Source organism: Paraburkholderia lebeckiae, assembly GCF_014201005.1.
Taxonomy (GTDB): Bacteria; Pseudomonadota; Gammaproteobacteria; order Burkholderiales; family Burkholderiaceae; genus Paraburkholderia; species Paraburkholderia tuberum.
The window spans coordinates 1-47,755 of record NZ_JACHDK010000034.1 but is presented as its reverse complement, the minus strand read 5'-3'; the positions used below and the strand labels follow the sequence as shown (position 1 = coordinate 47,755).

Sequence of the window (47,755 nt, the reverse complement as noted above, 5' to 3'; positions counted from 1 at the left end):
TCCACCCGGTATGACAAGCTCGCTGACAGCTATCTCGTGTTCGCGTCCCTTGCCTGCTCGTTTGGGCCGCTTTTAAATGTGAACACGGCCTAGTGAGCAACAGCTGGCATCGGAAATGCCAACACGAGAATCAGATCGAGAAATCTCCACACGAAAAGCAATAACAGCGGAGTCGTCCAAACGGTAAGCACCATGACCCAGCGCGCCCGATCCAGTCTGGCCCGCGAATGTCTTTGCCTGTGGCAGCCGGCCTGAGTAGTCGCTTTCAATTCAGCCTGTCCCCGAATCCAAATACACTATCGGTTCCCAGCAAACCAGTCTGTCAAGCTCGTTGAATCTCGACGGCGGTCGGTCACAAACATCTGCTTTTCCCGCTCCGACAAAAACTCGCGAGTGCGTGACAATTATTCACAACATCACGCCCCGTTCCGGTTATGCTGAATTCATCGACTTTTCCGGTCGATCACGGGCAGGAGAGCTAATCCCCGAAGCTGCGCCTGCTCCTTGAAGCCCCGACTAATCCCCGATTGCCGGGGCTTCACCTTTTCTCTTCCCATACTCCCTATTCGCTATCTCTCTCTCGAACGCGCACTGATACCATTCCGTGAAGTACGGCGGACTGATCGTTAACACCAACGCCCGGTTCGCTTTGCTCTGACACGCACATATCGGAATGCATTGCCCGCCCCTTGATGAAGGCTGTAAGCAGATGGAAAACAACTACAACGCCAACGCTAAAAGCAGATCGGACCTGAGCTGCTCAGAAGCGTCGATCGACTTGGGCGTTTTGGTCTATATCGACAACAGAAAGGAGACCGTCGAGGAGTTTCATTGGCTCTACAAGAGCATGATTTTCAGCAATTTGTTCCTGCGCTCCAGGATTATTGCTGTGTGTCATCCTGATGCGATCAATCTTCTGCCAGTCGATGAAAAGTTGACGATCATTCCGAGTACGCCATACCTCGAGCGGAATGCTGAATGGCAGGGATATGCTTATATCAATAGCGTTGGAAACTTCGTTGATCAAAGCGTTTTTGACGAGTGCAAAAAATACCGATTTATATTGAAAACGGACTGCGACACGTTCGTGACGCCAGCATTGCTTGACTTTTCTCCATCCGGACTATGCTTTGGTTTCGGCGCGTACGCCTATGAGGAAGAAGTCCGAGGGAAATTGTCTCAATGTAGTCTACGGTGGGGATTCCCTCATTCTGGCCTGCACAATGTTGGGGCTTCGGTCCTGGGACCATCAGACCATGTGTGCAACTTCCTCACTGCGCAGCTGGACTATTGCAACAAATTAATCAAAGAGGAATTTTCCAACTTCGAAGGTGCATGGCCAGGCTGGTGTAAGAATGTTTTGACGATGTACGCTGGGGAGCTAGCGCTTCGCCGCACCTATCCGCAACAATGTTCGCTCGGGTTCCTTGACCACTTCCCTTCTGCAACGAGAAATATCGGCAGTGACGTTCTGCATATTCATGCGTGGCATACGAACCAATATTGGTCAAAACACGACTTTCGTGCAGGAAAATATTTTGACATCAGATCAGACCAAATAGATCGAAACACTTTGGGGGGCTACTGCCATTGGCTCGCTCAGTCTGCTATTGATAACGTTGTAAATGAAAGACTCACTCGTTAGACCGGAATCATTGTGACGGCTGAGTCGTGGCCTTCAGTCAGTCCAATACGATCTTCTCGGCTTTTCACTCCACTTACTGTAAGTTGAGCAGACGTGAACCACGTTCGTTGGTTAGCCTAAAGACAGGCGACCTGCAGGTGGCGGGCTCACGGAAAAGTTTCTAGTCCCACCTGGTATGCCATTAACCCCGTCCATCGCCATTCGAGAAGCGAGGCCATCTTTTCGAGACGCGCAAACTCCTCTTGCCCCCGTCTTGTGAGGATCGCGATGTCGATGGGTTCGGGAACTCTCGCGTTGACTCTGGGCGGAAAGCGCCGGACCTCGACCAGCCCGAGGTTGCGAAGCGTAATCAGTTTCTTCGGCTTCTTCCCCCATGGGATCTGGCGGTGACAAACTAGCATAAGCAATCGGAGACTTTCTTCGTTGGACAACACCGCAATCTCCTAACGTGCGCAATGGGTCATCCCGCTTGTACTGCTCTACTTTTGTCGCAGACTGATTCCTTTCTGCGTCTTCACAGCGATTGCGTCAAACAGCTCACGCGCGCTGAAAAATTCCAACCGCCCTTCCTCGGCAAAAATCCTCAGTCGCCCACCACAGATCTGAATCACGCAGTCCTGACCCCAAGCTGCTCGAATCTGGCCTAAAAGTGCTTGCTGTTCATCGTCGTAGTAATACAGCCACGCTCGATATGCCGGATCATGTCCCGCAACCGCGAAAGATGAGGCAACGTCCGTATGCATCGGGATACTCCATCGAGTGAACCACCGAAAGGCCGCCCTCGATCACTTCGCGACCATAATACAACGCCCACGAGTTCACCCCGCAACGACCTAATGGACAACCACCGACTTTGGAAATATCAGCGCGAGAATCAAATGGAGAAATCCCCACACGAACAGCAGTGACAGTGAAATCGTCCCGATGCCAAGCAATGCGATCCAGCGCTTGCGAAGACCCGACATGCCTTCAACTTCGTCGGTCCGGCGCGCGAATTTCTTTGCCTCAGGCAGCCCCGGTTGAGTAGTTACTTCGCTTCGCATATGTCAGCTTTTCCCGAAGAAAGCATTTGAACAGCTTTTGTATGGCACAGTTTGTCGCCGACTAAACGATTAATGCAATGCGCGCGCAACCGAACCGCATCGGCTTGCGGACGCATGTACTCTACCGGTGCGGGGCAACTCGGTCTGTCAAGGTTTGTTAAAACTCGAAGGAGAGTTCGAGATGCGAATCGTAGAGAGCTGGCAGAACGACCACGAAGGTGCCTGACGCACACTAGGACCAGCGCCCTTTTGGTCTCGTCCTGACAAGCACATACCGGAATGCATCGCCTGACATCAGTGCAACCAGACGCATGATCCTCACCCCTTGCACGCCCGTCACAATCGCAGGTTTTGACGTGACCCACGCCTCCATCGCTTCGAGTTGCTGATGCAATTCCGATATTGTTTTCGTCTTTAACTCATTCATTACGCGTCGCTCCCGTCGCCACTAACAATTTCCAGAATCGTATCCAGGCTCTGGCGTGAAAACCTGATCGAATTCGATCAAACGCCGTCTGGCCAGGGAAACGACATCTGTACTTGTTTTCAGGGTGCTGTTACAAGATCGACCACTATCGATGGATAGGCGGTCGACTCCTCCGCCGCCTGTGCCACGTGAAGAAAATTAGCATCGCTGGACGCCCTCCCTTTCCACACATGATCGTCGACTTTCCGGCCTACCAGGTACAGCCGAAAATATGCCCCTAGAATGATCACGCCCATAGCAGTTATTACGAGACCGCCTTTCGCCATGCGTATCTTCTCCAACTGCACACTGGTGAGTCGAACCCCAACGCGTTTCTCGCCGTGGCCGGCCGCGAGCAAGAGCATGTCGTCATCCGCGGCAAGAGACCAATTCGGCGTCTCCGTGCCGAGCCGTAGATAGAGCAGATCCTCTGCAGACCATGCAACCATGCCAGGCACCTTCAGCAATCAAAAAATTTTGTAGTCGTGCAGAGCGGTTTCGCGATTGCGCCGGTCCTCGGCCAACACGCGACGCGCCTCGCGATGGACTGCCAGAATGCCCAACGACAACTCGTCAAGACCGGCAGCTCGCGCGGCCATCTTGAGTGAAGCGTAATCTTCGGGGTGAAGCGAAAGGGTCACTTGGACCTGATGCGGGGTTGCCATGGATAGCTCCAGTTTCGTTCGGTGCTCACAAGGTTCGGGTTAGAACACTCGCAACCGAATGTAACCGGACGCGCACGTGGGGGTTGCCAAGAATTGTGACATCGGGGGCCCTTGTGCGTCTGTCGGGTAGGGCTTGCGATTGATCCATTCCGCGAGGCTCCCGAGTCTGGCCGAACGTGCCTAACGCTCCCAGCGTGAAACCCGTGCTTTCAGCCAACGCAATCTGTTAGCCAACCGAAGCTTGCACCAGAACAAACTCGACACGGCGATTCGCAAAGCGACCGCCCGCCGTCGCATTGCTCGCGATCGGCGTCGCTGAGCCATAGCCGCGTGCCGTCAACAGGTCCGGCTTCACCCCCGCCTCGATCAGAAAACCGCGCACCGCGTCCGCACGCTTTTGCGAGAGCAGCAGATTGGCCTGCTCATCGCCAACGTTGTCGGAATATGCCTTGATATCGAGTGCCACGGGATGGCCGTCGTCAGAACATGCCTTAAGCAGTTGTGCGGACTCGGCAAGGTTCTCTTTGGCGGATAAAGGGATATGTCCACTGGATGCAGCGAAGTCCACGACCTGCAAGTTCAGAACTGTTGCGACATCCGGACCTATGCACGCGTTGCCCGCATCGAGCAATTTCACCATCGTGCTCAGGAACAGCTGCGTGGCGAGATCGACGGCTTTTCCCGCGCTGAACTGACCGATTTCCCAGGACGGACCGAACACATTCTGCAGGCGCTGCTTCCAGCCAAGCGATGCATTCGCCGCCGCCCCGCCTAGCTCGATGTGCTGCGCGTCTATTCCGACCTCGGCGCGCGGCAGGGCCATCAACGACAAGAGCTCATCGATGTGCGTCAGCCAGTAAGATGGGCGCAGGCTCGCATCGACTTTCAGGTCGGCGGCGAAGCGTCCCGCGCCAAATCTTCGGTTCAACACATCGGTAAGTGTTTGCCGCTCCGCATCGCTACTCAGCGTACCCGTCAATGAAGGCACGCCGGCTTGATTGACGCTAAAAGCGATCCTTCCACTTCTCGTGGAAGCGTTCGCCGCCGGATTTGAAGCGGCTTCGAACACTGCATCGGCCGCCGGGGCAGACGCTGCACCTCCCGACGCCGTCATCGGAGCCGCCGCGCATCCCTGCGGTACGGATGAAGCCGCGTCCGGTCGCGCTACGACGCCAGGGACGGCCGACGCGATCGAGGGCGCGACGACGCCACTGGTCAAAACATTCGACGACGCGGTCGGTTCAACACCCGCCCTCTGCCCGAAAAATTGGGCATAGACGAAAACCCCAAGCAGTATGGCCGTCAACACGGCAAACAGCAGCCATATGCCTCTACGCGAAGACCTCGCTCCGGCGACCGGGCGCCGCGACTTCGTGCGCCGCGGCGGGTGCGGAACGTCGAAGTACGTTTTCATCGTCAGCCATCGGGTGCATCATATTGGCCGCTACTGACTCAAGCCTGCCTGCAATCGATCGAGTGAAATTGCCAGCATTTTCAAATCCGATCGACTCGGCGACGTGATCGGTCAAAAGCCTCGATACAACAGGCGATTGACCGCCGAGCAACGCAGGCAGTCCGGCCAACGTTCCCTGCTCAAGCAGAATGTGATGTTTGAGCACGCCGAACATCACCGAACCGACCAACGCGGTCATGACATGAGCGGCCTGAGGCGGTATGCCGGTCTGACGCGAGATCGGATCACTCGCCAGCGCGATACGCGTGCCGGTAGAACGCACGAAGAGCGACTCTCCTATTGTTTCAAGGTCTTTGATACTCGATGAAGCACTACACAGCTGCAGGAATTGCTCTTCGATACGTGCATTCGCTTCTGGCGACATCACGGCGGAGAATACGGCCTTCGCCCCATCGGGCGTCACCGCAGCCGCCATCAGCGAAGCAATCAGCGCAGGGCTGGCGTGGGTCGGAATCCTGCCAAGTATTTCCGACGAAAGGCCGATTTGCTCCGCAAGACACTGCCGGATCGAATCGGAAAATACCGCATCAATTGAGTTGGCAAGATCGATGCTCTTCATTTCTGTTCTCGTGAAATTGCTGCGCTTGAGCGCCTGGGCAAGGCCAGGCGATGTTTTGAGCGTAAGGTAAGCACTTTTAGAGAGCCTGTGAAGCACGCTTTAACTCTTTTCTAATAACTGACGTAAATCCGCAAACTTTGACAGAAGTTCAGATTTTGGTCGCGAAGGACAGCAGATGAGCGTTTCACCAAATCGCCTGCCCGTAAATCTCGTCGGTCGGATTCACAAAATGTGGCAATTGCCAGGAATAAGCACAGCTACAGTTCACGAACTCACGCGCAGGAGACCAAACAGCGCGTCGCTTTTTGGGTGTCCGCGATTGCACACTGAAAGAGTGTGGACGCACGGTGGTTGGCCGCGTCAATTGCCCACGGAATCAACCGCGACGACGCAACGAAAAACTGACGTGAACTCGTGCAGATGAAGAAAAAGACCAATGAGGCTCAATACCCCATGAAGTTCGACATGACAAAGCAATTTGGAGCAGCGCTACTGGTTAGCGTGGTGCTCGCAGGATGTTCCGTAGCATCAGGCCCGACGTTTAGTGCATACTCGGTCAACCTCCCGAATAATGAAAAGGCGTTTCGGGTGGATTGCGATGGACTCATCTCGAGCCAGAACACCTGTTATTCGAAGGCTCGCGAAATCTGCGCCAAGAACCCCGTGCGTCCGATGCAGGAGATTGCACCGCTTGCGGCCGCTGGAAGTCATCGCGACGTGCGCACGCTGACATTCCAGTGCGCAGCGGCGCCTGTCGCGCAGACAGCTCCGGTCGCAGCCCCTTCACCGATGCCTGCCCCTCCCCCCGTCGCGCGGGTTGCCGCTCCAGCACGCGTGCCGCCTCAGAAGCTGTCGTTGAACGGCGATGCAACTTTCGAACTCAATAAGGCGACGCTCACGACCGAAGCTCGTCTTCGTCTCGACGCGCTGATCAAAACTGCGGCAGGTGCGAGGTTCGACACTGTCACGGTGAATGGCTATACCGACGCGACGGCATCCAGCTCCTACAATCGGAAATTATCAACGCAGCGCGCGCAAAGCGTCGCGCAGTATCTGCAGAGCCACGGATTGAAGGCGCAGCAATTCGTTGTCAACGGACACGGCAGTGCCAATCCCGTTTCGCCGAATACGACGGCAGACGGACGCGCAAAAAACCGGCGCGTGGAGATCGTATTGAACTAATAGATGAGGCAGACCTCATCCAGTGCACACGAGATTCACTGGCGGCCTGTTGGCGCGGGCTCCGGCATCGAAAATGCAAAAAAGCCCTTGGATTGACGCGTTTCTCCGATAATCACACCCACCACGGTTCTGTCACGGTAAGGCGCGGAAAACCTCGCAACGCTATTCAGATAAAACCTGATCGCTTTCTCCTCGATGTGACTGGCTCGGAGTTCATCAACTCGCTGGAATTCGGTTATCCGTTGGTTTGAGGGAAAGCGGTTGTCCGGTGCTGGCCTCCCATGTCAGATCGCGTGACCTGTACGGTATCCGTGGAGGAAGCGCGCGATCCGGTCGATCGAATCCGCGAGATCGTCCACGTTCGGCAGGAACACCACGCGGAAATGATCCGGCGTTTTCCAGTTGAACCCGGTGCCCTGGACGAGCAGCACGCGCTCTTCGAGCAACAGGTCGAGGATGAACTGCTGATCGTCCTTGATCGGATAAATTTTCGGGTCGAGGCGTGGGAACATGTACAGCGCTGCTTCAGGCTTCACGCAGCTCACGCCAGGAATCGCCGTCAGCATGTCGTACGCGAGTTCCCGCTGCTTGTACAGACGCCCGCCCGGCACGATCAGGTCGTTGATGCTCTGATAGCCACCCAACGCGGTCTGGATCGCGTACTGGCCCGGCACGTTCGAGCACAGGCGCATCGAGGCCAGAATGCCGAGTCCTTCAAAATAGTCGCGACCGTTGCGGCGATTCTCGCCGGTCAGGCCCGAAATGAACATCCAGCCTGCGCGGTAGCCGCACGCGCGGTAACTTTTCGACAGGCTGTTGAACGTGATGGTCAGCACGTCTTCCGACAGCGCGGCCATTGCCGTGTGCTTCTTGCTGTCGTAGACGATCTTGTCGTAGACCTCATCGGCGAAGATCACAAGGCCGTGCTGACGCGCGATTTCGATCAGGCCGAGCAGCAGTTCGTCCGAATACAGCGCGCCGGTGGGATTGTTCGGGTTGATGACGACGAGCGCACGCGTGTTCGGCGTGATCTTGGCGCGGATGTCGTCGAGGTCTGGCATCCAGCGGTTCGCTTCGTCGCAGATGTAGTGTACCGGCGTGCCGCCCGCGAGGCTCACGCCGGCCGTCCACAGCGGATAGTCGGGCGCCGGTAGCAGCACTTCGTCGCCATCGTTCAGTAGCCCCTGCAGCGCCATCACGATCAGCTCGGACGCGCCGTTGCCGATGTAGATGTCGTCCAGCTCGACCCCACGCACGCCTTTTTGCAGGGCGTAGTGCATGATCGCCTTGCGCGCGGCGAAAACGCCCTTCGAGTCTGAGTAGCCGGACGAGCCCGGCAAGTTCAGAATCATGTCATGGATGATCTCGTCCGGGGCATCAAAGCCAAACGGCGCGAGATTGCCGATGTTCAGCTTGATGATGCGGTGGCCTTCTTCTTCGAGCCGCTTCGCATGCTCGAGGACAGGCCCGCGGATGTCATAGCAGACGTTCATCAGCTTGGCGGATTTAAGAATCTGTTTCACGGCAGCCACCTCATCTTGGACAAATAGTTGAGCAAGTCAGCAACGTGCAGCATAGAGGCACAAACGACGGCGCCTTACCCATGCTCGTTTAGGGAATCGTCATAGCGCCGTCGCAGTTATGACCATGGTTGCACCCTTCGCTATGTCATTGATCCGCTCTTGAGCACCGGCAATACGTTGATCGGCGTAGTCGTAGTCATTGGATTCGCCTCTTGCTGGTTCAACCGGCCGCAATCATGCATACCGTAGCGCCGCGATCAACAACGACGCGCGAATCATTCCAAGCGCCGCAGCGTGTCGTGCCGGGTCAGGGGCGCTCCAGCGCAGCGAGCTTCTTCCGACCACGGCATGCAGACCCGGAAAGACGCGGGTTTCCAACCGGGAATCTTCCGGTTTCCTCCATGCTCACCCGTGCATGGCATTACCGGAAGTCACCAGATCCAACGAGATAATCACCGCTCCCGAAACGCTTCACGAGCCTTGAAAATCGGCTTCAGAATGTAGTCAAGAATGGTTTTCTCACCGGTACGGATGTCGACCGTCGCGACCATCCCGGGCAGAATCGGTAAGCTTTTTCCGCCTGCATGCAACTCACTGGAGTCTGTCAGCACAAGCACGCGGTAATACGTCGCATCGGGCCGACCCGCGGCGGCCTTCTGGTCGTCCTTGAGCGTGTCGGGGCTGATGTGCTGAACCGTGCCTTTCAAGCCTCCATAAATTCCGTAGTCGTAAGCCGTAATCTTCACGGTGGACGGCTGATCAGGATGCAGGAATGCGACGTCCGAAGGCTTGATGCGTGCCTCGACGAGCAATTGATCTTCCAGCGGGACAATTTCCATGATGTGCTCGCCCGGCTGGATGACCCCGCCAATCGTATTGAAGCGTATATTCTTCACCGTGCCGTACACCGGTGCAATCACAGTCGTACGCTGTAGAACATCCGCACGACCCACTACGGTTTCGCTGGTTTGCGCCAGTTCCAGTTCCAGCTTCGTGAGTTCCGAGTTTGCGTCGGCCTGAAATCTGTTGCGACGCTCGACGATCTGTGAGCGCAGCTCGTTTGCCTGCCGGCGCATGCGGAGCAGTTCGACTTCAGAAACAAGACCTTTGGCCGCTAGCGGCTCGGCCAGGCCAATTTCCTTGTTCGACAGCGAGTAGCTCTTTTCCAACGCGGTCACGCTATCGTTCAGTGCGCGACGTCGCGCGTTGTAAGCAAGCGTCTCCTGCTTCACGACCGTAGGCACGGCTTTCACGTCGTCAGGAAACGTCAGCGGCTGCTCGTACGCCTCGGCACGCAAACGCGCAATCGTCGCCTTCAGTCCTACTGACTTGGACCACGCTTCGCGATAGCTCGTCTCGGCTCGCGTCGGATCGATCTTTGCCAGCACTTGTCCCTTCTTGACAATGTCGCCTTCACGTACGTCCAGTTGTTCGAGAATGCCGCCCTCAAGACTCTGGATGACCTGTTCGCGGCTCTTCGAAATGATGGTCCCCTCGCCGTGCGTTATCTCCTCCACGCGCGCAAAGTACGCCCAGGTCAGCCCGCCGGCCAGGACCGTGAGAATGACGTAAAGCATGATCATCGAGCCCGGCGTTGACTGCGTCAGCAGCGATTCCCGGATGTCGCTCATGAAAGCAGCGTCGCCTTTGGTGAGCTTAGCCTTTTTCTTGCCTCGTTTGAAAATATTGAAGTTCATTGCGATTGCTCCTTGTTCGGTGCGCCTGCCTGCGTATTACCCGCTTGCGCAGCGGCTGCCGGTACCGTCTTTTGGGCGCTCATGATCCTGATCTTCGTGGCAACGGGCTGAGGCGCCACGGGCGTATTTGTTGCGGCCGCGACGCCGGGCGAGGTGCCCGGTCGCGCGCGCTTCGGCGTTCCATCCACCGCTGCTGGTTCGCTCTTGCCTGACAGCATCGCGAGGATCTTGTCCTTCGGACCATCGGCCACAACCTTGCCTTCTTCGACTACGACAATCCGGTCAACCAGGGCCAGCAAGGATGGGCGATGGGTCACCACAACGATCGCCTGCCCCGCAGTTGCACGCGCGAGATGTTCAAGGAAGAGCGCCTCGGTTTGGGCGTCCATTGCGCTCGTCGGCTCATCGAGCAACAGGAGCTCCGGCCGGGCAAGGAGGCTGCGGGCCAGCGACACCAGCTGACGCTGGCCACCGGAGATGCCCGTACCACCTTCTCCGATTGGGAGGTTGATACCCTGTGGGTGGCGGCTAGCGACATGATCAAGCCCTGTCAAACGTATCACGCGTAGAAACTCGTCGGCGCTCGCTTCAGGCAGTCCGATCATCACGTTTTCGCGCAGACTGCCGTGAAAAAGACGCGCGTCCTGGCCCACGTACCCCACAGCTTTGCGCCAGTCGGCGAGGTCAATCTGCTCAACGTCCAGACCGTCCGTGAACATCTGCCCTCCGACCGGCGCGTAAAGACGCGCCATCACACGCAGAAGGGTCGATTTACCGCTCCCAATACGGCCCAGGATAGCAACCCGCTCGCCGGACTGGATGCTCAAATTCACGTCCTTCAGAACCGGCGGATTCGGTTGCATCTCCTGTGTGGGATACGAAAAGCAGACGTCCTTCAGGGTGATTTGCCCCGAGAGCGAAGGCTTCGGCAGATATGTGCGCGATGAATCGCGATCGACAGGCATCGCCATCAAGCTATTCAACGAATGTAGCGCGGCCTTTGCCTGCTGGAACCGCAAGGCGAGTCCCATCACCTGGCTCAGCGGCGCAGTAATCCGGCCAGCCAGCATCACCGTACCGATCAACGCGCCTTGCGTGAGCTCGCCTGCGTCGATCAGGTAGACGCCGAACACGATCAGCACCACGGTCTGCAACTGCTGCAACAAGGTAATGAAGCTCGTCGCCTTGCTGGAAATCTGACGCGACTTCATCGAAGAAGATGCCGCCATCGCGCTGAAAGACTCCCAGCGCTTTTGCATATGCCCTTCGCCACCCACCGCCTTGAGTGTTTCCAGACCTTCAACCGATTCGATCAGCACGCCCTGCTTGAGCGACGCTTCCTTGAGGTTCCCTTTCATGATCCGCGCGAGCGGCCATTGCACCAACAGACTCACACCGATGATCAACGGGATCATCAGCAACGGCACCCAGCCGAGCGAACCGCCGACCGCGAATACCACGCCTACAAAGACGAGCACGAATGGCAGATCGGAAATTGCAGAGAGCGTGGCAGAGGTTGCGAAGTCGCGCACCGACTCGAACTCACGCAACTGGTTGGCGAATGACCCTGCCGACGACGGTTTGTGCTCCATGCGGATGGAGAGCGCCTGGCGGAACAAAAGCGTGCCCATGACCAGGTCGGCTTTCTTGCCGGCGACGTCGAGTAAATGGCTACGCACATGGCGCGAGATCGCTTCGAACAGCATCGCAATCCCAACCCCGATCGCGAGCGACCAGAGGGTGACGTAGGCCTGGTTCGGTACCACGCGGTCATATACGTTCATCGTGAAAAAGACGCTGGCAAGGCCGAGCACATTGATCAGCAATGCACCGAGCGCAGCACTCGCGTAGTAGCGTCGATAACGCCATAGCGTGCCCAGCAACCAGTGACCGGCCGGTTCGACGCTATCCCCTTCGCGCAGCTCGACTTTGGCCGTCGGCTTGACCAGAATGGCGTAGCCCGAATAGATTTCGTCCATTTCCTCTTGGGTGTACTCCACGGGCTCGGGACCAATTTCCGGCACCATCACCTGATATAGAACGCGGCTTTTGGCTTCCTTGTCCGGATTCGCACGCCGACCCAGCAGCACGCAGCCACCCGTGCGGCGATGCAGCAAGATGACCGGCAGCACGTGCTCCGGCAGCAGTTGCAGACGACGCTCCACCAAGCCCGCCGTGAGGCCCGCGTTTGACAGGGAGTCGAGGGCCAGTGACGGCGAAAGCATGCCGCTCTTCGGCAGCCCCGCGGTGAGCGCCTGCGCCGTCTTGCCGCAACCGTAGCGCTCGCAGATCCACATCACGGAACCGAGGAGGCCGTCCTCGTTGGTGAGGGGCGCGGCAGCCTGTACGTCAGGAAAATCGTTTCGAGTCATGATCGTAACCGGTTAGATTGAAGTATGTGGTGCGACACCTGAACCGCAATCCAGACTCAGAAAACAATGAAGCAATGCTCGTCGTTTAAAGGATCGATTCGGCTAATTCGGGTGACCTGATGAACGAAACACGAGATTTCGTACTGGCTCCAATTGTCCGGATATCGGTGACCCCGCGAAATCAGACAGCCGCGACAACATAGTGAGACTGGTACGAATTTTTAGTTCGCAGTCTTTCACAAGCACTGATTTCCGCGCGCGATTGTCTGACCAGATAGGGCCGCCAGTATCAACGGTGGCCAACCCACTATTCGTCTGCTAATCTTGTATCGTTACTAGTAACATGAACTGAAAGGCCGACGTTTGTCGATTTAAATTCGTCTCAGTGCGGTGAAACATGAAATGGCACCGATTTAAGGTTAGAAACCTGACAGACAGGCTGACCAGCCCCAGGAAAACGGGCCCGCTTTCTCATAATCGAATTGCTTATGCGGGCGCGTTGTAATGCAAGGCATTGTGCCCGGAGATAAAGGATGCCCCAAATGGAGAATGCCGCCATCCAGGTCATGTTTGCCGACGATCACCCTGCGATCGTTGCCGGACTGATTTACATGCTTGAAGAACACCGTACCATCAAGACAGTGGGCACCTGCACAAACTCGACCGAGCTGATCGCGAAACTCGGCACGCAGCCATGCGATGTACTGGTGTGCGATTACTCCATGCCGGGCGGCAATTACGGTGACGGCATTACGCTGTTTTCATTTTTGCGGCGCCGATACCCGGCCATGCGCATTGTCGTGCTGACGATGATCGACAACCCAGGTATCATCCGCTCGCTGCTCAAGCTCGGCATTCAGTGCATTCTGAGCAAGGCCGACCCGATGGAACATCTGGTCGCCGCGATTCACGGCGCATATGCGGACGCACGTTATTTCTCTCCAACCATTTCAAAGATTGTCTGGCAACTCAACGTGGATACGCCTGCCTCTGGCAGTCGAGCGCTTACTGCACGCGAATCCGAAGTTGTCCGACTCTTCGTGTCGGGACGGTCGGTCAACGAAATCGCAGCGCAACTCAAGCGCAGTAAACAAACCATCAGTTCGCAGAAAGCCAGCGCAATGCGCAAGCTAGGCGTGGGAAACGACATCGAGCTGATCAAGTGTTCGATTGACACGGCGCCTACCCTCGTACCGGAAGATGGTGCCCATGATGCGTCCGATCCGACGCAGCCACGCGACAGCAAACCCTGACGACGAGATGAGAGCGGCGACGAGGGCCTTTAAGTGCATACGCGACCGAGGGTAGCATCGCAACAAAAAACACTAAAAGCGCAAAAGCGATGAGTTCGGACGCGTGTGATGCGAAGACTGATCCGGTCAGATCTCCGGCTGCGACCCATCGGTCGCCACACCGAGCCCAGCTTCGTATGCAAAGTGAAACAGGTCGGCGTCCCGTTCAATCCCGAGCTTTCGCATCGCGCGGGTCTTTTGGGCACTGATTGTCTGCTTCGTGCGATGTAGTCGGTCGGCGATTTCATTCACAGACATACCTGACACGAATAGCCGGATGACTTCCGTTTCGCGCGTGCTCAGCGTTTGGGTGCGTTCGTTCCGACCAGGAGAGGAATCCGGCATAGCGCCTTTCAGGCTTCGCGAGGTAGAAAGAAAGTAGGTGGCGCCGGCATAGACAGCGTGAATCGCGGAGATCAAATGGCTCGTGTCATGAGCTTTACTTAACACCGAATGCACGCCACGCTTTGACATTTCACGCGTAATGGCAGGGTTTTCGATAGTCGTGAAGACTACGATCTTGAGCGCCGGGTAGGTTCGTCGCAAGAATGCCAGCAACGTCAAGCCGTCCCCGTACTCTCCACCGGGCATCGCGTAATCGGTAATGAGGACATCGCAAGGGGCGCTGTTCAGCACCTTGATGAGTTCGCCGGAGTCTCCTGCCGTGCCTGTAATTTCCAGCGTAGGTACAGCGGAAAGTTCGTGCTTGATACCGGAAAGGAGTGCCGGATGATCGTCGGCCAGCACGACACGGATTTTCATTTTGCTCATGCAAGGCTCCGCGGAAATGGGATGAACCGGGCCGCGACGGCAAGCTCAATGTACCCGAATCTGACTTATCCAAGAATACCCTCTGGAAAACTGGAAAGCAAAAAAAGTGGGGCAAATTCGACTGACTGGAGAATTTATGGCTTTCCCTCGTATGTGTCGGATTTCCGAGGGCTGGCCACCTGGAACCGAGAGCCGGGCCATTGTCGACGTTGTCAGGTAGCTGAGGTCGTCGCGAAGAGGGTGAGATGAAGAAATCAAAATCGTCGCTTCACGGTCACCGTTTGTCCGCTGGCGTCATCAGCACGCCGTGCGTTGGTATTTTCTCCTTCAGTTGAGCTTGCACGTCATCGAGGAGTTGCTCCTCGAGCGCAGCGTGGTCGTGACGTACGAGACGATCCGAGGCTGGTGCGACAGATTCCGTGGGGTGTCCGGAATTTTGTGTAAACGGGTTGAGGTTTAACCCGGCACCAGCCGCTCTTCGAACTGGATCGTGCAGCGGTTCAGTGCGGCCTTCCAGTCGCGGATCGGCATCGTCCACTTCTTGCGGATGTTGTTCAGGGCCAGGTAAAACAGCTTGGTGACGGGCTCATCGGTCGGGAACGAGCTACGGGTCTTGATCACCTTGCGCAGGCTCATGTTGATCGATTCTATGGCGTTCGTGGTGTCCCCCAAGGGGACTTCCTCCGGGGCGTAAATCACCTTCCTGATCTCCGGTGGGTAATCGAAGAACGGAATCACCCGTGCCCAGTTGCGTCGCCAGCTCTGCCCGATGGACGGATAATCCCGGTCCCACCTGGCCTCGAAGGCGCCCAGCATCTGTTCGGCCATCTCGACGGTCGATGAAGTGTAAATCGTCTTCAGGTCGGCGGCGACTTCCCGCTGCATTTTCCAAGGTACGAAGTTCAGGCTGTTGCGCACCATGTGCACGATGCACAGTTGCACTGCCGCTTTTGGGTAGACCGCTTCAATGGCTTCAGGAAAGCCTTTAAGCCCGTCGACGCAGGCGATAAAGATGTCCTGCACGCCGCGCGTCTTGAGCTCAGTGACCACCTGCAGCCAGAACTTGGCCCCCTCGGTCTGGGCGATCCACAGGCCCAGGACTTCCTTGTGGCCGGCCATGTTCACGCCGATGGCCAGATACACCGCCTTGGTCCGCACCGCGCCGCTGTCGCGCACTTTGACGTGGATGCAGTCGAGATAGACAATCGGATAGAGCGCGTCGAGCGCACGGGCCTGCCAGACCTTCACCTCATCACTGACGGCGTCGGTGACCGCCGAGATCAGCGTCGGCGAGACCTCCGTGCCGTACATTTCTTCCAGGTGTCCCTGGATCTCGCGCACGCTCAGGTCACGCGCATACAGCGAAATGATCTCGTCGTCGAAGCCCGTCCAGCGCGTCTGATGGCGCTCCACCAGCTTCGGCTCGAACGCCCCCTGACGGTCGCGCGGGATGTTGAGCGGCAACTCGCCAAACTCCCCCTGCAGCGTCTTGGCGCTATGACCATTACGGGTGTTGCCCGTGGCATTGGTCACCGTTTCGCTCTTGCCATGGCCCATGGTGCTCGGACATCTCCGTCTCTAACGCACGCTCCACCAGCATCTTGGTGAGCTGCTTGAGCAGGCCGTTCTCGCCTATCAGGTTCCGGCTTCTGGTAATTCGCCAGCAGGCTGTCTGCCAGCTTGACGAGTTCAGGATCGGCTTTCTCTCTTTTATTGCGTTTCGCTACGGTCATCTATGCTCCTGTTGCTGGCAGTCTCCTGCCAAATGACCGTTTACACAAAACTTTTTACACCCTCTATCGATCCGATGTTTTTGACGCTGCGCACCGAGCCTTCCCTGCTTGACGAACATGACGCCGGGCCCCGAACAGTCATCAACCCACGCGTAAACGTGAGCGCCGCATGCGAGGCTAATTTGACAAACCGCCTCAGCATGCGCTGGCACTGGATCGTCACGTTGATAACCCATCCTGCGGACGTCCTTTCACCAGAATCAGATTTCTCAACCGACCTGAGGACACTCAGATTCTGATACCTCCGCAAGAACTTCACGCGGTGTTTTCGTGTCGGTCAGAACATCGGTGCGCAAACGGGCGCCAAGAGTCTCAATCATTTTCTGCGCCACCTGAACACCATCCTTCGATATCGTTATTTCCAGCCGGGCGCATTGATCTGCCAGGGCGTCGTGCCCAAACACCGCTAACGCGCCTCGCAGCGAATGTAACTCAGCCAGCAACCGGGTTGCATCCCCGTCATTGTGTGCCGCACGGATCACCCTCAGCGATGCCTCACACGACTTCCGGAACGTTTCACGCGTCTGCTCCGGGACGGCTCGCCCCCGCAGCATGCCGTCGCGCCTAGGCTCGCTTCCATCCGCTTCTATCACCACGCGTGGTACGCCAGTCACTTCCGACAGAACCGCCGACAACTCATCCAGTTGTAGCGGCTTGGTCACTACGCGTGCCATGCCGGTTGCCTCGCACCACGTTCGCACCTCCAGCGGTACGCTCGCCGTGGCCGCCACAATCGGCATCTCCGGCCAGTGCACCTGTGCTTCGCGTGCCAGCGCGTAGCCGTCCAGTACCGGCATCGACAGATCCGTCAGCAGCACATCAAAGCGTTCCCGCGATAGCCAGTCCAGTGCGTGCTGCCCATCTTCTGCCGCCCGCGTCTCGCAGCCCAGCATCCTCAACTGCTCCTCGAACAGTTGACGGTTCACCTCGTTGTCCTCCGCGATCAGCACTTTCAACCGGCGCGACGACAGCACCTGCTGCGTCTCATCGCACGCATCGAGCGCCTCGCCTTGCAAGGTGTACCGCAACGCCGCCACAAGCCCCTTCAGGCTGTAGCTCGAGACCCTGACTACCTGCTCTATCGCTACCGGATATGCCGGACCTTCCGTACTACTGTCGATCACCCACGAGGACTCCGCTAACAAACCGCTTTCATCATCCGTGTGCCAGGTGTCACGCTCGCCGCAGAGGATCAGCGCATCCGCCTCGTTCAACATCGCCGGGTGAAGTTGTGCCGGATGCCGGTATGCCTGCGCCTGCAGTCCCCACGCCTCCAGCGCTGCCACTGCATACGTGTGCCAGGCGTCCGCCGCAGCCACGAACAGTATCCGCTCTCCCGCGAAACGCGGCATGTCCGACTCGCCTTCGCTCTCGCCCAGCGGCACCCGCGCCGTAAAGCAGCTGCCCTGACCTGGCTCGCTGCGCACGGCGATCGTACCGCCCATCGCATCGATCAGCCGCGCGCACAACGCGAGGCCAAGACCCGTGCCGCCAAAGCGACGGTTGATCGTTGCATCCGTCTGGCTGAACGCCTGGAACAGAAGCGCCTGCTGTTCCGACGACATCCCGATCCCGCTGTCTTCCACCTCGATCGTCAACGTCGCGTCCTGATCGTCCACGCCCGCCTCCACCGACAACCGCAGCGTCACCTCCCCATACGCCGTAAACTTGATGGCATTCGCCAGCAGGTTGTTCATCACCTGGCCAAGCCGAGTCGGATCACCCTGCATCGGCTGCACCGGCGACGTTCCGAACACGCCCGACAGCCTCACGCCCTTTGCGCGCGCCAGCGGTCCGAACATCAACAGCGCCCGAGACGCCACCTCCTGCGCGTCGAATGCGATCCGCTCCAGTCTCATCTCGCCGGCCTCGCTCCTCGAGAAGTCCAGCACATCACTGACGACCTCGAGCAGTCCGTCCGCCGAGGCCCGGATCGTCGTCAGACGGTCGCGCTGCAACGCATCCAGTTGCGAGCGCGACAGCAGTTCCAGATTTCCCATGATTGCATTCAGCGGCGTGCGGATCTCATGGCTCATCGCCGCAAGGAACGCCGATTTCGCCGCGTTGGCGGAGTCGGCCGCCTGCTTCGCGTCACGTAGCTGCCGCTCCAGACGCTTTCTCGCCGTGATGTCCGTGAACGCCGTCACAAGCACGTCCTGTCCCTGGTAGCGCGCCGGCACGAGGCTCACCGAGAGGTCCATCGCCCCGCCCTCGCGCGTAGGGAGCGTCAGTTCCTCGTGCAGCATGCCGTTCGCCCCCGTTGCCCCGCCGCGCTCCCGGTGACGTCGAACCAATTCCGCCGACAGCGTCTCGGTCGGCACGACTACCCGCGCCGCAGCGTCAATCATCGTCGGGCTGCGCAATAGCGCCTTTCCGCTCTCCACTGCGATCAGCCCCAGCCCCACTGGCGCCGTTTCAACCAGCATGCGGCTCAGGTGCTCACTCTCGAACACCCGTCGCGATCGCTCAATTGCCGGCCGGAAAACGCGTTGCTTGACATAGATCAGAAACACCCATACGACGGCAAGCGTCGCAAGCGTAAGCACAGCACCGATACCGATCTGTTTGCCGATGCCCGCAACAACGTCGCGCCACGTAAATACATAGACAAGCACCCAGCCCGTATCGCCAAGACGATCCGCAATCGTGAATACACCGTCCCGCCAGGTTTCGCGTTGCATGCTGCCGGTCGCTCCCGCGACACCCAACGCCCGAACGCGATCAATCAATGCAGGGGCCTGCTCATTCCAGGCTGTGCTCACTACTATTTCTCCTTTCTCTGACACGACCATATACGTGCCATCGAACCCGCCAACGGTCAGAGGTGCTGTCAAGATCTCCGGGTCATATTCCGTCACGAGGATCGCAAACGGTGATCCGTCTGAGAACACCGGCGCGGCGATGCGAATCGCCATTTTTCCCGTCAAGGGACTGATAGCAGGCAGCATCCAGGATACGGGCCGACGAATATCGGGTTGCTCGCCCGCATGGATGCCGGTCAGACCATCCAGCCCATCCCCCAGATCCGCAATCAAATGCGCACGGCCGGCAGACGTCCCGGCCATCGCTGCCTGGTGGGGCAAGGGCGCAGACAGAATTCCGGCAATATTGTGCTGCGCACCATAGAAATAGCGGTCCGCCTGCTGGCCCCGCACCAATGAATTTACTGCGCTGACACGACCGAGTTGTGCAGTGAGACCAAGATAGCGACGGCGTTCATCGTGGGTCAGGGATTTACCTGGCATGTCGAACAACAACGGCGGTTGTGCCGTGGACGTGGGCAATGGCACGAATGCGTACCCCTGACGGCGAAATCGCGTGATTCGCTCAAGATCGACCTGATCCGCGTCCTGCCACGCCAGCTCCGCGCCGACTAGCGCGGAGCGGAACAATGCTTCGCTCGAGTTGACTTCGCTCATGACGAGGTTGCGATCGACGAGGAAGTTCTGCCGCTCGCCTGCAACCTGCCCGCGTACCGCCGACAACGCCGCGAGCGTGAAAGCGAAAAGGATCATGATCGTGGTCACCAATCCACCACCGAACACCAGCAGCTTCTTGTAGCGCTGCAACTGGTTCAAAGCATCATTCTGTGGAGCGGAGGACATGGCGGCACCGGTTCGTTCTGGAGACAGTCGATGCACCTTTGTCAATCACACCGACGTAGCGCATCGGGCCAAAACGATTATCGCGGCGCGAGAGCGGATCCGATCAGTCGCCCCCCAAATCAGACCCATGCTATGCGAAAGCAAATAATAACCGGACCCGTCAAACGTGCCGGCGTGCGCACTGAGTGTGAGTCAAGGCTTCGCGAGTAGGTTCGGACGAGTCAGTACTCGCGAACATTTTTGCCAACAGTGGTTCATCACCCCTGTCTCACTCATCTCTGTGCAAACTGTATTGAGCGCAATGAAGATCCCGCATCGTGCTCGCTGACGATCATCCGGCGGTGCTTTTTCGGCATTAAGCAATAACTGGCTGTAGTCCTCCCACTAGATGGCTAGGCGGCGTGGCGATACTTGCGCATAGCGAGAGAATCGCTGGCTGCGCGCGGCATTGAGCTCACGTATGAAACGGTGCGACGCCGATCGGTGAAGTTCGGGCTGGCCATTGCTCGACGCATCCGGTCCACCGCGTTGGACCGGGCCAACAGGTGGCACCTCAACGAAGTGGTGACCACGATCGACGGCAAGCAGTATCCGCCGTAGTGTGCGAAGGACCAGCCTGGCGCGGTACCGGATGTACTCGCACAAAGCCGGCGCGAGTGGCATGCGGCGACGCACATCATGCATGAGCTGCTTAGGAAGCACCGCCGCGCTCCGCGTGTTCTGATCACCAGTAACGTAGAACCCCGACAGCACAAAGAATTGCACAACCAGGCGGAGAACTCGCACCAGCCGACGCGAGTGCGCGAAAAAGTGTTGCACGCTTCAAATCAGCGCGCTATCTGACGCGATTCGCGTCGGCTCATGCTCAGGTGAGCAATCGGTTCAAACGCCGCCGGTACAGCGCGAACGCGCAACAGAAGCGGCAGACACGCAAGGAGGCCTGCGAGGCGTAAGAAGCTGCAACCGGAAATCCGATTCCGGGTCGCCTCGCCAACCAGGTGAGCCAGACTTATGGCATGCGATTTCGCATGCACGTCATTCGTCAAGTTGACATGCCAGTCACGGAAAATATCAACTGAAGCACGCGAGACTCACCGAGCGCGAAGCGACCAACTCATCCAGAAAAGCATAGTGTCGTAACTCAGACCAACGAGTCTATAGGATTCTCTGCGTGGTTCAGCGTGCGTCCGGCGTTCGATGCTGTCCTGACCGTCGGGGCGTCGACCGTTAACGCCGCCAGTTGCTCACGCATGGCGCCCGTCACACCATCGAACGCGATGCGTTGACTGGCCGTAAGCGCCGAAGCGCCAGTTCGGCTCGTCAATGCGAGTGGATCGGTAGGGTGATTGTTCCGCCGCACCTCGAAATGCAGGTGAGGTCCCGTGGACCTGCCGGTGCTGCCTACTGCGCCGAGTCGTTGTCCTTCAGTCACGGACGCGCCAACGCGCAAATCGCGGGCGAAGCTAGACAGATGTGCGTAATACGTCGTATAGCCTTGCGGATGATTGAGCACAACGTACTGCCCATATCCGCTTTCGTTGCCTACGAACTTCACGGTTCCCGAAGCGGCCGCCACTACGGGCGTCCCCTTCGGCGCGCTAAAGTCCACGCCGGTGTGAAAATGCTGCTTGCCGCCGACCGGATGGACACGATTGCCGAAAGTCGAACTGACCCTAACGTAATCGAGCGGCATCGAAAAGGGTTCAGCGGCAAGCCGCCGTCCGTCGAATGAATAGTAGTCCCCGTTGGCGTGCCCCGGTGCGACAAACCACACGGCCTGGTAGACCTTAGCGCCTGAGCGAAGTTCGACGGCCGTCACGCGCCTGCGCTGTGGCGCCGCGGCATCGCGCCCGTGGAAAACGCGATAGGTGTCGCCCTTCTGCGCGGGCGCCGCAACGTCGAGCCGGGAGGCAAAAATACGGGCAATCTGTTCCCGTATCTCGACAGGCACGTCGGCCCGCACCAGAGTATCGTGCAAGTTGCCTTCGATCCGCCCTGCGTATGTCCCGATTTCGGCCTCCGGCACGACAAGCGGCACAGCGCCAGATAGCGGACTATTTTGAGCCTCGCCAACGAACCCGCTGAACTTGCCGGCAATATCGGCCGAACCTTCGGACATCTGCCGAGGTCGCTCGACGGGTTGCGCAGCCGGCACGGTCACCCCAAGGCCGGACCAGATCGCGCTGGATGCCTTCACGCGATTGAATATTTCTGGTGCTGCAGTCGCAACTGATAGGCCGAGAATCGCGACCATGCCACACAGCACTCCTGCACCCGCGATGGAACTCGCTGGAGATTTACATCTGGAACGCAAGCCATTGCCCACTTCGATGGCAATGGCTTGCGCCTTGGGGAAGGTGTTACCTAGAAAGTGGAACGACATCATGTCAAAACCTCGCAGTCAAAATAGAGGGCTGCAGGCGTAAATGACAGTGCTTGAAACGCGCGGCAGCGGGCGGAAACGGGATAGAGCGAAAATCCAACAGTCTGGGGTACCCTTTCGCGCTACACAATCCGGTCATAAGCCGTTGGAAAGGGTCCCTTCGCTATCTACATGCGAGTCCTAAAAGGGTTAATGCGATAGAGATAGAGTAAGGCGGCGCCCCATTTCGCCCTATGTGACCAATCCTAAAGAACTCTGTCCCCATAAGTATCGACCTGCGGCAGCGAGTCGCATCGCCCCCGCGCACGGCACAATCACGAAGCTCGACGACCTCAGACGAACGCCAGAGGTTCATGGAGATTCGACTCTTCGCCCGCCCAATTTGCTTTGACCCGAGGCATGCAATTTCGGACTTGTAAAGCGGCGCGCCTTATACCTCCTCGCTTATCGGTTGTTCTTCTCGGGATCGCCGGCGCAAGCTAGTGCATCCAACTTGCTGGCTGATCCCCGCGCGATTCATGACGCCGACGGGTTTGCCAACAGGCCAATTTCGACTCATGGGAAAAAATGGGCATGTTCGGTGACATCGTGAACAAGCTGTTCCACGAGGCAAAGCCCGACGCGAGGACGTCGACAGTTGAGCCTGCTCCTGATCCGGCGCAGAAGCGTTAAATATTGCAAACAGCTGACGCAGGATCTGAAGTATTCCGGACACTTGAATGACTCGGCGAGAGTGAACATCTGGCTGCATAGCCCGGGTGACGGCGACGCTGGCCGCAAAGGGTGGCAAGTTTCCGCCCGATCTGGGCGGTTAAGCCACGCGTTGACAGAAAGTCCAATACGGTCCCCTTCTAATTCGCCAGAGCCCCAAAATTCATACGTGTCATATTGGCTGAATGCCGTGAATCGTGAAAACTGATTCGGAAAGGCGCACGGGCATGCACGGATCACATCTGCCATCCCTCGCGGCTAACTCGGCGATGGCGCTTGCATTGACAGACCGCGCGAATACAGCTCAGACATGCCAGAGACGACCGCTCTCGCTTTTGCGATGACAAGTTCTACCGTTAGAAGCTGTTTCGAAATTAGTTAAACATCGGCTTGAGACACGCTCAACACATCAAAGCGCAGGCGAGAGAAAGGAAATCTTCATGGATATGGGCGTATCGTTCGTAGCGAATCTTCAGGCGTCAAAACGAGCGAAGCCACGCAATCGATCGTCGGCTGGCCAATGCGCTTCTCCGGGACCACTGCCGTGTGGCGAACCGATTTTTGCGAGCGCCGGCGTGACGCCATGTTTTTACAGGCGCTATCGATGATTCTCAGAACTGTAGCCCCGTCGCGCTGAACAATTTACGGTCTATGCAGTGGACCTCCCCACTTGCCACGAATGCGCGCATGGGATCTATTGGAACGAAGAAACGGGTTTGCACAGCAACCGTGTGAACGGTACTAGTTTTGCCCCGCAAGGCGAGACGCTGGTGCGTGCGGCCGAAAAGCCCTTCAAGGTACAACATGATTTCGGCGATCACCAACCGCGGCGAGTTGAACTTCATGATCTTCGAGGGAATGCTCAGGAATGCCACCTTCATCGAACTCACGAAGCGGTTTCTCAAACAGCTCACGCGCAAGATCTACTAGATGGTCGACGGCCATCCGGGCCGCATCAGTCTGCTGCTATCAAGATGTTTGCCGCCGACCAAGCAACGCGTCTGCGGTTGATCCGGCTGGCGAGCTATTTTCAGAAGCCTAATCCCAGACGAGACGCTCAACCAAGGACGTCAAGACTAACGCGCTCGGCAAAATCTAACCGACCATCAAGACGGGAATGAGCCGGGATCTGCGGTGGCATCTGCATCGTCCGCAAAAGGAACTCCCCCCGTTATTCGCAACCCTACTGCAGTAAAAGCATGTCGATATAGCACCCGATCGACTACGAACTAGTTAATGATTTCATCAGTGCCTTTGCAATTTTTATTATTAATTTAGTAATACATATCACGAAAGTGCGATTTTTTTCGGGACCTTTTACGAAGATGCATCGATGATGCGGGCAGTCCATTAGAGAACTCGCGCTGAACGACAACTTGACAATACTTTTGAGGATTCTATGAGAATTGCTGTCCTAGACGACGATCAGGCACAAACCGACTTTTGCTCTCAGACGTTATCGCCGGCAGGGCATATCTGCCACGCGTTTTCCTCTGGCCGGGAACTGGCACGGCAGCTGAGACGGCAGACCTTTGATCTACTCATACTCGACTGGAACGTGCCAGACATGTCGGGCAAAGAGATCTTGTGCTGGGTTCGAGGTAGCCTCTCTGAACGACTTCCTGTTCTGTTCATGACGAGCCGCAGCAGTGAAGCGGATATCGCGTCAATACTTAATCACGGAGCCGACGATTACGTCGTCAAGCCGGTCCATGGAAGTGTCCTGCTCGCGCGCGTCAGTTCGCTGTTGCGACGCACCTATCAGTTCAGTGCTGCTGGGCGCGAAGTCTATGGAGATTACGACTTCGATCTGATTGCGAAGCAGGCGCTGCTTAAGGGTACCGCTGCTGCGCTGACCCCAAAGGAATTCGAACTTGCACTGCTGCTGTTCCAACACTTGGGCCGACCGTTGTCTCGCGCCCACATTCGCGATGTAGTCTGGAATCAGATCGCCGAAATCTCGTCGCGGACAATTGACACGCACGTGTCGGTACTACGTGCCAAGCTCAATCTGCGCCCGGAAAGCGGTTATCGGCTCGCAGCGGTTTACGGTTATGGCTATCGCTTGGCTCAGGTGAATAGTGTCGAGATACTCGAGCGTACTCCCATTAATCGCGCACCGATGACGTCAGCGGACAAATGGTGATCGTGACGCCACGATTTTGATTTCTTCTTCTCGCCATCTTCGCGACGACCTCAGCAACTGACAACGTCCCTCGAGCGCAACGGAATAGAGCACGGACTTCGGTCGCTGGTCGGTTCGATTCCCGTTTCACATCTCACGGTGGAGCAGGCCCGAAACCTTCCGTGCCATGCGCTGGCAGCGTCAAGCCTTGAGAGAAATTAATCTACGCCCAAATACTTTGGAAACGTGGCGGATGAGCCGTTGCGCGTCTCGTGGCGCAAAGTGCGCCGGGTTTTCTTCGGTAAATCGCCAATGTCGTGCCCAGGTATTTGCGGGCCTCAGCCGGCGAGCGCGTGAAGAATGAATTTGCCACCTTTGACGACGCCCATACGAACGAGGCTTATCGCGCGGAGCCGCTCAATCAACCGTCTGCCCGTGTTTGCCGTCGATAACGGCTATCAAACCGTTGTATTCGCCGCGCCGGGCCAGCGACGACAACGCCTATAGCCTTCCGGGAACGTCAGAGTTCACCAAAGTTTTTCCCTGAAGTTGGGCAATGATTTCCCGCCGTCGTTTTGGAGAGGCTCGAAGCAGGAGGTTCATTGTTACTATAAATTCGCGCTCTTCATTCTTTTGGAGATTGACGAACGCGAGTAGCGCCTGAACAGTTGCGGCCTCTTTGTTATTCGACATTTCGATTTCCTTTGATCTTCACACTACATCGCAAGTTGTAAAACTGCCGAAGAAGGGAAAGACTTATATCGCCCTTAAAAATCAACCAGAACTGAACAAAAATAACAGCCAAACGTTGCTAACTGAAGTTGCAAACGTTGCCCGAGAACGCACTGCGTATTGCCGATACAAGCTCGCCGACGTCAACACTCTTTAGAATAAGGGAATGCACTCCAATCCGCGCGAGCGACCGTCGAAGATCCGGGTCGCCATTCATACTGAATACGATGATCTTCAAATCCGGAAAACACTTTCTCAAGAACGCCGGATATGGAACTCAGTCGCCGCATTCGCCTCCGGGCATCGCGTCGTCAGTGACGAGTACGTTGCAGGGCACGCGAGCAAGACGTTCAACAACCTCAGTCGAGTCGCACGCAGTCGCTACCATTCTTAACTCAGTATGTCCGCTCAGTATCATTCTGACACCCGATAATACGACAGGGTGGTCATCGGCCACAAGAGTATTGATCATTCCTTGCACTTTACTACCTCGCGACCTATCGGAAAGACAGTCTTTCGCACCATCTCGTCTGAGTCGCGACTCCAGGTGCACAATTCAAAACCCTGCATTTCCGTGAGTTTTATGAATTCAGATCGCACTCGGAATATTCATGCTGGAATAAAAGCACTTTCTATGCAAATAGCATCAACCAACGCCTTTCATACATTCTATTTTTCTGAGTATCGACGGAAATGCGACGGGTGTTATTTTTCTTTTACACCAGCCGGACTCGTCATAAATTTGTTTTTGGCGTTGTGGCGGCGCATAGAAAGAGGCTGGAGTTGCTCCTGTAACTCAGGACGTGGACACCGTTAGGTTGATAGCGCAGCAGTTCGCCGGAACCCGCGAGCGAAGCTGCGCGTGCGATGGTCGATGTAGGCAGGGCCGTTGTCCGACAGCCGTTCGACGGCCGCACCCGCCTGGGTCGCTCCGAAGCGTCGCTCGACCGCAGCGAGCATCACATCACGCACGACGCGTCGTCATTATGTGCACCAGTAGTCGCTGCCCAACGGATGTCACCTCCCGGTCATGGCAGTCCAGCGCGAAGGTCCCACGTAACGGCGAGCCATCGTCACAACGGAACTCGCAGCTTCTGAGCATTAGCGGGCACTGCTCCGATCAACGGCGACGAGTCCATCATGCCAACGATGCTTCGCGCTCGCGTGAACTGGATAAGGCTCGACGCTCTTGCGTGACAGTGGCAGTGCCAGGCCCGACATCAATCATCAAGCCTGACATGGCGATATGGCATCCTAACGTCTGCGCTCCAGTTCATATATATTCGTCAGATTCGTCGACTCCTCCTTTCAACAGAATCGCTCGAATTCTTTCCACTAAGTAGTACCGGGCATTGGCTGACGATTAGATACCCGTATTTGGGTATAACCCGACATTCGCGTCGATATCCTCTGCGTGAACCGCGGAGGCCGAAAATCCGCTTTCATATGCAAACCTGAATAAATCGGCGTCGCGTTCTATGCCCAGCTTGCGCATCGCCGCCATTTTCTGTGCGCTCACTGTCTGCTTCGTCCGATTCAACTGAGCGGCGATTTCGTTAATCGTGACGCCGGACACGTACAGACGTACAACCTCGGCTTCCCGCCCCGAAAGATTGCGCGGGGGTATGGCTTGCGTTGGGCCGACTCTTTCGGGTTGCTCGCGTGAAGTCGGTGAAAAGTAGGTTGCACCCGCGTGAACTGCATGTATGGCGGTAATCAGATAGTCAACATCTTTCGATTTGTTCAGTACGGATTGGATACCAATTTTCCGCATCTTGGAAGCAATAGCGAAATTGTCGATCATGGTGAAGACGATTATCTTAAGGTCGGGATATCGGCGCTTTAAGAACGAAAGCATGGCCATCCCGTCACCGTATTCTCCCCCAGGCATGGAGTAGTCTGTGATGAGAATGTCACATTCGACATTTGACAGCAAATTGACGATTTCCGTCGAATCCTGCGCCGTCCCAAGGACGCTGAGAGTATGGACTCTCGACAGTTCGTATTTGACACCAGTGATTAATGCGGGGTGGTCGTCTGCAAGTATCAGCTTGATTTTCATTGCTCGCTCGATCGGTCAACTGCATTTATGAATCGAATTTTGGAATGCTTAATGTAACGGCGGCCATCGAGGGCGGGTATCTTACCAGCCTCATTCAATCCACCAAATTATCTGACTGATCCGAAAAACCAATGGGATATATCTGGAGATAGCGCATTGCCGCCCGTATGATCCGACGACGGAGTGGTTCGTTTTCAACGAGCTTCGGGCGGCGAGAGCGTCAGTCGGATATTGCTGGGACGGTATGAAATTCACATACGAAACGGTGCGACGCTCGTCGGTGAATATCCAAGGGTTATTCGAGGCGCAAGAAGCTGCAACCGGAAATCCGATTCTTGATCGCTTTTTCTACCAGATTAGTATAACTAACGCCACTCACTTTCTCATTCACGTCATTCTAGCAATTTGACAATTCCTCAATTCCACATCGCTCGAAGATTCAGGTCTTCTAAAACATCGTGGTTACCGTACAAGTTGGTCAAACGCCCGCACTGTGATTCTGAAAAATATTGCAGGCGGAAAAAAATGCCAGCTCTTTCTCTCGCTCATTGAACATGATGTGAGACGTTCTTGTCAGACCAATCCTCATCTTGTTTTCATCTGCATGACTATCGATTGGATCATGCCCTGATCGATACGCGCGATGAACTCATTTGATTTTGCATAGCCTGTGTTCAAAGGGTCCACCTTGCGACCAGGCTTTACCTGAGCAGGGAGTTAGTGGCAATGCATCGTCCCAAGAGCACGCTTCTCGCCAATATCGTATGGGCGCGAGAAACCGCTGAACGTGCGCCAGATTTCTTCACCACCCTGTCGCTCGGCCAAAATCCCCGTGTGCTCTGGATAGGCTGCTCCGACAGTCGGGTGCCTGCTGAAGCCATCACCCACAGTGCGCCGGGCGAGCTGTTTGTCCATCGCAACGTCGCCAACCTTTTTCATCCGAACGACAATAGTTACGCGAGCGTGCTCGAGTATGCCGTGCGCGCGCTGAAGGTCGAGCACGTGATCGTTTACGGTCACTACGGCTGCGGCGGTGTTCGCGCATCTCTCCTACCGCCCTCTTCCGGAATGCCCCACGTCAACCGCCACATCGCACCACTTCGCGCGCTTGCCCACCGGCATTGCGCAGAGCTCGACTGCGAACCGAGCGACCGGGCGGCCGACCGGCTCTCCGAGTTCAACGTGCTCGAACAGGTGAGGTTGCTGCGTGACACGGCGATCATCCGTGACAGCGTCCCCGCCCCGCTAGTGCACGGCTGGATCTTTTCTCTCACCGATGGCCGCATCGAGGAACTCGACTCTGGCTATTCCGCAGGTAGCACCCAACAGGACACACAACATAAGAACGCAGGCTGATCCACCACAATGAATCGCTCCAAATCACACTCCTCTTTTCCGTCCATCATGAATCTACGAGCATCACTCTCAACGCTCCCACGCGACCTGATTACGGGTGTCGTTGTCTTTCTTGTCGCGCTGCCGCTGTGCCTGGGTATTGCCAATGCATCTGGTGTTGAGCCCTTCGCAGGCCTTGTATCCGGCATCATCGGCGGCCTCGTCGTCGCGGTTCTGAGCGGCTAGCCACTCTCCGTCAGTGGACCGGCGGCGGGCCTCGTCGTCATCGTCGTCGAAGGCATTGCGCGCCTCGGCAGCTTCTCGGCCTTTCTGCTCGCCGTGCTACTGTCCGGCGTCATTCAATTTGGCTTCGGAATGGTGAAGGCAGGCCGAGTGGCCGCATATGTGCCTTCGCCCGTTATCAAGGATATGCTTGCCGCCATTGGGCATATTGCTGATCGTCAGGCAGGTGCCGTTCGCGTTAGGCATGGCAGGTGACCTTGATACGCCCGTCGGCAACATGCCATTCAGCCTCCGCGCACTAACCGCCTTCGCCGTCGCGACGGTGTCACTCGACCTGCTAGCCAGTTGGGAAACCCGAGCGCTGCGACGCTTCAGGCTTGTGCGCCTAGTCCCTGCGCCGCTCGCCGTTGTGCTGCTCGGCATTGCCGCGACGCTGTTGCTTGACATGCTGTCCCCAAGCCTCGCCTCGCCCGCCGAACACCGTGTCGCCCTGCCCGAGCTCGCCTCGATTGCTGCTCTCAGCGCCGCAATCAAGAGCGCTGATCTCGGGCCGAATTTCGCGCAACTACTGAACCCCGACATCTGGCGCGTCGCGTTGACGCTGGCGGTCGTCGGAAGTCTCGAGACGCTGCTGAGCCTGGAAGCCGTCGAACAGATCGATCCGAAGCGCCGCCCGACTCTGCCGGACCGGGAGCTGAAAGCGCAAGGCGTGGGCAATCTGATTGCAGGAGCAATAGGCGGCCTGCCGATCACGTCGGTAATCGTGCGCAGCTCGGCGAACGTCAATGCAGGTGCACAGAGCCGCGTGTCCGCCATCGTGCACGGTATACTGTTGCTAGTCAGCGTGTTTGCACTCACCGGCCTGATTAACCAGATCCCCTTGGCAAGTCTTGCCGCGATCCTCATCCATACCGGCATCAAGCTCGCCAAACCGAGTTTGTTCCTGTCCGTTGCGAAACAGGGACCAGGTGCATTCGCACCGTTCATCGCGACGATAATCGGCGTGCTCGCCGTGGATCTCCTGTTCGGCATCGCGCTCGGACTCGCGGTCGTTGTCCTCATGGTCGCGTGTGCGAATTTGCGTGGTCCCGTTATGTTTGCGCAGCATGACGACCACTACCTGCCGTCTTTCCGCAAGGATGTGTCATTTGTCGGCAAGGTGAAGGTCAAGCACTACCTGCGGCAGATTCCTGACCGATCGGCCGTTATCATCGACACGACCCGTGCCGACTACATCGATCACGATGTGCGCGACCTGATTGACGCGTTCGTCGTCGATGCACGGGGCCGCGGTATCACGGTCGAGATCAGGCAGCAGCCACATCACGCGAAAGAACGCAATGGACGCTGGCTATTCCGCAACCTGACCGCGCGATAAGCATTAAATAGCGGAGCAGACACAGGGACAGGTTGTACCACGATGAGGACCACTCATCTGCCCGACAGGTAGGAATGTTGGGCGGGAGTCTGTCCAACGCCGCCATCGCCATGACCGGATTCACCGTCTGCTCCGTCAATCGCTGGCATACGAAATGGCAGCCGTGGCAATGTGTTGTATTGCGGGGCGTGGGCTGTTGGGTATCGCAGCCCCGATCGGGGCAAGCAACAGATGTACGGAATGATGGTCAGCAGGGGGATAGTGGAGGCACCTTGGCGATCCGATCAGCTATTCCCGCCCGGCACGTTGCAACCTCGCTGCCTGCGTCGCAGATACAACAGAACCGACGATGCCCTACGCCGAAACGTGCTGAGTCTCGACGCGTTTGGGCACTTACTAACCAGTGCATAAATAAGCGAACATAAATCGACGCCATGGTCTAAGCTTTAAGGGGTTTAGGGAGAGGCGAGATGCGAGAGGACGACGGCCGGCAGCTTTCACATGCAACGCTGGAAGAGATCCGCATTCGGGCGGTCAAGCGTGTCGAAGCTGGCGAGTCGCCGGAGGACGTGATCCGCACGCTGGGATTCTCAAGAGCACGTATTTACGAGTGGTTGGCGGCCTGGCGCGAAGGGGGCATCGAGGCGTTACGAGCGAAGGCAATCCCTGGTCGACCGATGAAGCTGCCGTCCGAGGCTATTCGCTTCGTCTATCAGACGGTCACAACGAAGGACCCCATGCAGATGAAGTTTGAGTTTGCATTGTGGACGCGAGACATGGTGCGGGAGTTGATTCGCGATCATTTCAACGTCAGGCTCTCCGAGGTGTCTGTCGGTCGACTGCTGCGCAAGCTCGGGCTTTCACCCCAGCGGCCGCTGGCGCGTGCTTACCAACGCGACCCTGAACTGGTCGAGTCATGGATGCGGAACGAATACCCGGCCATTGTCGGGCAGGCCAAACGCTGCGGGGCACGGATATTCTTCGTCGACGAATCGACGGTGCGATCGGACTATCACAGCGGCACGACCTGGGCACCGGTCGGTCAAACACCGGTAGTCGAAGTCACTGGCGCGCGCTTCAAGGTGAACCTGATCTCAGCGATCAGCCCGCGTGGTCAACTTCGTTTCATGTGTTTCGAAGGCAGCTTCACGATCCCCGTGTACGTCGACTTCGTCAAACGGCTGATGCTCACCGCTAATGCGCCTGTCTTCCTGATTGCCGATGGTCATCCGGTACATCGTTGCAAAGCGATCCGGCAGCTTGCCGCAGAATCAGATGGGCGCCTTTGTCTGTTCTTCCTTCCTGCTTACTCGCCAGATCTGAACCCGGACGAGTTGGTATGGGGTTATCTCAAACATCACAAGATCGGCAAGCTTGCCATCAAAGGTCCGGGGCATCTCAAGCAGCGTGTTCGAGCGGTTCTGCGCTCGCTGCAGAAGATTCCGGCCTTGGTCCGATCCATGTTTCAACATCCGTCAGTCCGCTACGCGGCTTGACCCATGTTCGGTTACTTTGTTTCGGCTTAGTAAGTAGCCCGCGAAAAGGTTGACGACTTTCTTGAGATGTTGGCGGAGTGGACGGGACTCGAACCCGCGACCCCCGGCGTGACAGGCCGGTATTCTAACCAACTGAACTACCACTCCATTTCGAACTAACCTTAGCATGTCTGCCCGCGTTTTTCCAGCGAGAACCTTGCTCAAAAAGCACGAATCCGGATTGCGTCGCTACATGGAAGATGATCCCAACAAATGTCAATATGACCAGCATTACTAATCGTGCCAACGAGTAGCATGACCAGGGCCATCGCACGAACGGCCGTTAACGATCAAGGACTTACAGAATCAGCTTGTAAACAAGGCCTGACGAGGATTACTGTAACTGTTGCCTTTTGCACAGCGAAACGATGCACAACGATGTCCTGAGTATTGAAGAGGCCTTTGGTAATCTGAAAGGCCCGCGCAGCCGCACGCCAGCCCATGATCTGAGCGAGATGCTGATGGTTGCGTTATGCGCGATTCTCGCCGGGGCGGAGAGCTGGATAGGGATCGAGCTGTGGAGCGAAGCAAAGCTGGAGTGGCTGCGCCGCCATACCCCACTGAGAAATGGGATTCCTTCGCGCGACACGTTCGGCCGGGTGTTTGCCGCGCTCGATCCGAAGCACAGGTCCGCACTGCGGAAAAGGATAACGAGATCACGGCGTTTCCCGAACTGCTCGATACCTTGCTGCTCAAGGGCGCGATTGTCACGATCGATGCGATGGGCTGCCAGCGCTCCATCGCCGAGCGTATCGTGAAGGCAGGCGCTGACTACGTGCTGGCATGCAAGGGCAACCAGGGCACGATGCTGGGCCGGGTACAGACGGCATTCGAGCCCATGGAGTGTGTTCCGCTCGCCTTTGCGGACTACAACAGCGAGCACCGTGAAGTCGAAAAAGGTCATGGCCGCATCGAGACGCGCCGGTGCGTCGCCAGCGACATCCTGACCCGCTGGCAGTTCGAGCCTGACCTGTGGCCGGGTCTGCGTTCGATCGTGACGGTCGAGTCCACTCGCGAGATCGGCGACACGGTCACAACAACAGAGCGCCGCTATTACGTCTCCAGCCTGCCGCCTGGCGCGGCACGTATCGCGCATGCTGTACGTGCCCACTGGGGTATCGAAAATGGCATGCACTGGTGTCTCGACATGGCTTTCGGCGAGGACCAGTGCCGCGTGCGCGTAGACGACGCCGCGCAGAACTTCGCGATCCTCAGGCGCATTGCCCTGAACCTGCTGAGGCAGGATCGCCACCAAAGCAGGGTTGAAAAATCGCCGCATGCTCGCCTGCGCAAACGACCGCTATCTGGCCCAACTCCTTGGCTGGCAGGACATCTAGCGATTTAACCTTTAATGCGATGGCCCTGGTAGCATGACTGCACGAATGTTTGTGCGACCCACACCTTCTTTTATCCTGGCCCCGCGCGATGCAATAAACCGGCGAGAGCGGCCTGCGTGCAGGTTTATGGCGGCTGCGGCATCAGGAATACACGGATGAAGAAGCTGTGCAGCGCGCCGACGATGAAGGCCTTGAACTTCAAGTGGATCAAGTGTATTAGCCTGGACTGCACCTGACGGGTAGTCGGGCGAGTAAAGGAAGAAGGCGATTTAGTGAGGGATCAGTTTCTCCCTGGCGAGCCCGAGCGAATCGAGGAAGGTTCGCATGGGTGTCTTGCCATAGCACCATCGTCCCTGATGTTCGCGCTCATTGTTGCAACCGGTCGCTCGACCGGCCAGCGCGTTTTTCCCGACCACTGCCGTGGGGTGAGCCGATTTTTTCAAGCATCGGGTGATGCCACGCTCTCTCAAGCGTTGCCGATGAGGTACGGAACTGTAGCCTCGGTCGCCCCGAACAATTTGCGGCTTATGAAGGGGACGCCCTCGCTCGCCTCTGACGTGCGGAATTACCTCATTCAGAGCATCAAGTTGGGTGATGTTGTGTCAGTTTGTTGCGTTCAGGATACCCACGAGCGGAATGCCTTGCGCCTAGACGATGGGGGACGCTGCCGGGCTTGCGCCGGTCCGTGGGATTCGGGGCGTTTTTTTCCCGCCATCATGGCGCGAATCGACGAACTGTCCCCAAACGCTCGCGACAAATCGATTTCGCCGCGACGACGCCCCAAAAAACGATGATTTTCGCTTCAATCGCCATTTACATCGAGGCACGCCAAAGACTGTGTGTTTTTCAGCAAGGGCTTCTGTACAGCCCCACCGTGACTAAGTGAATGGGCGGCACGGGCACCGGTTTTCCGGACGATTCGCCCAGTTTGCCGGGCATCGAAATTAGGACTGGTCTTGCGTTATTTTGGGCAATTCATTTGCAGTCACATTTCCTTGAGTCATCAAAAAAATAGAATGTAATCAAGGCGAAGGAAAGAGGTGGTTGCCCCGATACGCGGCAGAAAATCTGACTTGTTAGATGCTGGCGCGCTCCGGGCAGCGCAACTGAACCAACTGTCCCGTTTCTGGCGAGATCTGGCAAGGCAAATGCAGATACACGATCCCAGAATGATTCGCATAACTGATTGATTATCCTTTTACATTCAAGCGAGAGTGACATCATGAACAAGTCATATAAAAGTGTATGGAATGAAGCGTTGGGAACCTGGATTGCGGCATCCGAGCTTGCGTCCGCACGAGGTAAGGCGAGTCGGTCGGTGGTGCTCAAGGGTATTGCGGCGGTAGCGCTCATCGCGGCGGCACAGGCTGGTCACGCGAGTACTATCGGGGTGGGGACAGGCGGTGCGCCAGGAGGATCTGCTAGCTGTGACACCAATAATTCTGCTACGGTCGGCGTTGGACCTAACGGTATCAGCTACGGAGGTACGGCCCTGGTCGACGGTAACGGAAACTGGTCGACGGTGGCCGGCTGTGGGGCTAATGCCAACAATGTCACGGGTGCCACGGTGTACGGGGCCAATACGACCGTGACTGGTGACTATGGTACGGCTGTGGGTCTGGGCAGCATCGCCGGGAACCTGGCGACTGCCGTAGGCGTCCAGGCGCGGGCGTCCGGCACAAGCAGCAGTGCGCTTGGCTTCAACGCTGTTGCGGCAGGGAGCGACTCCGTTGCATTGGGCGTGAACGCCAGTGCAAGCGCAGAGAACTCGGTGGCGCTGGGCGCGGGTTCGACCACGACAGCTGACCTGAGTGCCGCGCCCTATAACCCGGCAGGTTCGCGAGCGCTGGTAGGGGTAGCGAAGGGCGAAGTGTCGGTGGGTTCGCCAGGCAATCAACGTCGCGTGACGAACGTTGCCGCCGGTTCGGCGTCCACGGATGCGGTGAACGTCAGCCAGTTGAAAAACGAAGCGGGGAAATCGAACAACATTGGCACGAGTGCAGCGGCAGCGATAGGTGGTGGGACAACCTATGATCCATTGACAGGCTCGATCAGCCAGCCGAACTATAGCGTCGGCGGCGTGACGGTCAACAACGTGGGTGACGCGGTGAGCAACCTCGATGACCGGGTGACGGACAATACGAAGGACATCGCAAAGAACGCGACTAGAATTGAAGACGTCCAGAACCAGATCAGCAGCGGCTCGCTCGGTCTGGTGCAGCAGGACGCGACCACGCGTGAAATCACGGTCGGCACGAATACGGACGGCACGGTGATGAACGTGGCGGGCACGGCGGGCAACCGCACGGTAACGGGTGTGGCAGCGGGCGCGGTGAACGCCTCGAGCGTGGACGCGATCAACGGCGGCCAGCTGTATGCGAATGCGGACAGCGTGTCCAAAGCGCTGGGCGGTGGTTCGATGGTGAACGCCGACGGCTCGATCAGCCAGCCGAACTATAGCGTTGGCGGCACGACGGTCCACAGCGTCGGTGAGGCGGTCAGCAACCTCGATGACCGGGTGACGGACAACACGAAGGAAATCACGAATCTCCAAGGCAAGCTCGGCGATGTCGGGACCCAACTGCCGGGCGCGGTGCAGTACGACCGCAACGCAGATGGTTCGATGAACTTCGGTTCAGTCACGCTGGGCGGGAGCCTGAGCGCAGGGCCTGTAGTCCTGTCGAATGTGGCGAACGGTGTGAACCAGTACGACGCGGTGAACTACGGCCAGCTGTCGACGTTGCAGAACCAGGTGACGGATATCCGCGGCCAGGTGTCGAGCCTCAACGCCCAGATGTCGGACCTTCCGTCCTCAACGACCCTGGGCAGCAGCGATAGTGCCGTGGTCAATGCAGAAATGCCGGGTACAGGCGCGGCAAGCACGGCCGTCGGTGCAGGTGGGGTAGCCTCTGGCAACCTCGCCACGGCGATCGGCGCGAACGCCAATGCAGCAGGGGATAACGCCCTCGCAGTCGGCGCCAACGCAGCGGCGACGGGCGCGAACTCGACGGCCATCGGTACGGGTTCACAGGCAACCCACAGCAACTCGGTTGCGCTGGGCCAAGGTTCGGTGACTGACCGCGACAACTCGGTGTCGGTCGGTTCGGCCACCCAGCCGCGTCAGATCACCCATGTCGCAGCGGGTACGGCGGATACGGATGCGGTCAACGTGGGCCAGATGAACAGTTCGGTGGCGCAAGGCGTGCAGCAGGCGAACAGCTACACCGACCAGCGCTTCAGCCAGACCAACCAGGCGATCAACGATGTAGCCAAAAACGCCTACGCCGGTATCGCTGCGGCGATGGCCATGCCGAACATGACGCCGTCCGGCCCGGGACGCACGATTGTCGCGGCCGGTGGGGCGACCTACAAGGGCGGCAGTGCTGCAGCAGTGGGCGCAACGTACCGCTCCAGAAACAACAAGTGGCTCGTCAACTCCGCTGTGTCGGTTGCTTCGACGGGTGACGTTGGTGTGCGTGCCCAGGTGGGCTACGAGTTCTGATCAGGAGTCACGAAACGCGAATCAGGAAGCACGGAGTTGTAGAAGGGTGATGTTGCACGGTCTTGCCGGTTAAGGCGGACCGTGCTTTTTTACGTTGCCGGTTTTGGTAGGGAGCAGGCGGTAATCAGATCAAGTCAGGATAGTGGCACTCAACTGGCTATCGAAAGCATCAATCATGTCCTGCGCCGCCCCGACACCCTCCTTCGATATCGCGACTTCCATTTGAGCGCACTGCTCTGCAAGCGTGCGGTATCCAAACACATTTAGCGCGCCCCGCAACGAATGCAACTCGGCGAGTATCCGGGCCGCGTCGCCGGCATCGTACGCGGCATGGATCGCCGCCAGCGCCTCTTCGCACGATTTCAGGAATGTAGCCCGCACGTGGGCTGGCATTGCACGGCCGCCCAGCATCCCATCACGTTTCCTTTCCTGTTCCTGTTCCTCCGCCTGCACCGCCACACCCGGCACGCCGGTCACCTCCGACAGCGTTGCCGACAGCTCGTCCAGCTGCAGCGGCTTGGCCACGACCCGCATTACCCCGGCCGCCTCGCAACGCGCTCGCTCCTCCTGCGTCACGCTCGCCGTCGCCACCACGATCGGCATTTCTGGCCAGCGTGCCTGTGCCTCTCGCACGAGCCCATAACCGTCCAGCACCGGCATCGCCAGATCGGTCACCAGCACATCGAAGCGCTCCCGTGAGAGACGTTCCAGCGCCTGCAGCCCGTCTTCCGCCACCTGCGGCTCACACCCGAGCATCTTCAACTGCTCGCTGAACAGTTCCCGGTTCACCGCGTTGTCTTCCGCCACCAGCACCTTCAGCCGGCGCGACAATACCCGCTGTGTCTCTTTGCCCTCCTCCAGCGACATGCCCTGCAAGGTATGGCGTAGCGCCGCCGCCAGCCCTTTCAGACCATAGCTTGAGACCTTCACCGCCCATCCCGTCGCTACGGGATACGCCGGTCCTTCCGCGCTGCAGTCAATCATCCAGGACGACGCTTCCAGCAGACGACGGACGTCGTCCGCATGCCAGGTGTCGTGCTCGCCGCAGACAATCAGGGTATCCGCCTCCTCCAGCGTCTCCAGATCGAGTTGCGCAGGATGACGATACGCCTGCACCTTCAGCCCCCAGGCCTCCAGTGCCGGCACCGCATACGCGTGCCAGGTGTCCGCCGCCGCGACGAACAGCACCTGCTCGCCCTCGAAGTGCGGCATATCCAGCCCAGGCTCGCCGTGACAGTCGCCCAGCGGCACCCGCACCGTAAAGAGGCTGCCCTCGCCGGGCACGCTGTGCACTGCGATCGTCCCTCCCATCGCATCCGTCAGCCGCGCGCATAATGCCAGCCCCAGACCGGTGCCACCGAAGCGACGGTTGATCGTCGTATCCGCCTGGCTGAACGCGCGGAACAGCATCGCCTGCTGCTCCGGCGATATCCCGATCCCGCTGTCTTCAACTTCGATCACAAGCTCTGGCTGATTATCACTGCCCGCTTCCGCCGACAGTCTCAATGTCACCTCTCCGTGCCCGGAAAACTTGATGGCGTTCGACAGCAAATTGTTCATCACCTGTCCAAGCCTCATCGGATCGCCCTGCATTGGTTGAGTGGTCGATGTGCCAAATTCGCCCGACAACCTCACGCCCTTCGCCCGCGCCACCGGCCCGAACATCGTCAGAGTCCGCGAGGCTACCTCCTGCGCGTCGAACACGATCCGCTCGAGCGTCATCTCACCGGCCTCGATCTTCGAGAAATCCAGCACGTCGCTCACGATTGCAAGCAGTCCGTCCGATGAACCCCGGATCGTTTTCAACCGGTCACGCTGCAGCGCATCGAGCTGCGAGTGCGACAGCAGCTCGAGATTCCCCAGGATCGCGTTGAGCGGTGTGCGGATCTCATGGCTCATCGCCGCCAGGAAAGCGGATTTCGCGGCATTGGCCGAGTCCGCCGCCTGCTTTGCTTCACGCAGTTGCCGATTGAGGCGCTTTTCCACCGTCACGTCCGTGAACGCCGTCACCAGCACGTCCTCGCCCTGGTAGCGCGCCGGCACGACACTCACCGAGAGATCCATCGTCCCACCCTCGCGTGTCGGCAGCGACCACGCCTCGTGCGCCATGCTGTTTGTACCGGTTACACCGCTTACATCTGCGCGTTGCCGGTGACGGTGAACCAGTTCTGCCGAAAGTGTCCGTGCCGCCGGCAGGACCACCCGCGCCGCGGCCTCGATCATCGTCGGACTGCGCAACAACGGCTTACCGCTCTCCACGGCAATCAGCCCCAGCCCTACCGGTGCCGTCTCGATCAGCGCGCGGCTCAGGTGCTCGCTCTCGAACACGCGTCGAGAGCGCTCAAGAACAGGCAGGAACACGCGCCGGTTGAACAGTAGAATCAGCGACCACACCACGAGGAGGATCACTCCAGTCGTCGCGGCCGACGTTCCAATCTGACCAGTCAGTGCCCGGGCAATCGAGCGCCACGACTGCACAAACACGAGCGTTGCGCCAGTCTCGCCGATTGGCCAGCCAAACAGCATGTGGCCATCGCGAAAGATCCTGCCTGTCGGCTCGACAATTCCTGCGACACCTAAAGCACGCGCGGTATCTGACGCCTTCGGGTCGACCGGTTGACGCGAAAATGAAGTGATAACCTGTCCATTGCGCGCGAAGAGCATAAGAGAGCCGTCAAGCCCACTCTCCCCTAGAGCGGCAGTGATAATGGTGACCGGTAACTCGTAAACAGCGACGGCGAACGGCTTCCGCTCCTTGTCAAACAGGGTCGCTGCAACTCGAACTGATCGCCTGCCGCTTAACGGACTATCGTAGGGAGGGAGCCACCGAAATGCACGCCCCCCGGTGCGGGGATCGAGCAAGGGCACGTCTCGCGGAACAAGGAGATTGCCGCCAGGTCCCGCGAGTGCAGAAAAAAAAGCAGCACGATCGGCAAGCAACGTCGCCATCTGGGCATCGTCAGGCGATGGTACCAGGATGAGCAGTGGACGGTCAGGCCTGTACAACCAGAATGTCAACAGGCCCCCGTTTCGTTCGGAAGCTGCCGTCGCCGCCTGACTTATCTGTTTAGCAAGCCGAATGTACCGGGTTGCCAACAAATCGGGAGGCGTTGCAGACGAGGCACCCACCACGAGCACCGGCAGATGATCTGGGGCCTGCTGAAGACGAAGCATCTGGCCATTGCCTGTGAACTGTTCGATAAGGCGTGGCTCGGCCTGTTCGCCGGCCCTCCAGGCGACCTCGATGAGCCGTACGCCGTTTTGCATAAGCACGACGTTGCGCGAGTTAAGGTCGGTGAGCCGGTTCACGCCGGACATCAGTTCTTGATGCTCGAGCGCAACATAGGTACGTACAGTGGCCACCGTGTTCAGGACAAACGCAACCAGCACCACCGCCGTTACCACTGCCCCGCCGCCGAACATCAACAAATGCTGATAGCGGCGAAAGCGGTCCAATACATTGCGTTGTGCGTATGGAGTCATAGGTGCCAGCGGAGTTGACGCTTTCGCCGGGTGCCCCCTCGAAGGAAAGTTCACGTGGCAGGTAACAACCTGATTATCCACCGCGCGGCGCAACAGCGAAACGCTTCTTTACACGCGTGTTGACGGCCTGTCCCCAAGCACCGAAGAAAATCGTTACCGAGCTGTTACGCATTTACCTGACCGCGAAAGCAGAACTCGCCGCGCTGGCGAGCGTGAAGCACATCAACTGCTGCGCTGTTCGCTTTATCGCCAATAGTTCGCCGCGCAATGCGTGGCGTTTTTCATAGGCGTCGCCCAAGGTCCGGCCGTTAAGCTTTGAATGGTGGCATCGCCTGCCAATCTTCCGCCGCGTGAACGCTAATGTGACAACGCCGCCGTTCTTTTCCCCGGTCGGGACTGCGATTGCCCCACAGCCCTTACCCAGCAGGGCGCCGACGCCGGGACCGGATTGACGAACTCTGCTACACCTCTCGACGAGGTCAATCCTTCAGCGTGAGCGACAATACCCTCACGACCAGTTCCTGATAGCTGATACCAACCGCGCGAGCAGCCTTCGGCAACAGCGAGTGATCGGTCATTCCTGGTGATGTGTTCACTTCGAGGAAGTACGGCTTGCCCTCGCCATCCATCATGAAGTCGACACGCCCCCAGTCCCAGCAACCGAGCACGTCAAACGCGCGGCGCGCGAGTTGCTTCAGGCGCATCTCTTCCTGGGATGCCAGTCCGCATGGAATCAGGTACTGCGTCGAATCGTGAACGTACTTCGCGTCATAGTCGTAGAATTCGCCCGCTGGCACAATTTGGATGACCGGCAGATCGAGGTCGCCCGCAATGCACGCAGTGTATTCACCGCCACCTTCGATACTCTTCTCGACCAGCACGATAGCGTCGAACTTTGCTGCTTCCGCGATCGCTGAGGGTAGCGCCTCGGCCGCTTTTACCTTGATCACGGCGACGCTTGAGCCTTCGCTCGCCGCCTTCACAAATAGCGGCAACCCGAGTTGCGCGACGATCTCCTGCGCACGCGCATCGTAATCGTCGCCGCGCATCACGGCCTCGAACGGCGGCGTCGGAATACCCAGTTGCTGCCACACAAGTTTCGCGCGGAACTTGTCCAGCCCGAGCGCCGAACCAAGCACGCCGCTGCCCGTATATCGGATCCCATAAAAATCGAGCGCGCCCTGAATCTGCCCATTTTCGCCGTAGCCGCCGTGCAGCACGTTGAACGCACGCACAAAGCCCTCGTCCTTTAACGCTGACAACGGCCGCGTGGATGGATCGAAGGGGTGTGCGTCGACGCCTGCATCGCGCAGTCTCTGCAACACGAGACAACCAGAATTGAGCGACACGTCACGCTCGGCGGACACTCCACCAAACAACACTGCCACCTTGCCGAATCGCTTCGGATCGATACTGTCCATCGAACTCCCTATTTATGCGCAAGGCACCTTTATCTTCTCGTCCGCTAATCGAGACTTTGACCAGCGAGGCCGGTATCTGGGGGGTACCCCTAACGCGCGACGAAAGACATAGCCCCCTGCTCGAACCCACGACCATCGTTTCGCGATCATCCCATCGCAAGCAATTTCTGCACGAGCCCGGTTTCGAAGCGTCATACAGCCAAATCGGAACGGAAATTGAGGCGGCAACTTTCAACCACAAGTCTCACTGTCGAAGCCAAGGACGCAGCGAATAACAAGCGACCAGCCGTGAACAAGTTTAGGAAAAATACCGTCAGGTGTCCATCGACAGTGGATGCCGTTCCGGGCTAACGCAACGACGGAAACAACTACCCAAACGAAAGCGCGCGGTCTGTCCGATCGGCTGCCGCAGGCTGACGGCGACAACGACACAACGAGCTTTCGGACCACTACGAATCGGCTGCAAGGGTCGCTTGACGGCATCAACGTCAGCCCCCCACGCCCGGCCCGATTTGCTGACCAATGCTCCTCACCATGACAACGCCAGTCAGTGCTCCCTGGAGGTCGCACCTTTTCGTGGCTTACTTAACCTGCGACAGGTCAAGTTCTGCAAGCGCCATGTGGATTTCCTTCGCTGATTTCCCTTGAGCAAAAAGCGTTGCAGCGCGTTTCGCGTGTCCGGCGAGCAGGTGATGTTGCGGCCCGGGAGCATGGGCGTAGATGTGATGCGGCTTGAAGCCGGCGGCACGCAGACGGCGGACATAATACAGCTGGCTGTAAAAGGGAACCACACGATCCTCCGGATCAGAAATCACATAGATTTCCGGTCGTGGATCCCGGCGAATGCGCCCGATTTCGTCCACAGGATCGTAATAGCTCCGGGCATCGTAAAGCAGTCGACCGGGGATTTCCCGCTTGTATTCCCAGTACGCCGCGACCTGTTTGGCGGAAACAAGGGCAGAAGAAACCACCGATGCCGCGACGTCTGCGCGTCTGTTCAGGAGCGCAGCGGCGATCTGGCCTCCTGCGGAATGTCCGGTCAGAATGAATGATGCAATGTTGTAACGCTCCTTGAGCATGTCCAGTGCGCGATCCATCAGTTCGATCTCGCGATGCGTGCGGCGCATGTTATGGTCGCCAGAGGAGCCATAGATACCCGGCCGGGCAAGATAGAGCGTGGGACGGCCGGAATCAGCGGACCATTTAGCCATATCTTTCCCAATCTCCATGGGCGAAACAGACAGGTAGGATTGTGTAACGTACCTGACTCCCTTCGTCGTTCTCAGCATGACATCCCCGCTGAAATAAACCAGCACAGTGGGGCTTTCGCTGCCGGACAATCCATGCGCGTAGTATCGAATGCAATCTCCCTTGCCGTTGACTTCGACCCACAGGCTATCGGGCACTCTCGCGCAGTGTTCCGGTGAACTGAATGAACCGTTCAGGGCTTGTGCGGCATCGAATGGCTCGCTTCCCACAGGGATATTAAGCTCCCCGGGCCGTGGAGTCTCAAACGGCCCCAGTGTGGGTCGGTCCGCCAGACTGGGTTCGGTAACGCCCAAAACGCCAAAGACAACGAACAGGAAGCGCCGGAGTCTCCAGCGCAGAAGGTGCGATAAACGCCGACAATGTCGGCCAAACCATTTCATAAATAAGGTTCCGTGAGGTTATGCAGAAAAGACAGAAATGATCAACGATGGCCATGCGCGCGGGCAACGAACTCGCCTGCACCAGACGCAGGCGAGCACCTTGGGTAGTACGGCTGATTTGGCATTCGGGTCCCGTGCTGCGCGCTGACTACCCCGCGCGGCTTACCGCCATCGGGGGTGAGCGCTGGAAGCTTTCGGGTCGTTCAGGCACGCCTGAAGACCCATTGCTCGCAGGGCCAGAGGTCAATGCTACTTTTGCGCGCCAGCCCTCAGCCACGCTACGACCTCATGGAGACGCGTACTGTTCGAGCCCTTGAGCAGCACTACGTCCTTGTCGACAAGCTCTTCTTGAAGTGCAAGCTTCAATTCGTCAAGCGAATTCGTGTAGCGCCCATGGCGTGCAGCCGGCAACCGTTCCCAGAAGTCGGTATAGAGCTTGCCCATGACATAGACGCGATCGATCCCGCAACGCTCGACCACTGCAGCCAGGTCGGCATGAAGCAGCGACGCCTGGGGACCGAGTTCCGCCATCTCGCCCAGCACAGCGACTCGTCTGGCTGCATTCTTCATGTCCCGCAAATGTTCCAGAGCGGCCTGCATCGAGCCGGGATTGGCATTGTAGGCATGGTCGACAATGGTCACGTGCCGTCCGTCGAGCGTCAGCTCAAACTCCTCGCCGCGGCCGGACAGGGCAGCAAAGCGTGCGATCCGTTCGAGCGCAGGTTCGAACGGATAGTTGAGCGCCGAGACAGCGGCAAGTACTGCCAAGCTGTTCAACGCCATGTGCAAGCCCGCGGCCCCGATCGGATAGGTGATATCGCGCCCTCTAATACGCGCATCGACCCGCTGCCCCGACGCGTCATGATCCACGAGTTGAAACTCGCTCTCGGCAGTCGTGCCGTAAGTAAAGATTTTCAGATCCCGTTCGATTGCCGCCTGGTAGACGGTATCCCATTCCAGCATGTCACGATTGAGCACCACGACACTTCCCGCAGACATGCCAAGAAAAAGCATGCTTTTGGTCCGGGCAATATCAGTGATTGTGCTGTTTTTTCCGAGGTGAGCAGGCTGGATGTTAGTGAAAATGCCGACGTCCGGGCGGGCAATGGCCGCGCTCTGTCTCATTTTGCCCACGGCAACTTCCAGGACGACATGAGGTGTGTCCCACTTGATTGACGCAAGATTCCAGCTCACACCTTGGGGAAGGTTTGCGTTGAACGCGCTCGCCGCTGTCGGACCGTAAGCATTGAGGGCGTCAGCCAGCATGGCCACGAGCGTGGTCTTGCCAGCGCTTCCGGTCACCGCCAGGACAGTGCCGCTCATCTGGCTGCGTGCATAGGCTCCCATCGCAAGAATTGCCGTGGCCGTATCTGCGACGTGCAGGACCGGCAAATCGGCAAGTTGAGCCTGCACATCAGAATGGCTCGAGATAACACCCGCCGGGCGCGGCTGCATCTGTCGAATGACAGGAACAGGGATCCCCCGGCTTACCTCACCGGTTCGGGCAACCACGACGTTTCCAGGCTGCATGGCAGGCGCGTAAATGCAAAGGCCGCTCGCCGTCCACCCCAATGGCGGCTGCTTGAGCCACGTCCCCTGCGTGGCCGCCTCGATCAGGGAGGCGTTCCATTCCCGCGCCAGCGTTGAGGATACTGAATGCCGCTGCGACTCCAGATAGTTCAGATAGGCGACAAAACCCGATAGATAGTGCTCGACATCGTCAATGCGGACCCGGAAGGCATGGTGGCGAATGAAGAAGCTGCCGGTGATCCTGCCCGGATTGGCAAAGTACATGGCAAGTTCCGGCCAGAAATGGCCATCTAACAGGCGCTGCGCCCGTGCATGCAGGGCATGGAAGAACTTATCCAGATCGACCTCGGCAAGCAGGTGCTCCAGGCCGGGCTGCTGCTGCATGCGGCTAATCATCTGCTCGGCAGCCGTCATCAATTCAAGCAGGGTTGGAAACGTCGTCACCCTTTCAGCCACGAAATCAAGATAGGTGGCGAAGTTCTGGATTCCAAATTTGTAATACGCTTCCAGTGGCCTGTGACGGGTCAGTTCGTTCACACAATAGCTGAGCCAGTGGTCATGCGCCTTCCAGTGTTTTGCCTCGATGAAATGGCCGAACGCCTTTTCTACTGCTGCGAGCCACCTCGCATCGCCGGTCAGACCATAGAGGCGCATCAGGCCGAAGGCCGCTTCGCCATCGTAATAGATGATCCGGAATGCCTGCTTAACCGACAGATCTGGATAGTTCAGCACATGGTTGAATTTGCCGGTGTCCGCATCCTGCATGAAGAGGATGCCTGTTGCGAGCTGTTCTAGCAGAGTCAGATATTCGTCTGAGCCGGTCAGCTGGCTGTATTTGACCAGCGCCAGAAGGCACACGCCGTTGCCACCCAGTTTGACTTCGCCCTGCCGGTCAACCAGAAACGCCGCGCGGGCACCGGACGGCAATTCCGCCGGCATGATGAGTTCATTGACGAGATAATGCAGCGCTGCGTCGATTGCTGTCTTGAGGTCGTTGTCCTGGGTCACTTCCCAGGCTTCGAGCATCGCATAGATCGAACTTGCATGACGCAGGGTGTTGTAAGTGCCGATTTCGCGATCGAAACAGGGATGCCAGCCATAGTGGAAGCGCCCGCCAGGCTGTACCTGGCCGGCCAGATAACGGCTGCCGGATGCGACGAGCGCCCTGACGTCTGCCGGCTGGAGATGTTCGATGATGCGACGGCCCGCGTTCAGACCCGTCCCGTGCAGAAGGTGTACCTCCGGCGCTTGCAGGCTTGCGAACGCCCCGCGGGTCGAGAACACATTAACGTTTTGCTGATCCTCGAAATTCACGCTAGCAAGCTGGTGCCGAATGGCGGCATACCGTTCGAAGTTCTTTGTGTTCACAACCGCATGCGTCTGTGCCGGGCCGCCATACAGCATGGCATTGCCATTCAGTTCGGTCTCCAGAAAGGCATGCCTGAAATTACTGTCCAGCGACAGGCCGCAACGAAAATAACTGCGCCGGGTCTGTTCGAGGCGGCCCCGCAGTGCCTCCCAGGTCATGCCTTCAACGCTGGTAACCCAGTCCACCCGAAGCCACTGGACGACCAGTCCGGCCGCGCCGGCAGCCTGCGTCACCTGCTCCATGCCTGCGTCCCAGGCCTCGGCAAATGTCGCCGCCGTTGCGGTCACGACGTCGGCCCGCCGCTGCCCGTCGCTCCATGAAAAGAACAGGACAAAGGGTGGCCAGGACGCCGCAAGGGGATTGACCTGCGGTTCAACGACGGAGCGCAATCGCGCGAACAATGCGGCGAAGCCTGTGGGGTTGGGATGCGCGTGCTCAGACGGGGTAGATGTCATGTGGTTTTACCCTTGGGTAGAGGCAGCCAGCATGCCTGCGGCCAGATACCTGGCGACGATGTCTCGTCTGGCCGCAGCCATTAAAATCTTACCGAACACGATTTCGCCCTTCAGTATATACATTTGTTGTTCGAGATTTTTGCAGGGGCACGATCCGCGTGGATCGAAAGACTAATGCTCTGCACTCTGGCAAATTCTCCAGCCGCCAGGATCTGCATTTCAGCATCGCGAACCCTGAATCAACCGCAACTAATCCGTTGGAGCCTGGAGATCTGACTGCACCTGACAGTTCCCTTCATTTTGAAGATTCGTGTCTATCGGCGTTGTTCCGGTAGCCGCGAGCGCTCGCTGCCACTGTTTGATGAACTCACGTTTGCTCGATCGGGACGCAAACACGAACTCATTGAGCTTCCCGTTA

At 57.9% G+C, this 47,755-nt stretch carries 26 protein-coding genes, 1 tRNA gene and 8 pseudogenes; 12 read left to right on the top strand and 23 right to left on the bottom strand.

What is annotated here, in order from left to right; all coding sequences use genetic code 11:
• Together HDG39_RS32385 and HDG39_RS32380 are read left to right on the top strand one after the other, a co-directional pair.
• Positions 1-93 (top strand): annotated as a pseudogene (locus HDG39_RS32385) (IS5/IS1182 family transposase); the annotation flags it as partial.
• A gap of 616 nt (positions 94-709) precedes the next feature.
• The gene (locus HDG39_RS32380; protein WP_260328428.1) at positions 710-1,645 is read left to right on the top strand and encodes a DUF7164 domain-containing protein; all 936 of its coding nucleotides are present in this window, start codon (positions 710-712) and stop codon (positions 1,643-1,645) included.
• A gap of 479 nt (positions 1,646-2,124) precedes the next feature.
• Here HDG39_RS32380 and HDG39_RS32375 read toward each other — a convergent pair whose 3' ends face one another.
• From HDG39_RS32375 to HDG39_RS32350, 6 genes are all read right to left on the bottom strand, one after another.
• Entirely contained in the window at positions 2,125-2,388 is a 264-nt protein-coding gene (locus tag HDG39_RS32375; RefSeq protein WP_184012044.1) for a hypothetical protein, read from the bottom strand.
• Between the two features lie 90 nt (positions 2,389-2,478).
• Entirely contained in the window at positions 2,479-2,688 is a 210-nt protein-coding gene (locus HDG39_RS32370; RefSeq protein ID WP_184012042.1) for a hypothetical protein, read from the bottom strand.
• 546 nt (positions 2,689-3,234) lie between these two features.
• Complete coding sequence (locus HDG39_RS32365; RefSeq protein WP_184012040.1) at positions 3,235-3,603, bottom strand: hypothetical protein; 369 nt, start codon at positions 3,601-3,603, stop codon at positions 3,235-3,237.
• Between the two features lie 18 nt (positions 3,604-3,621).
• Positions 3,622-3,819, bottom strand: coding sequence for a hypothetical protein (locus HDG39_RS32360; RefSeq protein WP_184012038.1), 198 nt, complete (start codon positions 3,817-3,819; stop codon positions 3,622-3,624).
• Positions 3,820-4,045: 226 nt separating this feature from the next.
• Positions 4,046-4,933: an OmpA family protein gene (locus tag HDG39_RS32355; protein WP_184012036.1), complete on the bottom strand. Its 888-nt coding sequence runs from the start codon at positions 4,931-4,933 to the stop codon at positions 4,046-4,048.
• A 217-nt stretch (positions 4,934-5,150) separates the two neighbouring features.
• Complete coding sequence (locus HDG39_RS32350; protein WP_184012034.1) at positions 5,151-5,852, bottom strand: DUF937 domain-containing protein; 702 nt, start codon at positions 5,850-5,852, stop codon at positions 5,151-5,153.
• A gap of 420 nt (positions 5,853-6,272) precedes the next feature.
• On the opposite strand from HDG39_RS32350, the gene HDG39_RS32345 reads away from it, so the two are divergent.
• The gene (locus tag HDG39_RS32345) at positions 6,273-7,034 is read left to right on the top strand and encodes an OmpA family protein (RefSeq protein ID WP_260328427.1); all 762 of its coding nucleotides are present in this window, start codon (positions 6,273-6,275) and stop codon (positions 7,032-7,034) included.
• 284 nt (positions 7,035-7,318) lie between these two features.
• On the opposite strand, the gene HDG39_RS32340 is transcribed toward HDG39_RS32345, so the two are convergent.
• The 3 genes from HDG39_RS32340 to HDG39_RS32330 all read right to left on the bottom strand — a co-directional run bounded on the left by HDG39_RS32340 (position 7,319) and on the right by HDG39_RS32330 (position 12,626).
• Positions 7,319-8,566, bottom strand: coding sequence for a pyridoxal phosphate-dependent aminotransferase (locus HDG39_RS32340; RefSeq protein WP_311667919.1), 1,248 nt, complete (start codon positions 8,564-8,566; stop codon positions 7,319-7,321).
• A gap of 443 nt (positions 8,567-9,009) precedes the next feature.
• Entirely contained in the window at positions 9,010-10,254 is a 1,245-nt protein-coding gene (locus HDG39_RS32335; protein WP_184012030.1) for an HlyD family type I secretion periplasmic adaptor subunit, read from the bottom strand.
• The gene (locus HDG39_RS32330; protein WP_184012029.1) at positions 10,251-12,626 is read right to left on the bottom strand and encodes a type I secretion system permease/ATPase; all 2,376 of its coding nucleotides are present in this window, start codon (positions 12,624-12,626) and stop codon (positions 10,251-10,253) included. Before HDG39_RS32330 ends, HDG39_RS32335 begins: the two co-directional genes overlap by 4 nt.
• A gap of 542 nt (positions 12,627-13,168) precedes the next feature.
• Between HDG39_RS32330 and HDG39_RS32325 the strand changes: the two genes are divergently transcribed.
• Positions 13,169-13,879: a response regulator gene (locus HDG39_RS32325; protein WP_184012027.1), complete on the top strand. Its 711-nt coding sequence runs from the start codon at positions 13,169-13,171 to the stop codon at positions 13,877-13,879.
• A gap of 126 nt (positions 13,880-14,005) precedes the next feature.
• Here the strand turns inward: HDG39_RS32325 and HDG39_RS32320 are convergent, their stop codons facing one another.
• On the bottom strand, positions 14,006-14,689 hold the full coding sequence (locus HDG39_RS32320) for a response regulator (protein ID WP_184012025.1): 684 nt from the start codon (positions 14,687-14,689) through the stop codon (positions 14,006-14,008).
• A gap of 245 nt (positions 14,690-14,934) precedes the next feature.
• Here HDG39_RS32320 and HDG39_RS35440 point away from each other — a divergent pair.
• Positions 14,935-15,107 (top strand): annotated as a pseudogene (locus HDG39_RS35440) (IS6 family transposase); the annotation flags it as partial.
• Between the two features lie 38 nt (positions 15,108-15,145).
• On the opposite strand, the pseudogene HDG39_RS32315 reads toward HDG39_RS35440, so the two are convergent.
• The 4 genes and pseudogenes from HDG39_RS32315 to HDG39_RS32300 form a co-directional block, all read right to left on the bottom strand.
• Positions 15,146-16,422, bottom strand: a pseudogene (locus HDG39_RS32315) (IS256 family transposase).
• Positions 16,423-16,691: 269 nt separating this feature from the next.
• Positions 16,692-20,087, bottom strand: coding sequence for a hybrid sensor histidine kinase/response regulator (locus HDG39_RS32310; protein ID WP_184012024.1), 3,396 nt, complete (start codon positions 20,085-20,087; stop codon positions 16,692-16,694).
• Between the two features lie 1,141 nt (positions 20,088-21,228).
• The gene (locus HDG39_RS32305) at positions 21,229-22,473 is read right to left on the bottom strand and encodes a M23 family metallopeptidase (RefSeq protein ID WP_260328426.1); all 1,245 of its coding nucleotides are present in this window, start codon (positions 22,471-22,473) and stop codon (positions 21,229-21,231) included.
• A gap of 1,109 nt (positions 22,474-23,582) precedes the next feature.
• Positions 23,583-23,862 (bottom strand): annotated as a pseudogene (locus tag HDG39_RS32300) (IS5/IS1182 family transposase); the annotation flags it as partial.
• Positions 23,863-23,985: 123 nt separating this feature from the next.
• Between HDG39_RS32300 and HDG39_RS35435 the strand changes: the two are divergent.
• A complete protein-coding gene (locus HDG39_RS35435) occupies positions 23,986-24,111 on the top strand; it encodes a hypothetical protein (protein WP_260328425.1) in 126 nt (41 codons plus the stop codon).
• Positions 24,112-24,580: 469 nt separating this feature from the next.
• On the top strand, positions 24,581-25,327 hold the full coding sequence (locus HDG39_RS32295) for a response regulator transcription factor (protein WP_184012022.1): 747 nt from the start codon (positions 24,581-24,583) through the stop codon (positions 25,325-25,327).
• 480 nt (positions 25,328-25,807) lie between these two features.
• On the opposite strand, the gene HDG39_RS32290 is transcribed toward HDG39_RS32295, so the two are convergent.
• From HDG39_RS32290 to HDG39_RS32275, 3 genes and pseudogenes are all read right to left on the bottom strand, one after another.
• The gene (locus HDG39_RS32290) at positions 25,808-25,999 is read right to left on the bottom strand and encodes a hypothetical protein (protein WP_184012020.1); all 192 of its coding nucleotides are present in this window, start codon (positions 25,997-25,999) and stop codon (positions 25,808-25,810) included.
• An 885-nt stretch (positions 26,000-26,884) separates the two neighbouring features.
• Positions 26,885-27,187: pseudogene (locus tag HDG39_RS32280) on the bottom strand (transposase family protein); the annotation flags it as partial.
• Positions 27,188-27,401: 214 nt separating this feature from the next.
• A complete protein-coding gene (locus HDG39_RS32275) occupies positions 27,402-28,100 on the bottom strand; it encodes a response regulator (protein ID WP_184012016.1) in 699 nt (232 codons plus the stop codon).
• A 726-nt stretch (positions 28,101-28,826) separates the two neighbouring features.
• On the opposite strand from HDG39_RS32275, the gene HDG39_RS32270 reads away from it, so the two are divergent.
• The 3 genes and pseudogenes from HDG39_RS32270 to HDG39_RS32260 all read left to right on the top strand — a co-directional run bounded on the left by HDG39_RS32270 (position 28,827) and on the right by HDG39_RS32260 (position 32,552).
• The gene (locus HDG39_RS32270) at positions 28,827-29,456 is read left to right on the top strand and encodes a carbonic anhydrase (protein WP_184012014.1); all 630 of its coding nucleotides are present in this window, start codon (positions 28,827-28,829) and stop codon (positions 29,454-29,456) included.
• 48 nt (positions 29,457-29,504) lie between these two features.
• Positions 29,505-31,056 (top strand): annotated as a pseudogene (locus HDG39_RS32265) (SulP family inorganic anion transporter).
• A 470-nt stretch (positions 31,057-31,526) separates the two neighbouring features.
• Complete coding sequence (locus tag HDG39_RS32260; protein WP_184012012.1) at positions 31,527-32,552, top strand: IS630 family transposase; 1,026 nt, start codon at positions 31,527-31,529, stop codon at positions 32,550-32,552.
• Positions 32,553-32,622: 70 nt separating this feature from the next.
• On the opposite strand, the gene HDG39_RS32255 is transcribed toward HDG39_RS32260, so the two are convergent.
• A tRNA-Asp gene (locus HDG39_RS32255) sits at positions 32,623-32,699 on the bottom strand.
• A gap of 260 nt (positions 32,700-32,959) precedes the next feature.
• Here HDG39_RS32255 and HDG39_RS32250 point away from each other — a divergent pair.
• Positions 32,960-33,928, top strand: a pseudogene (locus tag HDG39_RS32250) (ISAs1 family transposase).
• Positions 33,929-34,301: 373 nt separating this feature from the next.
• On the opposite strand, the pseudogene HDG39_RS32245 reads toward HDG39_RS32250, so the two are convergent.
• A pseudogene (locus tag HDG39_RS32245) lies at positions 34,302-34,706 on the bottom strand (IS5/IS1182 family transposase); the annotation flags it as partial.
• Positions 34,707-35,150: 444 nt separating this feature from the next.
• On the opposite strand from HDG39_RS32245, the gene HDG39_RS32240 reads away from it, so the two are divergent.
• A complete protein-coding gene (locus tag HDG39_RS32240) occupies positions 35,151-37,430 on the top strand; it encodes an ESPR-type extended signal peptide-containing protein (RefSeq protein ID WP_184012010.1) in 2,280 nt (759 codons plus the stop codon).
• Positions 37,431-37,559: 129 nt separating this feature from the next.
• On the opposite strand, the gene HDG39_RS32235 is transcribed toward HDG39_RS32240, so the two are convergent.
• From HDG39_RS32235 to HDG39_RS32220, 4 genes are all read right to left on the bottom strand, one after another.
• Positions 37,560-40,886: an ATP-binding protein gene (locus HDG39_RS32235; protein WP_184012008.1), complete on the bottom strand. Its 3,327-nt coding sequence runs from the start codon at positions 40,884-40,886 to the stop codon at positions 37,560-37,562.
• A 506-nt stretch (positions 40,887-41,392) separates the two neighbouring features.
• Complete coding sequence (locus HDG39_RS32230) at positions 41,393-42,334, bottom strand: D-alanine--D-alanine ligase (RefSeq protein ID WP_184012006.1); 942 nt, start codon at positions 42,332-42,334, stop codon at positions 41,393-41,395.
• A gap of 581 nt (positions 42,335-42,915) precedes the next feature.
• On the bottom strand, positions 42,916-43,983 hold the full coding sequence (locus tag HDG39_RS32225) for an alpha/beta hydrolase family protein (protein WP_184012004.1): 1,068 nt from the start codon (positions 43,981-43,983) through the stop codon (positions 42,916-42,918).
• A gap of 249 nt (positions 43,984-44,232) precedes the next feature.
• The gene (locus tag HDG39_RS32220; protein WP_184012002.1) at positions 44,233-47,337 is read right to left on the bottom strand and encodes a UDP-N-acetylmuramoyl-tripeptide--D-alanyl-D-alanine ligase; all 3,105 of its coding nucleotides are present in this window, start codon (positions 47,335-47,337) and stop codon (positions 44,233-44,235) included.
• Positions 47,338-47,755 lie beyond the last annotated feature (418 nt).

What these genes read in the sequence shown, in the direction of transcription:
- HDG39_RS32380 (WP_260328428.1), top strand. Translation starts at nt 710, where the DNA reads ATGGAAAACAACTACAACGCCAACGCTAAAAGCAGATCGGACCTGAGC.
- HDG39_RS32375 (WP_184012044.1), bottom strand. Translation starts at nt 2,388, where the DNA reads ATGCATACGGACGTTGCCTCATCTTTCGCGGTTGCGGGACATGATCCG.
- HDG39_RS32370 (WP_184012042.1), bottom strand. Translation starts at nt 2,688, where the DNA reads ATGCGAAGCGAAGTAACTACTCAACCGGGGCTGCCTGAGGCAAAGAAA.
- HDG39_RS32365 (WP_184012040.1), bottom strand. Translation starts at nt 3,603, where the DNA reads ATGGTTGCATGGTCTGCAGAGGATCTGCTCTATCTACGGCTCGGCACG.
- HDG39_RS32360 (WP_184012038.1), bottom strand. Translation starts at nt 3,819, where the DNA reads ATGGCAACCCCGCATCAGGTCCAAGTGACCCTTTCGCTTCACCCCGAA.
- HDG39_RS32355 (WP_184012036.1), bottom strand. Translation starts at nt 4,933, where the DNA reads ATGACGGCGTCGGGAGGTGCAGCGTCTGCCCCGGCGGCCGATGCAGTG.
- HDG39_RS32350 (WP_184012034.1), bottom strand. Translation starts at nt 5,852, where the DNA reads ATGAAGAGCATCGATCTTGCCAACTCAATTGATGCGGTATTTTCCGAT.
- HDG39_RS32345 (WP_260328427.1), top strand. Translation starts at nt 6,273, where the DNA reads ATGAAGAAAAAGACCAATGAGGCTCAATACCCCATGAAGTTCGACATG.
- HDG39_RS32335 (WP_184012030.1), bottom strand. Translation starts at nt 10,254, where the DNA reads ATGAACTTCAATATTTTCAAACGAGGCAAGAAAAAGGCTAAGCTCACC.
- HDG39_RS32330 (WP_184012029.1), bottom strand. Translation starts at nt 12,626, where the DNA reads ATGACTCGAAACGATTTTCCTGACGTACAGGCTGCCGCGCCCCTCACC.
- HDG39_RS32325 (WP_184012027.1), top strand. Translation starts at nt 13,169, where the DNA reads ATGGAGAATGCCGCCATCCAGGTCATGTTTGCCGACGATCACCCTGCG.
- HDG39_RS32320 (WP_184012025.1), bottom strand. Translation starts at nt 14,689, where the DNA reads ATGAGCAAAATGAAAATCCGTGTCGTGCTGGCCGACGATCATCCGGCA.
- HDG39_RS32310 (WP_184012024.1), bottom strand. Translation starts at nt 20,087, where the DNA reads ATGTCCTCCGCTCCACAGAATGATGCTTTGAACCAGTTGCAGCGCTAC.
- HDG39_RS32305 (WP_260328426.1), bottom strand. Translation starts at nt 22,473, where the DNA reads ATGATGTCGTTCCACTTTCTAGGTAACACCTTCCCCAAGGCGCAAGCC.
- HDG39_RS35435 (WP_260328425.1), top strand. Translation starts at nt 23,986, where the DNA reads ATGATTTCGGCGATCACCAACCGCGGCGAGTTGAACTTCATGATCTTC.
- HDG39_RS32295 (WP_184012022.1), top strand. Translation starts at nt 24,581, where the DNA reads ATGAGAATTGCTGTCCTAGACGACGATCAGGCACAAACCGACTTTTGC.
- HDG39_RS32290 (WP_184012020.1), bottom strand. Translation starts at nt 25,999, where the DNA reads ATGTCGAATAACAAAGAGGCCGCAACTGTTCAGGCGCTACTCGCGTTC.
- HDG39_RS32275 (WP_184012016.1), bottom strand. Translation starts at nt 28,100, where the DNA reads ATGAAAATCAAGCTGATACTTGCAGACGACCACCCCGCATTAATCACT.
- HDG39_RS32270 (WP_184012014.1), top strand. Translation starts at nt 28,827, where the DNA reads ATGCATCGTCCCAAGAGCACGCTTCTCGCCAATATCGTATGGGCGCGA.
- HDG39_RS32260 (WP_184012012.1), top strand. Translation starts at nt 31,527, where the DNA reads ATGCGAGAGGACGACGGCCGGCAGCTTTCACATGCAACGCTGGAAGAG.
- HDG39_RS32240 (WP_184012010.1), top strand. Translation starts at nt 35,151, where the DNA reads ATGAACAAGTCATATAAAAGTGTATGGAATGAAGCGTTGGGAACCTGG.
- HDG39_RS32230 (WP_184012006.1), bottom strand. Translation starts at nt 42,334, where the DNA reads ATGGACAGTATCGATCCGAAGCGATTCGGCAAGGTGGCAGTGTTGTTT.
- HDG39_RS32225 (WP_184012004.1), bottom strand. Translation starts at nt 43,983, where the DNA reads ATGAAATGGTTTGGCCGACATTGTCGGCGTTTATCGCACCTTCTGCGC.
- HDG39_RS32220 (WP_184012002.1), bottom strand. Translation starts at nt 47,337, where the DNA reads ATGACATCTACCCCGTCTGAGCACGCGCATCCCAACCCCACAGGCTTC.